The organism is Aquincola tertiaricarbonis, assembly GCF_000969605.1.
Classification (GTDB): domain Bacteria; phylum Pseudomonadota; class Gammaproteobacteria; order Burkholderiales; family Burkholderiaceae_C; genus Aquincola; species Aquincola tertiaricarbonis.
Window position 1 is genome coordinate 1 of record NZ_JZUE01000021.1, and the last position, 56,090, is coordinate 56,090.

Below are 56,090 nucleotides of genomic sequence, written 5' to 3' on the forward strand. Positions count from 1 at the left end.
GTGGTGGACGTGGCCGCGGCCAAGGCCGTCAGGAGCATTCCGGTGGGGCGGGTCCCCTATGGCCTGGTGATCGTCGAATGAAGCGTCTGGCCCTTGCCGCCAGCCTGGCCTGTGGGATGGCCACCGGCGTCGCCGCGGCCACGCTCAAGGCCACGCTGATCGTGCCGCAGGACGACGCCCGGCTGGAGCGAACGCGCGCCGAGCGGGCCTACCTGGGCCACCCCACCGGCCCGGCCGGCCAGGGGCTGGAAGTGGCGCTGGAGGAAGGCCGCTTCGAGCTGGATGCGGCCGGCCACGAGATCGCGCTGGCCACCACCGAGGCCGGCACGCTGGAAGCCGCGCGCGCCGCCGCGCAGGCCGCGGAGAAGGCCGGCGCCGCGGTGCTGGTGACCGACCTGCCCGCCGACTGGACGCTGGCGGTAGCCGACGCGGTGAAGCTGCCGGTGCTGAACGTGGGCGCCACCGACGACCGGCTGCGGCAGCAGGACTGCCGCGCGCGGCTGCACCACCTGCTGCCCAGCGAGCGCATGCGCAGCGACGCTTTGGCGCAGCTGCTGGTGTCACGCAAGTGGAGCAAGCTGTTGCTGCTCACCGGCCCCACGCCGGCCGACCAGCAGCGTGCGGCCACCGCGCAGGCCTCCATCAAGCGCTACGGGTTGCAGGTGGTGGCGGCCAAGCCCTTCAAGCTCTCGGCCGACCCGCGTGAGCGCGACCTGGCCAATCCGCTGCTGCTCACCGGCGGCGCCACCTACGATGCGGTGTGGGTGGTGGACAGCGACGGCGAGTTTGCCCGCGGCCTGCCCTACCGCACCGTGCTGCCGCGCCCGGTGGTGGGCGACGCCGGCCTGGTGGCGCTGGCCTGGCATGCGCAGTTCGAGCGCTATGGCGCACCGCAGGTGGCACGCCGGTTCGCCAAGGCCCACCAGCGGCCGATGACGGCGCACGACTGGGCCGCCTGGATGGCCGGCAAGGCCCTGGTGGCCCTGGCCACCGCGCAGCCCGCCAATGCCAAGGCGCCCACGGCCGCGGCCTGGACGCAGGGCCTGGGCAAGCTGGCGCTGGACGGTTCCAAGGGCACACAGCTCAGCTTCCGTCCCTGGGACGGGCAGCTGCGCCAGCCCCTGCTGCTGACCGATGGCCAGGGCGTGGTGGCGCAAGCGCCCATCGAAGGCCTGCTGCACCCCAGCAATGTGCTGGACACGCTGGGCGCCGATGCGCCCGAGAAGCTGTGCAAGGTGGCGCGATGACGCATCCAGCCCCTTCGGACGAAGCTCCGGGTCCCCTCGGGGGACCGGCCGACGTTCCCGTGGGACGAGGGGTCGTCATCCATTCGCTGCAGGCCTTGCAGGCCATCGTGATGCGGGAGCTGTTCAAGTTCAGCCAGCAGACCGGCCGCCTGGTCAGCGCACTGGTGCGGCCGCTGCTGTGGCTGGCGGTGTTCGCCGCGGGCTTCCGCAACGTGTTCGGCGTGGCCATCGTCGAGCCCTACGACACCTACATCCCGTACGACGTCTACATCGCGCCCGGCCTGGTGGGCATGGTGCTGCTGTTCAACGGCATGCAGTCGTCGCTGGCCATGGTGTACGACCGCGAGATGGGCTTGATGCGGCTGCTGCTCACCGCGCCGCTGCCGCGGCCCTGGCTGCTGTTCTCCAAGCTGTGCGCCACGGCGCTGCTGTCGGTGCTGCAGGCCCTGGCCTTCGTGGTGGTGGCCATGCTCATCGGCACCGACCTGCCGGTGCTGTCGTGGGCCGGGCTGCATGCGCTGGTGGCGCTGCTGGCCGGGGCGCTGATGCTGGGCGCGCTCGGCCTGCTGCTGTCGGTGCACATCAAGCAGCTGGAGAACTTCGCGGGCACGATGAACTTCGTGATCTTCCCGATGTACTTCATGTCCACCGCGCTCTACCCGCTGTGGAAGCTGCAGGAATCGGGCGCCGAGTGGGTGTACCAGCTGGCGCGCTTCAATCCGTTCACCCATGCCATCGAGTGGATCCGCTTCGCGCTCTACGGCAAGGACCCGGGTACCGCGCCCTACGTGGTGCTGGGCTGCCTGGCGGTGTTCTTCATCGTGGCCTGCTGGGGCTACGACCCGCAGCGCGGCTTCGGCGGCCTGGCCAAGCGTGGTGGGGGCCCGGCATGAAAGGCTGGAATCGACGCCGCTGGCTGGCCGGTGCGGGCGGTTGGGCCTTGGGCGGCGGCGCCTGGTCCGCGGTGCGGGCGGCCACGCCCACCTTCCCGTCACGGCCCATCACGCTGTGGGTGCCCTGGGCCGCGGGCGGCGCGACGGACATCTCGATGCGGGTGCTGGCCGAGCTGGCCGGCCACCACCTGGGGCAGACGGTCATCACCGACAACCGCGGCGGCGCCGGCGGCACGCTGGCCATGCCCATCCTGCAGAGCGCCGCGCCCGACGGCTACACCATCGCGCAGCTGCCGTACCCGGTGTTCCGCATGGCGCACACGCACAAGGTGCTGTGGGACCCGGTGCGCGACACCACGCCCATCATCCAGGTCTCGGGCGTGACCTTCGGCGTGCTGGTGCAGGCCGGGAGCCCGCTGCAGTCGCTGGAGGACATGTTCGCCTTTGCCCGCGCCCGGCCGGGGGAGCTGAGCATCGCCACCAACGGCGTGGGCACCACGCCGCACGTGGTGCTGGAAAGCCTGTTCACCGCCCGCGGGCTGCGCTACATCCACGTGCCCTACAAGGGCACGGCCGAGCAGATCAACGCCATCTCGTCCGGCCAGGTGATGGCGGGCGTGAACTCCACCGGCTTCGGCCCGGCGGTGGACTCGGGCCGCCTGCGCCTGCTGGCCACCTTCGCCGCGCAGCGCTCCAAGCGCTGGCCCACGGTGCCCACGCTGCGCGAGCTGGGGTTCGACATCGTGGCCCAGTCGCCCTACGGGCTGGCGGGCCCGCGCGGCCTGCCCAGCCATGTGGTGGCCACGCTGCACGATGCCTTCCGCAAGGCGATGTTCGACCCGATGTTCATCAACGAGATCGCCAAGTACGACCAGGAGCTGGACTACCTGGGCCCGGCCGACTATGCGCGCGCCTGCCGCGAGATGCTGGCGCAGGAGCGCATCAACGTCGAGCGCCTGGGCCTGGCGCGGGAGAGCACCGGTGGCTGAGCCGCGCCGCATGCCGCGCTGGCGCAGCGACCTGTATGCGGTGCTGGCACTGGCGGCCGCGTGCTTCGGCCTGTCGGTGTGGCTGGAACTGCATGAGCGCGCGGTGGCCTGGCTGGGCCGCTTCGAGCGCTGGGAGCTGGACGAGCTGCCGCAGACGGTGCTGGTGCTGGCCCTGGGCCTGGCCTGGTATGCGCGCCGCCGCATGGTGGAGGTGCGCACCGAGCTGGCCCTGCGCCGACAGGCCGAGGACCGCGCCGCCGCGCTGCTGGCGCACAACCGCGAGCTGGCGCACCAGCTCATCGGCGTGCAGGAGCGGGAGCGGCTGGCGCTGGCGCGCGAGTTGCACGACGAGCTGGGCCAGGGCTGCAGCGCCATCCGCGTGGAAACCGCGCTGCTGCGCCGCTGCGCCCGCGCGGAAGACGTGGCGCTGCTGGCCGCCGCCGCCCGCGCCGACCTGGCCGCGCAGACGCTGTACCAGCAGGTGCGCGACCTGCTGCGCCGGCTGCGCCCGGCCGAGCTGGATGCGCTGGGCCTGGTGGCCGCGCTGCAGGCGCTGTGCGGCGCCTGGTCGCGCCGCGTGGGCGTGGCCTGCGCCTTCGAGCATGAAGGGCTGGCCCGGCCATTGCCCGACCTGGTGAACATCACCGTCTACCGCATCGTGCAGGAATCGCTGACCAATGCCCAGCGCCATGCACAGGCCGCCAAGGTGAGCCTGCTGCTGCAGCTGGACGACCGGCATGGGCTGCGCCTGAGCCTGCGCGACGACGGCATCGGCATGGACACACGGGCCGGCACCCAGGGCCTGGGCCTGCTGGGCTGCAGTGAACGGGCGGCCATGGTGGGCGGCAGCCTGCGCATCGTGTCCGCGCCGGGGGCGGGCGTGCAGCTGCACCTGCACATCCCGGCCGACAAGCTGCAGCTGCCCGAGGCACCCACCGGCCTGATGAAGGACGCCGCATGATCCACGTGCTGCTGGCCGACGACCATCCGGTGGTGCGCAGCGGCTACCAGCGGCTGCTGGCGCTGGAGCCCGACATCCGCGTGGTGGCCGAGGCCGCCGATGCGGATGCGGCCTATGCCGGCTTCATCCAGCACCAGCCCGACGTGCTGGTGACCGACCTCACCATGCCCGGTGGCGGCGGGCTCGACCTGATCCGCCGCGTGCTGCGGCGCGCGCCGCAGGCGCGGGTGCTGGTGTTCAGCATGCACGACAGCGTGCCGCTGGTGCGCCAGGCGCTGGACAGCGGCGCCCGCGGCTTCCTCACCAAGGCCAGCGCGCCCGAGAGCCTGGTGCATGCGGTGCGCACGCTGGCCGCGGGCGACCGCTACCTGGCGCCCGAGCTGCCGGCCTGGCTGCTGGACGCCAGCCGCCGCGGCGACGCCGGCGAGGGCCTGTCGGCCCTGAGCGTGCGCGAGTTCGAGATCTTCCGCCTGCTGGCCCAGGGCGCCTCCGCCACCGAATGCGCGCAGGCCCTGAAGCTCAGCCCCAAGACGGTGGCCAATCACCAGACGGTGATCAAGGAGAAGCTGGGCGTGAGCACCAGCGCCGCGCTGGCGCACCTGGCGTTGCGGCATGGGGTGATCGGGGGGCCGGTGGGGGTGTGAGGGGCACCTAAGATGCCCGGCCCACGATCACTGGAGCCGCAGCGCCATGCCCCTCACCTGGACCACCGACCCGGGCCCTGTCGACTGGCAGGAGGCCGAGCACCTCTACCGCGTGGCCCCGCTGGGCAACAAGAGCGCCGAGCACCTGCGCACCGTCTTCAACAACAGCCGCTTCACCTTCTTCGCCCACGACGAAGGCTGCCTCGTGGCTGCCGGGCGCGTGCTGTCGGACGGCGCCGATTGCGCCTACCTCTGCGACGTGGCGGTGATGCCCAGCCACCAGGGCACCGGCCTGGGCCGGGAGATGATGGAGCGGCTGCTGGAGGCCTGCCGCGGGCACAAGAAGGTCATCCTGTACGCGGTGCCGGGCAAGGAAGACTTCTATCGCCGATTCGGCTTTCGCTCGCTGCTCACCGCGATGGCGATCTTCGAGGACGAGGCCGGGGCGGTGGCGCGGGGGCACCTTGGGCAGTGAGGCAGGGCATCCGATGATCGGCAGACGCCACCTTGCGATGTCCGGCGCCGCGCTCGCGACCGCACACGCAGTGGGGGCGCTGGTGGTGGCCACGGCCGCCACTGCCCTTGACGGAGTTCAGCCAGCGACTTCCTTCATGCCGGTTCCGCGTTCAGTCGTTGCCGGAAGAAGTCAATGAACGCGCTCAGCTTGCGAGGTATGTGCGCCCTGCTCGGGTGATAAAGGTAGAACCCCGGAAACTTCGGCCACCAAGGTTTGAGCACGGGCACGAGGCGGCCTGCAACCAGGTCGTCTTGAACCTGGGACTCGAACGCCTGACCGATCCCGGCGCCCGAACGAATGGCGCTGAGCAGCGTGTCGCCATCGCGCGTGATGAGGGCGCCGCCCACCTGGATGTCGACCTTGTGTCCGTCGCGCGCGTACTCCCAGCGATACAGACTTTCACCGAGCCGCACGTTGAGGCAGCGATGCCGCAGCAGGTCCTGCGGAACGCGCGGCCCGGCGCGTCCCTTCAGGTAGCGCGGTGCCGCGATGGTGGCCAGGCGCTGCGCACCTCCCAGCGGTGTCGCCACCACGTCCTGCGCCAGATTCTCGCCAAGCCGGATGCCGGCATCGAAACCGTTGGCGACGAGATCGACCAGGGTGTTGTCGCAATCGAGTTCCAGGACGATCGCCGGATAGGCTTCGAGGAAGGGCGTGAGGTGCGGCAGCACGACGAGGTCGGCCGCGGTCCGCGACAGCGTCAGCCGCAGCAGGCCCGAGGGCTGGTCGCGCAGTTCGTCCAGGCTTCCCACGGCCGTGGCCAGGGTGGCCAAGCCATCGCGCGCGCTCAGCAGGAAGCGCTGGCCGATCTCGGTGACACCGACGTGGCGGGTCGAACGATCGAGCAGGCGTACACCGAGCCGCTTCTCCAGCGTGCGCAGGTTTTGGGAGAGCGCCGACGGCGAAACGCCGAGTTCCGAGGCTGCGCGCGTGAAGCTCGCATGGTGTGCGACGCGCTCGAACGCGGCGATGAGCGGAAGCAGGTCCGGAGACATGCTTCATTATGAAGTCGGGCTTCAAGGATCATCCCGATTTGTGGGCTCAATCTTTGGATGGCGGCCCCACATGCTCAGTTCATCCAACCGCAGGAAGTGCCTATGTCGCTCACTCAATACCGCACGCTGGGTCGCTCTGGTCTGGTCGTCAGCCCCTTGGCTCTGGGAACCATGACCTTCGGCACCGCTCGCTGGGGATCAGGCGACAGCGCATCGCGAGACGTCTTTGATGCCTACCTCGACGCTGGCGGAAACTTCGTCGACACCGCGGATGTGTACTCGGGCGGGCGCAGTGAAGAGATGCTCGGGCAATTCATCTCGGCCCACGCGGCGCGCGACTCCATCGTCATCGCTACCAAATCGGGATTTGCCACGGGCCCAGGTGTGCACATGGGCGGCAACGGGGCCAAGCACGTTCGCGCCGCCCTGGAGGGTTCGCTCAAGCGCCTGCGCACCGACTACGTGGACTTGCTGTGGGTCCACGTCTGGGACTCGGTCACGCCCGCCCATGAACTGCTCGAGACGATGAGCAACCTCATCAAGGCCGGCAAGGTGCGTCATTGGGGCCTGTCGAACACGCCGGCCTGGTACGTCGCCCAGGTTGCGACTCTGGCGGCAGCAAGCGGGAAGCCCGCCCCGATCGCATTGCAATACTTCTATTCGCTGGTCAATCGCGACATCGAAGAAGAGTTCGTGCCCCTCGCCGCGGAGTTCGGCATGGCCATCCAGCCCTGGAGTCCCCTCGCGTTCGGCCTGCTGACGGGAAAGTACGACCGCACGACGGTCGAAGCCGCCGCGCCGCGTGACGGCGGCTTGCCCCGGGAGGCCGCAAGGGCCGACGCGGAGCGACCTGCAGACGACAAGCGACTGGACGGCGCCAACCCGTTCGGCGATTCGCTGTTCACCGATCGAAACTGGGCCATCGTGGAGACCGTCAAGCGTGTGGCCGCGGAGTGCGGCGAATCGGCGGCGCGCGTGGCGCTGGCCTGGGTCGTGCAACGCCCGGGCGTGACGTCGACTTTGATGGGGGTCAGCAAAATCGAGCAGCTCCAAGACAACATGGCTGCACTCGAGATCCGGCTGTCGGATGCGCATGTGGCTCAGCTCGACCAGGCCAGTGCAACGGCCAGCCGGCTGCTCTACAGCCTGTTCACGCCGTCAGGTCGCCAGCACGCGGTGTTTGGTGGAAGCCCCGTGCGGCCCTGGTCTGCCTCGGCCCCTACGCTCTGACGAGACTGCGAATGCTTTGCGGCGCATGCCGCACGATGACGAGCGAGGCGCCCATGACGCTCGACCCCCTAAGCAGCCACCATGGCGTGGGGCCACCCGGGCGATGAAGCGTCGCGGGCGCCGCCGTTCGGCCCCCGCGCTGTCACGCTGCATTCATCCCCTCACCCCAGGATGCGGTCAGCCGCGGTGCCATGGCTGCACTCGGCAGCACCAAGCCTGCAACCCCAACCTGGGAACCTGCGATGAAACCTCTTGTCCGATGGGCCACGCTCACCGGCGGCCTGCTGCTGGCCGCAGCGGTGCAAGCCGCGCCCGTGACCTACCAAGGCACCTTGTCCAGCGGCAGTTTCGCCGGCACCGTGGCCGCCGAAAGCGGCCCCTTCGCCGATGGCGCGAACTGGTCGTTCTGGCAGTTCACCGCGCCCTTCCTGGCCGACGTGAGCATCACCGTGACGCCCACCGATGCCAGCTTCGATCCGGTGATCTCCGTGTTCTACGGCACCGAGGCCGACACTGCCGCCTACCTCGATCTGCGCACCGGCACGTCCAGCGTGCATGTGACGATGGCCGACGGCCCTGACGAGTTCCTGCCCGCCGGCCCGGGCCAGGCCGCCACCGTGCGCTTCGCCAACCTGTATGGCGCCGACACCTTCGTGCTGGCCATCGCCGACCACGCCGATGGCCTGGGCCAGGGCGCCCTGGGCTACACGATCACCGCCGCCGTGCCGGAGCCCGGCACCTACGCCCTGATGCTCGGCGGCCTGCTGCTGCTGGGCGCCGCGGCGCGCCGCCAGCGCCGCTGAAGCCACGCGACCCACCCAGCACCGATTGCCAGGAGAAAACGACATGAGCACCCAAGACGAACACATCGACGTGATGCGCCAGTTCGCGAAGGCCGACACCGGCCGCGACATGGACCCCCACTGGAGCTACGGCCGCCGCGGCTTCCTGCGCAGCGGCGTGGCCGCTGCGGCCGCCGTCGGCATGCCCTTCGGCATCCTCGGCTCCGGCGCCGCCCACGCCGTCAAGCTGCCCTACAGCCCCGACTACGGCCCGCTGGCTCCTGTGGCCGACCAGTCCACCGGCCTGCCGCTGCTGCAGCTGCCCGCCGGCTTCAGCTACTGGTCGTTCGGCTGGACCGGCGACGTGATGAGCGACGGCATCGCCACGCCAGGCGCGCACGACGGCATGGCCGTGGTGGCCTCCGACGCCGACAAGCTGGTGCTGGTGCGCAACCATGAGCAGGGCAGCCGCAGCGCCGGCTCCTATGCCGCGCCCAAGATCACCTACGACGCGAAGTGCAACGGCGGCACCACCAACCTGGTGTTCGCGCCCAAGCAGAAGAAGTTCCTGTCCTCGTGGGCCACGCTGTCCGGCACCATCCGCAACTGCGCCGGCGGCCCCACCCCCTGGAACACCTGGATCACCTGCGAAGAGACCTCCGACGGCGTGCACAACGGCGCCAGCAAGCAGCACGGCTACTGCTTCGACGTGCCGGCCGCCGGCACGGCCAACCCGCAACCGCTGCTGGACATGGGCTGCTTCAGCCACGAGGCGGTGGCGGTCGATCCGGTCACCGGCATCATCTACGAGACCGAGGACTCCAACCCCAGCGGCTTCTACCGCTTCATTCCCAAGGTGCCGGGCCGCCCGTCGGCCGGCGGCAGGCTGCAGATGATGAAGCTGAAGGTGGCCAACAACGCCAGCATCAGCGCGCTGGGCCAGACCATCGCCTTCTTCAACACCGGCGCGGGCTTTGCCGATGGCACCACCTGGGACGTGCAGTGGGTCGACATCGCCGAGCCGAACAAGCCGTTCATCTCCGGCACCAGATACGGCGGCGTGGTCGCGCAGGGCCTGCTGCAGGGCGGCGCCAGCCTGGTGCGGGGTGAAGGCTGCTGGTACGGCAACGGCGTGATCTACGTCTGCGCCACCAGCGGCGGCACCGTCAATGCGGGCCAGATCTTCGCCTACGACCCGCGCCGCGAGACTTTCACGCTGGTGTACGAGTCGCGCCGTGCGGCCGACGTGCACATGCCCGACAACATCGCCTGGAGCCCGCGCGGCAGCCTCATCCTGTGCGAGGACGGCGACAACGATCCGCAGTCGCTGCGCGGCCTGACGCTGGACGGCAAGATCTTCCCGTTCTGCCACAACAACGTGAACTTCGATGCCACCGGCAACTACACCCGGCCTTCCGGCCGCGTGTTCACCGGCGACCGGCGTGGCAGCGAGTTCGCGGGTGCCACCTTCCACCACGAGTGGCTGTTCGTGAACGTGCAGACGCCGGGCATCACCTTCGCCATCACCGGCCCCTGGGACGACGGCGCGCTGTGAAGCGCTGAGCCGCCCGGGCAGGGCGGGGGCGGGCCAGCGGGAAGATTTCCCTGGCCCGCCGCGACCGCGCGCCCTAAGTTCCTCCGGCACGACACCGGAGGAGTTTCTACATGCGCGGACACCGCACCTGCTGGCCCAAGCTCCTGGCGCTGGCCGCCTGCGCGGCAGGGCTGCCGCAAGCGCAAGCCCAACCCACCACCCCCACCGCCGGCCAGGTCACCGTCATCGGCGTCACCCCGCTGCCCGGCCTGGGTGTGCTGCGCAACGAGGTGCCGGCCAATGTGCAGACCGGTCGCGCGGCCGACATCGAGCGGCGGCATGCGCCCGACCTCACCAACTACATGAACCGCACGCTGGGCGGGGTGCACATCAACGAGGTGCAGAACAACCCGTTCCAGGCCGACGTCAACTTCCGCGGCTTCACCGCTTCGCCGCTGCTGGGCACGGGGCAGGGGCTGTCGGTGTATGTCGACGGCGTGCGCATCAACCAGCCCTTCGGTGACGTGGTCAGCTGGGATCTGATCCCCAAGGCCGCGATCAACACCATCACGCTGATGCCGGGCAGCAATCCGCTGTTCGGCCTGAACACGCTGGGCGGCGCGCTCAGCGTGCAGACCAAGGACGGCACCACGCACCCCGGCACGTCGGTGGAACTGGTGCTGGGCTCGCACCAGCGGCGGCAGCTCAGCTTCGAGACGGGCGGCCACCAGGGCGCCACCGGCTTCGACTGGTACGTGACGGGCAACCGCTTCAAGGAGGACGGCTGGCGCGATGCCTCGCCCAGCGACGTGCGGCAGCTGTTCGGCAAGTTCGGGCTGCGCACGGCCGACACCCGCATCACCCTCGGCGCCGCGGTGGCCGACAACGACCTCACCGGCAACGGCCTGCAGGAGCAGCGCCTGCTGGCCGCCGACGACAGCAGCATCTACACCAAGCCCGACGAGACGCACAACCGCGCGCTGATGCTCAACCTCACCGCCACCCACCAGCTGGGCAACGGCTTTTCGCTCTCCGGCAATGCCTATTGGCGGCGCATCCGCACCGGCACGCTCAACGGCGACCTCAACGACGACGCGCTGGGCCAGCAGCTCTACCAACCCAATGCCGAGGAGCGGCAGGCGCTGGAGGAAGCGGGGTACACCGGCTACCCGCTCAGTGGCGAGAGCGCGGCCAACACGCCGTTTCCGCGCTGGCGCTGCATTGCGCAGGCGCTGCTGGCGGACGAGCCGGCCGAGAAGTGCAACGGCGTGCTCAACACCACCCGCACCACGCAGCGCAATTGGGGCTTGCAGGGCCAGCTCAACTGGGACGGCGAGCTCGGCGGCATGGCGCACCAGCTGGCCCTGGGCGGCGCGCTGGACTGGAGCCGCGTGCAGTTCAACCAGGGCTCCGAACTGGGCTACCTGACGCCCGACCGCGGCGTGGTGGGCGTGGGCGCCTTCGGCGACGGCATCAACGGCGGCGAGGAGGACGGCGAGCCCTACGACACCCGCGTAAACCTCGGTGCCAGGACCCGCACCTGGAGCCTGTTTGCCACCGACACCATCGGCCTGGCGCGCGACATGCACCTGACCCTGTCGGGCCGCTACAACCGCAGCACGGTCACCACGCGCGACGCGATCCATCCCGGCGGCGGCCCCGGCTCGCTGGATGGCCACCATGTGTTCAAGCGCTTCAACCCGGCCATCGGCCTGACCTTCTCGCCCAGCGCCACGGTCAATGCCTACCTGGGCTTCAACCAGGGCAGCCGCGCGCCCTCGGCCATCGAGCTGGGCTGCGCCGACCCGGCCAACCCCTGCAAGCTGCCCAATGCGATGGCGGGTGATCCACCTTTGGACCAAGTGGTCACCCGCACTGTGGAGGCCGGCCTGCGCGGCAGCCTGCCCGGTGGCGGCGCCTGGAATGTGGGCGTGTTCCGGGCCGACAACCACGACGACATCCTGTTCGTGGCCGACGACCAGGCCGGCTTCGGCTACTTCCGCAACTTCGGCAAGACACGCCGCCAGGGCCTGGAGGCCGGCCTCAGCCTGCCGCTGGGCCGCGACCTGACCATTGGAGCCAACTACACCTGGCTGGACGCCACCTACCGCAGCACCGAGGTGGTGGACGGCAGCAGCAACAGCAGCAACAGCGAAGCGGAGGAAGGCAACCCCGGCACCGAGGGCACCATCACCATCCGCCCCGGCGACCGCATCCCGCTGATCCCGAAGCACCTGCTCAAGCTGTTTGCCGACTGGCGGGTGAACGGCGCCTGGAGCCTGGGCGCCGACCTTACCGCCGTGGGCGGCTCCATCGCACGCGGCAACGAGAACGGCCGGCACCGGCCCGATGGCGCCTACTACCTGGGCCGCGGCCGCAGCGGCGGTTACGCCGTGCTCAACCTCAGCGCCGACTACACGCCCAGCGCGGCCTGGCACTTCTTCGTGCAGTTGAACAACGTGTTCAACCGCCGGTACACCACCGCGGCGCAGCTGGGCGCCGCCGGATTCGATGCCAACGGCAACTTCCAGGCGCGGCCCTTCCCGGCCAACGCCGAGGGCGACTACCCGTTGCAGCACGCCACCTTCCAGGCCCCGGGTGCGCCCCGCACCGTGTGGGCCGGCCTGCGCTGGCGGTTCGCGGAACGCTGAAACACGCCGCCTCAAGTGATACGGATGGCAACCGATACCCAGTGCGGGTAGCGGTTGCAGCGTTCGTGTCATCTGGGGTCTTGAATGCGTGAGAAGAAGTCGTCTTGGGGGATGGGTGCCCGCCTGCTGTCGGGTTATGGACTGGTCATCGGCGTGCTGGCCATCGTGGTGGTGGTCTCGTCGATCAGCACCGCGGCGGTCCGCGAGGGCCTGCATGCGCTGGTGGCCGAGCGCATGGTCATCGTGCAGAAGTTCACCCGCATCAAGGACGAGCTGCAGCGCGTGGGCCGCCTGGCCTACAGCGCCGCGATGGTGGCTGACCCATCGGTGTCGGCCCGGCAGCTGAGCCAGATGGACGAGGCCCGCCGCAGCGTGGACCTGCTGGTGGCCGAGCTGCAGCGCAATGCGCTCGATGAGGTGGACACCCAGTCTTTGAAGGCCATCACCGCCGCCCGCGCGCCCTATGAGCAGACGCTGGCCCGTGCCATCGCCGTGGCCCGCGAGGGCCGGCCGGAGCAGGCGCTGCAGCTGCTGCTGGGCGACGCCGAGCAGCAGCAGGCGGCGCTGTTCAAGGAGGTGGACAAGGGCCTGGCCGATGTCTGGTGGGACGCCGACAACAGCGCTGCCGAGGTGGCCCAGCGCATCGGCAACATGCAGCGGCTGATCATCGGCCTGGGCCTGGTGGCCAGCGTGGGCGGTGCGCTGCTGGGCTGGCGGCTCACGCGCGGGGTGATGCACCAGCTGGGCGCCGAGCCCGGCACCGTGGCCGAGGCGGTGGCCCGCGTGGCCGATGGCGACCTGCGCCAGCCGGTGGCGCTGCGCCCCGGCGACCGCCACAGCGTGATGGCCGCGGTGCAGCGCATGCAGGCCCGGCTGGCCGAGGCCATGACCGACATCCAGCACGGCGCGGATGCGGTGCGCACCGCCAGCGGCGAGATCGCACAGGGCAACCTCGACCTGTCGCAGCGCACCGAGCAGCAGGCCGGCGACCTGCAGCAGACGGCGGCCTCGATGGCGCAGATCAATGCCACCCTCGGTCACAGCGCCGGCTCGGCCCGGCAAGCCACGGCGCTGGCGCAGTCGGCCAGCGAGGTGGCCGGGCAGGGCGGCGAGATGGTGGGCCGCGTGGTGCACACCATGGGCGACATCCAGGCCTCCAGCCGCAAGATCACCGACATCATCGGCGTCATCGACGGCATCGCCTTCCAGACCAACATCCTGGCCTTGAACGCGGCGGTGGAAGCCGCCCGTGCCGGCGAGCAGGGCCGCGGCTTCGCGGTGGTGGCCAGCGAGGTTCGCATGCTGGCCCAGCGCAGCGGCGAGGCGGCGCGCCAGATCAAGACGCTGATCATCGATTCCACCGAGAAGGTGGCGCACGGCGCCCGCCTGGTGGACGAGGCCGGCGTCACCATGCAGGCCATCGTGGGCCGGGTGGAGCAGGTCACGCGGCTGATCGCCGAGATCGACCTCGGCGCGCGCGAGCAGGCCAGCGGCGTGCAGCGGGTGGGCGAGGCCATCGGCAGCCTGGACCACTCCACGCAGCAGAACGCCGCGCTGGTGGAGCAGTCGGCCGCCGCGGCGGACGCGCTGCGCGAGCAGGCCGCGCGGCTGGCCCAGGTGGCTGGCCGCTTCCAGCTGCCGCAGGCGCAGCTCTTGCTCACGCCTGCCTCATCGGCCGCCGCCGCCGCGCCTGTGCCACGGGCGTGACAGTGTGTGCCGCGCATCGGGCGCGGTGCGGCCGGTGCACAGAAGCCGCCCGAGCGGCTCGAGGACCGTGCCGATGGAGCGAGACGACGCGCTGCTGAACGATTGGCGCCAGCGTGCGCTGGCGCTGGAAGCCGAGGTGGCACGGGCCGTCATCGGCCAGCAGCGGGTGATCCGCGCGGTGAACACCGCCGTGTTCGCCCGTGGCCATGTGCTGCTGCAGGGTGATGTGGGCGTGGGCAAGACCACGCTGCTGCGCGCCTTCGCCCGCGTGCTGGGCGGTGCCTTCGCACGCACCGAAGGCACCATCGACCTGATGCCCAACGACCTGGTGTACTACACGTACATCGGCGCCGATGGCCGCCCCGCGGTGGAGGCCGGGCCGCTGATCGAGCATGGCGAAGGCCTGGCCATCTTCTTCTTCAACGAGATCAACCGCGCGCGGCCGCAGGTGCATTCGCTGCTGCTGCGGGTGATGGCCGAGCGCAGCGTGTCGGCCTTCAACCGCGAGGTGCGCTTTCCGCACCTGCTGGTGTTCGCCGACCGCAACCGGGTGGAGCGGGAGGAGACCTTCGAGATCTCGTCGGCCGCGCGCGATCGCTTCATGATGGAGATCACCATCGATGCGCCGGCCACCGACGACGACCGCCGCGCGCTGATGTTCGACCCGCGCTTCCACGACACCGACCGCCTGGTGTCCACGCTGCAGCCGGCCATGGTGCCGTACGACGAGCTGAACCACGTGGCCGAGGCCATCCAGCACCAGGTGCGCGCCTCGCCCGCGCTGCAGGACTATGCGCTGGGCCTGTGGCGGGCCACCGCGGTGCCGGCCGACTATGGCGTGAAGCTGTCCGACATGGACGTCTCGCGGCTGATGCTGGCCGGCGCCAGCCCGCGCGGCATGAGCATGCTGATGCGCGCCACCCGCGTGGCCGCCTGGCTGGCCGGCCGCGACTACGCCACGCCCGAGGACGTGCAGGCGGTGTTCTTCGACACGCTGGCCCACCGCCTGTGCTTCCAGCCGGTGTACGAGATGCGCCGGTCCGAGATCACCGGCCCGCTGATGGCCGGCATCCTGGGCGCGGTGGCGGCGCCATGATCGAGATCCAGTACCGCGTGGGCGGGCCGGTGCAGGGCCACTTCCCGGGCCACCACCGCAGCAGCCGGGGCGACAGCGGCTTCGAGTTCCGCGGCCATGCCTCGCTGCTGGACGCGCCCGATCCGCGCCGGCTCGACCTGCATGCCAGCCTGCGAGATCCCTTTGGCGGCTGGCGCGTGCGGGTGCATGCGCAGCGCATGTCGGTGCCGGTGACGATGGTGGTGGACCTGTCGGCCTCCATGGCTTTCGAGGGCACCCACCGCAAGCTGGACGTGGTGGCCGACTTCGTCGACAGCCTGAGCTGGTCGGCCTGGCGCAATGGCGACAGCTTCGGCTTCGTGGGCTGCGACACGGCGGTGCATCCCGTGCTGCTGCAGCCGCAGACACGCCAGCGCGGCGCCGGTGCGCTGCTGGCGCATGCCCTGCGCGCCCATGTGCCGGCCGGCCGCAGCGCGGCAGGGCTGCTGCAGGTGGCGCAGCACCTGTCGCGCCAGCGCTCGCTGGTGTTCCTGGTGTCGGATTTCCACCTGCCGCCGCCGCTGGTGGAGGCGGTGCTGGACGGCCTGGCCGCGCACGAGGTGGTGCCGGTGCTGCTGTGGGATCCGCTGGAGTTCGGCCCCCGGGCGCGCCATGGCCTGCTGAACGTGACCGACCCCGAGACCGGCCGCCAGCGGCTGGTGTGGTGGCGCCCGGCGCTGCGTGCACGCTGGCAGGCCGCGCGCAGTGCGCAGCGCACGCGGCTGCTGCAGCTGCTGCGCGCGCGCCGGCTGTCGCCGCTGGTGCTGGAAGGCGGGTTCGATGCCGATGCCGTGACCCGGCATTTCTTCGCATGAGGCCGCTGGCGGCCGCGGCGTTGTGCGCGGCCCTGGTGCCCGGCCACGCCGCCGCGCAGACGGCGCAGGTGGAGGAGCCGCGGACCTACGGCTACTTCGTGGGCGACACCGTGGCCCGCACCATCCGGCTGCAGCTGCCTGCGGGCATGGCGGTGGATGCGGCCTCGCTGCCGCGCCCGGGCAAGCGCGGTGGCGCGCTGGAGCTGCGCCGCGTGGCCTGGCGCCAGGCCGAGCAGGCGCTGTGGGTGGAATACCAGGTGCTGCTGTCGCCGCCCGCGCCGCGCGTGCTGGAGATGCCCGCCATCGAGCTGCGGCTGCAGCGCGGCGAAGGCCAGCCGCCGGCCAGCCTGCGCATCGATGCCTGGCCGGTGACCGTGGTGCCGCTGCTGCCGGCCGAGGCGCCCAGCCGCCGCGGCTTCGGCGACATGCAGCCCGACCGGCCGCCGCCCGCCTTGGACCTGGGCGGCCATGCCAGCCGCATGCTGGCGCTGGCGGTGGTGGCCGGCGTGCTGCTGCTGTACCTGCTGCAGGTGTACGTGGGCCTGCCCTGGTGGGCGCGCCGCCACCGGCCCTTCGGCCAGGCCTGGCGGGTGCTGCAGGCGTTGCCCCCGCAGCCCGACACCGCCCAGCGCCGCGCCGCCTGGGCCGCGGTGCATGCCGCGCTCAACCGCACCGCCGGCGCCACGCTGCTGGCCGATGGTGTGCCGGGCTTCATCGCCGCCCATCCCCGCTATGCGCCGCTGCAGCCGGCGCTGGCCGACTTCTTCGCCCGCTCGCGCAGCGGCTTCTTCGCCGAAGCGGCGGCCGACGACGACATGGCCTGGCTGCGCGGTCTGGCGCGGCGGCTGCGCGATGCCGAGCGGGGCGCCGCATGATCGCCTTCGACAGCCCCGGCTGGCTGCTGGCGCTGCCGCTGGCCGCGCTGCCGTGGCTGCTGCGCCAGCGCGATGCCCTGCCCAACACCTGGCTGGCCACATTGCCGCGTGATGTGGCTTCGGATGTGCTGGCGCTGGCGCTGCATGCGGCCGCTGCGCTGGCGCTGGCCGGCGTGGTGCTGGCCCTGGCCGGGCCGCACCGGCCCGAGTACACGGTGGAGCGGGTGGGCCGCGGTGCGGAGATCGTGCTGGTGCTGGACCGCAGCCGCAGCATGGACCAGGGCTTCGGCGGCAGCCGCAGCGCGGGCAACGCAGTGCGCGGCACCGGGCCCGAGGCGCTGGACTACTACTCGCGGCTGCGCGCCAGCCAGAACCGTGAATCCAAGGGCCAGGTGGCCCGCCAGATGCTGGCCGACTTCGCGAGCAAGCGGCCGGAAGACCGCTTCGGCCTGGTGCTGTTCAGCACGCTGCCGCTGCGGGTGCTGGAGTTCACCCAGAAGCCCGACGCCATCCAGGCGGCCATCGCCGCCGGCAACATCGGACGCGGCCTGTCGGAGACCAACATCGGCCTGGCGCTGGAAAGCGCGCTCGGGTTCTTCGCCGGCCGGCCCTACACCGGCTCGCGCATCGTGATGCTGGTGTCCGACGGCGGCGACCGGCTGGACGCCGCCATCCGTGAGCGCATTGCCCACCTCGCCCAGCGCCACCGGGTGTCGGTGTACTGGATCTACATCCGCTCGGCCATGGGCGCCGGGCTCACGCCCGCGGCCGGTGCCGCGGCCTCGCCGGTGAGCGACGAGGCCGCGCCCGAGCTGTTCCTGCACCGCTTCTTCGAATCGATGGGCACGCCCTACCGCGCCTACGAGGCCGACAACCCCGAGGCCCTGCAGGAAGCCATCGCCGACGTGGGCCGGCTGGAGAACCTGCCCATCGTCTACGAGGACGTGGTGCCCCGCCGCAGCCTGGCCGAGCCCGCGCTGGCGGTGGCGCTGCTGGCGGTGCTGCTGCTGCTGGCCGCACGCTGGATGGAGATACGCCGATGGGCCTGAACGATGCCTGGACCACCCGCGGCCGCACCCGCGCCGTGCTGGTGCTGCTGGCCGCGGTGGGCCTGGCCGCCGCGGTGCAGGCCGGGCTGTGGTGGCGCGATGCCGGCCTCAATGCGCGCATCGCCGAGCTGGCCGCCGACCCGCCGCAGGCCGGCCCGCAGCTGCGCCTGCCGGCCGACGACGAAGCCCGCGAGCTGCGCTTTGCCGCCGCCTGGCGCAGCGCCTTGCTGGCGCGCCAGCAGGCCTCGGCCCCCGAGCGCGAAGCCGCGCTGGCCCGCTACCGCCCGCTGCAGGACGACGGCCCGCTGGGCCAGGCCGCCCGCTACAACAGCGCCAACCTGCTGCTGCGCCAGGCCATCGAGGTGCGGGCCACGCTGCAGCCCGGCCAGGCCATCGCGCTGCTGGAGCTGGCCAAGGAGGGCTACCGCGACGTGCTGCGCCACGACCCCGGCTTCTGGGAAGCCCGCTACAACCTGGAGCGTGCGCAGCGCCTGCTGCCCGATGCCGAGGAAGAGGAGCCGCCGGTCAACGAACCGGCGCCCGAGGCCGAGCGCGCGGTGACCACCATGCGCGGCCACAGCGCGGGGCTGCCGTGAGGCTGCTGGCGCTGGCCGCGCTGCTGCTGGCGGGCTGCCTGCTGCCGTGGCACCTCACGCTGCAGCGCGCGCGCTTCGACCACGTCATCGTGCTCGACATCACCCAGAGCATGAACGTGCCCGATGCGATGGTGGAAGGCCGGCCCGCGCCGCGCATCGAGGCCGCACGGCATGCGCTGCGCGAGGCGCTGCTGCAGCTGCCCTGCGGCTCCAAGGTGGGCTGGGGCGTGTTCACCGAATACCGCACGCTGCTGGTGCTGGCGCCGGTGGAGGTGTGCGGCCACCTGGGCGAGCTGCGCGCCACGCTGGCCAACCTGGATGGCCGCATGGCCTGGATCAACGGCAGCGAGGTGGCCAAGGGCCTGCACAGCGGGCTGGCGGTGGCCCGGCAGCTGCCGGAACGGCCTTCGCTGGTGTTCGTCACCGATGGCCATGAATCGCCGCCGCTGCATCCGCGCCACCGGCCAAAGCTGCAGGGCGAGCCGGGCGAGGTGCCGGGCCTGATCGTGGGCGTGGGCCAGGCACAGCCCTCGCCCATCCCCAAACGCGACCCGCAGGGCCGGCCCATCGGCGTGTGGGGCGCCGACGAGGTGCTGCAGGCCGACCCGCGCAGCCGCGGCCGCGGTGGCAGCGTGGCCGGCGAAGGCATGGCCGACGAGGCCGGCGGTCCCACCGCATCGGTGGGTGCCACCCCGGGCACCGAGCACCTGTCGGGCCTGCGCGAGGCCTACCTGCGGCTGTTGGCGCAGGAAGACGGCCTGCAGTACCACCACCTGGACAGCCCCGCCGGCCTGGCCGCCGCCCTGCGCGACAGCCGCTTCGAGCGGCCGGTGCCGGTGCGCCTGCCGCTGCGGGAGGTGCTGGCGCCCATGGCGTTGGCGGTGCTGCTGCTGTCGTTGGCGGCGCCGGTGCTCGGGCCCGCCTGGCGCCGGGCGCAGGCGGCCTGGGCTGCGCGCTCAGCCCGCCATCGGCCCGGTTGAACCCCGCACCACCAGCTGCGCCGGCAGCACCACCGGCGGCGGCCGGCGGCCGGCCACCTGGTCCAGCAGCTGCTGCACCAGCCGGCGCCCGCCTTCGTCCACCGGCTGGTGCACCGTGGTGAGCGGCGGCTGCAGGTGGGCGGCGGTGACGATGTCGTCATAGCCCACCACCGCCACGTCCTGCGGCACGCGCAGGCCATGCCGGTGCAGCGCGCCGATCACGGTGATGGCCGCCAGGTCGCTGCTGGCGAACACCGCATCCAGCGGCTGGCCGCTGGCCAGCAGTGCATCGATGTCCGCGGTGATGGCGCTGCGCATCAGCGGCACGCTGCGCAGCAGCGCCGGCTCGGGCTGCAGGCCGCGGGCCTCGTGGGCCAGGCGCCAGCCATCGTGTCGGTGCGCCATCTCGTGCATCGTGGTGTCGCCCACGAAGGCGATGTGCCGCGCGCCGCGATCGAGCAGGTGTGCCGTGGCGATGCGGCCGCCTTCGACGTTGTCGCTGCCCACGGTGGCATAGGCCTGGCCCGGCATGCAGGTGCCCCACACCACGAAGGGCACGCCGCGCAGCGCCAGCGCGTTGAGCTGGTCGTGGTGGTTCCACTGCCCGATGACGATGACCCCCATCGCCCGCCCGGTGAGGTAGGGCTGCGCCGCGGCCTGTAGCTGTTGCGCGTCGATGCGCGACAGCAGCATGTCGCGGCCCTGGTCGGTGAGCGCATCCGCCACGCTGCCGATCAGGCTGAGGAAGAACGGGTCGGTCAGCGATTGTTCGGTGCTGGCGGCGCGCGGCACGATCACCGCCACCGTGTCGTTCTGCTGGCGCCGCAGGTTGCGCGCGCCCACGTTCACCGTGTAGTCCAGGCTGCGCGCGATCTCCAGCACCCGCAGGCGCGTGGCCTCGTTCACCAGCGGGCTGCCGGCCAGCGCGCGGGACACGGTGGACACCGCCACGCCGGCCAGCCGCGCGATGTCGGCCATCTGCGGCAGCGGGCGTTGCGGGCGGCGGTACGGTGCGGTCATGGCCGGGATCCTCGGGGGCGGGCGCTGCGCCGCTTGCGCGGCTGCAGCTGGGCCGTCAACTGCGCCTGGCCCTGCTCGATCAGGAAACGTTCGAACGCGCTGGCCACCTGCGACAGCTGGCGGGAAGCCAGCCGCATCACATACCAGTCGCGCTCCACCGGGTTGTCGGCCATCGGCAGCAGTTCCAGCAGGCCGGCCTGCAATTCCAGCACGCAGGTGTGCATCGATAGGAAGGCGACGCCGAAGCCGGCGGCGCACATCTGCTTGATGGCCTCGTTGCTGGACATCTCGCTGCCGATGCGCAGCGGCAGCCGTGCGTCCTTGAACAGCCGCTCCAGCGTGGCGCGGGTGCCGGAGCCGCGCTCGCGCACCAGCAGGTGCATGCCGGCCAGGTCGGCCAGGCCCATCTCGCCCTGCTTGACGGTGGGGTGGCCGGGCGCGGCCAGGAAGGCCATCGGATGGCGGGCGAAGGCGGTGGCCTCGGTCTTCAGCTCGGCCGGCGGGCGGCCCATGATGGCCAAGTCGATGTCCTGGCCGGCCAGCATGCGCACGATCTCGTCGCGGTTGCCCACCTGCAGCTTCACCTTCACCTTGGGATGCGCGTTGGCGAAGGTGACCAGCAGCGGCGGCAGCAGGTATTCCGCGGTGGTGACGGCGCCCACCCGCAGCGTGCCGGAGAACACGCCCTGCAGCGTGGCCATCTCCTCGCCGGCCTCGCGCCACAGCTCGATGATGCGCGCCGCATAGCCGGCCAGCAGCTCGCCCGCCTCGGTCAGCCGCACGCCGCGGCCGGAACGCTGCAGCAGCGGCGTGCGGGCCGATTCCTCCAGCGCGCGCAGTTGCAGCGAGATGGCCGGCTGCGTGAGGTGGAGTTCATCCGCGGCCATGGACACGCTGCCCAGCCGGGCCACGGCATGGAAGGCCGCCAGCTGGCGGAAGGTGGCGTTGCGGGTCAGCGGCATGGCTACATATTAGCCAAGCCTTATGCCAAAGCCAGAAAGTTTAATTTTTCCATAAGGCATTCGCTCCCTACATTCCTTCCACGGCAGCACCTTCAGTCGTCATCCAAACAGGAGACCCCATGGGCAACATGAGCGACGCCAAGCAGATCACCGACACCAAGAAGCGGTATGCCGCAGGGGTGTTGAAGTACGCGCAGATGGGCTACTGGGACCCCGACTACGAACCCAAGGCCACCGACATCCTGGCGCTGTTCCGCATCACGCCGCAGGAGGGCGTGGACCCGATCGAGGCCGCCGCCGCGGTGGCCGGCGAATCCAGCACCGCCACCTGGACGGTGGTGTGGACCGACCGCCTGACCGCCTGCGACATGTACCGCGCCAAGGCCTACCGCGTCGACCCGGTGCCGGGCACGCCGGGCCAGTTCTTCTGCTACGTGGCCTACGACCTGAGCCTGTTCGAGGAAGGCTCCATCACCAACGTGGCGGCCTCGGTCATCGGCAACGTGTTCAGCTTCAAGCCGCTGAAGGCCGCCCGGCTGGAGGACATGAAGTTCCCGGTGGCCTACGTCAAGACCTTCAGCGGCCCGCCCACCGGCATCGTGGTGGAACGCGAGCGGCTGGACAAGTTCGGCCGCCCGCTGCTGGGCGCCACCACCAAGCCCAAGCTGGGCCTGTCGGGCCGCAACTACGGCCGCGTGGTGTACGAAGGCCTGCGCGGCGGGCTCGACTTCATGAAGGACGACGAGAACATCAACTCGCAGCCCTTCATGCACTGGCGCGACCGCTACCTGTTCGTGATGGACGCGGTGAACAAGGCGAGCGCGGCCACCGGCGAGGTCAAGGGCAGCTACCTCAACGTGACCGCCGGCACGATGGAGGAGATGTACCGCCGCGCCGAGTTCGCCAAGAGCCTGGGCTCGGTCATCGTGATGGTGGACCTGGTGGTGGGCTACACCGGCATCCAGAGCCTGAGCCACTGGTGCCGGCAGAACGACATGATCCTGCACCTGCACCGCGCCGGCCACGGCACCTACACGCGGCAGAAGAACCACGGCGTGAGCTTCCGCGTCATCGCCAAGTGGATGCGGCTGGCGGGCGTCGACCACATCCATGCCGGCACCGCGGTGGGCAAGCTGGAAGGCGACCCGATGACGGTGCAGGGCTACTACAACGTGTGCCGCGACACCCACACCCAGGTCGACCTGCCGCGCGGCATCTACTTCGACCAGGACTGGGGTGCGCTGAAGAAGGTGATGCCGGTGGCCTCGGGCGGCATCCATGCGGGCCAGATGCACCAGCTGATCGACCTTTTCGGCGACGACGTGGTGCTGCAGTTCGGCGGCGGCACCATCGGCCATCCGCAGGGCATCCAGGCCGGTGCCACCGCCAACCGCGTGGCGCTGGAAGCCATGGTGCTGGCCCGCAACGAAGGCCGCAACCTGCTGGAAGAAGGCCCGCAGATCCTGCGCGACGCGGCCAAGTGGTGCAGCCCGCTGGCCGCCGCGCTGGATACCTGGGGCGACATCACCTTCAACTACACCAGCACCGACACGTCCGACTACGTGGCCACGCCGTCGGTGGCCTGAAGCCCCGCCCGCACACAGGAGCACGCACCATGCGCATCACCCAAGGCACCTTCTCGTTCCTGCCCGAGCTCACCGACCCGCAGATCACCCGCCAGCTGGAGTACTGCCTGGAAAAGGGCTGGGCCATCGGCGTGGAATACACCGACGACCCGCACCCGCGCAACACCTTCTGGGAGATGCACGGCAACCCGATGTTCGACCTGCGCGACGCCGCCGGCGTGCTGCAGGAGATCAACGACTGCCGCAAGACCTTTCCGGACCAGTACATCCGCGTGACGGCCTTCGACAGCACGCACGGCACCGAATCGGTGGTGCTGAGCTTCATCGTCAACCGGCCGAAGGAGGAGCCGGGCTTCCGCCTGATCCGCACCGAGGAGCCGGGCCGCACGCTGCGCTACAGCATCGAGAGCTATGCGGTGCAGGCCAAGCCGGAAGGCGACCGCTACACCGGGCCTTCGGCCACGCGCTGACCCCGCAGCCAGGAGAAGCACCGTGGACACGGCCACCGCCCCGCGCGTTCTGTTCGAGAGCTCCGGCGTCAAGGCGCTGCTGGACCAGCTGGATGAGGAGCTGATCGGCCTGGCGCCGGTCAAGGGCCGCATCCGCGACATCGCCGCGCTGCTGCTGATCGACAAGCTGCGCGAGGAGCAGGGCCTGCAGAGCACGCCGCCCAGCCTGCACATGTGCTTCACCGGCAACCCCGGCACCGGCAAGACGACGGTGGCCATGCGCATGGCGGGCGTGCTCAAGCAGCTGGGCTACGTGCGCAAGGGCCACCTGGTGGCCGTAACGCGCGACGACCTGGTGGGCCAGTTCATCGGCCACACCGCGCCCAAGACCAAGGAGGTGATCAAGAAGGCGATGGGCGGCGTGCTGTTCATCGACGAGGCGTACTACCTCTACCGGCCGGAGAACGAGCGCGACTACGGGCAGGAATCCATCGAGATCCTGCTGCAGGTGATGGAGAACCAGCGCGACGACCTGGTGGTGATCCTGGCCGGCTACAAGGACCGCATGGACACCTTCTTCGGCAGCAACCCGGGCATGGCCTCGCGCATCGCGCACCACATCGACTTCCCCGACTACAGCGAGGCCGAGCTGATGCAGATCGCCGAGCTGATGCTCAAGGGCCTGAACTACCGCTTCGACGGCCCGGCCGGCGCCGCATTCGGCCGCTACCTGCACCTGCGCCGCCAGCAGCCGCACTTCGCCAATGCGCGCTCGGTGCGCAATGCGCTGGACCGCATGCGGCTGCGCCATGCCACGCGGCTGTTCGGTTCGCAGTCCGCGCTCAGCAAGGAGCAGCTGTGCACGCTGCAGGCCGAGGACGTGCTGGCCTCGCGCGTGTTCGGCACCGCGCCCGCCGCGCCGGTGCGCGCCGTCTGATCCCGGCAGGAGATCCTCACCATGACCACCGAAGCCCTGATCCTGGACGTCGACGGCACGCTGGCCGATACCGAGGAAGTGCACCGCCAGGCCTTCAACCAGGCCTTCGAGCGGCTGCACCTCGGCTGGCAATGGACGGCCGCCACCTACCGCCGGCTGCTGGCCGTCACCGGCGGCAAGGAGCGCATCGCCGCCTTCATCGACGAGAGCAGCCTGCCCCCGGCGCAGCGCAGGGCGCTGATGGCCCGCGTGCCGGAGATCCATGCGCTGAAGACGGATGTCTATACAAGCATCGTGCGCGACGGCGGCCTGCCGTTGCGACCGGGCGTGGAGCGGCTGCTGGACGAGGCGCACGAGGCCGGCCTGCGGCTGGCCATCGCCAGCACCACCACCGCGGCCAACATCGATGCGCTGCTGCAGGCGGCGTGGGGCGCGCGCGGGCTGGAGCTGTTCGACGTGATCGCCTGCGGCGACCAGGTGCGCCACAAGAAGCCCGCGCCCGACATCTACCAGCTGGCGCTGGACACGCTGGGCCTGCCGCCCGAGCGCTGCATCGCCTTCGAGGACTCGACCAATGGCCTGAGGAGCGCCCGCGCCGCGGGCCTGTGGACGGTGGTCACGCCCACCTTCTGGACCGAAGGCGGCGACTTCACCGCCGCCGGCCTGCTGCTGCCGCACCTGGGCGACCCGCAACAGCCGATTCCCGGCGAGCCGGGCGGCCGGCTGCGCCAGGCCGCCTGGCTGGGCGTGGACGAGCTGCAGCGGCTGGCCTGCGCGCGCGATGCCGACAGCGTGCACGCGCTGTTCCACTGAACCAGCAGGACACCCCATGACAAGACCTCTGCGCATCGCCCCCAGCCTGCTGTCGGCCAACTTCGCCCGCCTGGGCGACGAGGTGGAGGCGGTGATCGCCGCCGGCGCGGACCTGATCCATTTCGACGTGATGGACAACCACTACGTGCCCAACCTCACCGTGGGCCCGCTGGTGTGCGAGGCCATCAAGCCGCACAGCAGCGTGCCGATCGACGTGCACCTGATGGTCAGGCCGGTGGATGCGCTGGTGCCGATGTTCGCGCAGGCCGGCGCGGGCCTCATCAGCTTCCATCCCGAAGCCAGCGAGCATGTGCATCGCACCATCCAGCTGATCCGCGCGCAGGGCTGCAAGGCCGGGCTGGTGCTCAACCCGGCCACGCCGGTGCACGTGCTGGACCATGTGCTGGACGAACTGGACCTGGTGCTGGTGATGTCGGTGAATCCCGGCTTCGGCGGCCAGGCCTTCATCGAGAGCATGCTGCCCAAGATCGAGGCGGTGCGGCGCCGCATCGAGGCCAGCGGCCGCGAGGTCTGGCTGGAGGTGGACGGCGGCGTGAAGGCCGGCAACGCCGGTCGCATCGTGGCCGCGGGCGCCGACACGCTGGTGGCCGGCTCGGCGGTGTTCGGCGCCGGGCCGTCGCAGTACCGCAGCGCCATCAACGCCCTGCGCGAAGCGGCGCTGCAAGGGGAGCCGGCATGACCCCGCCCGTGCTGCGGCAGCGCATCGACGGCATCGCCTTCGACCTGGACGGCACGCTGGTGGACAGCGCGCCCGACATCCGCCATGCACTGAACTCGGCGCTGCACAAGGCCGGCCTGCGCACCTTCGACCTGGACACGGTGCGCGGCTGGATCGGCGACGGCCCGGACGCCACCATCGCCCGCGCGCTGGTGGCGCAGGCGATCGACCCCACCAACGCGCCTGGCCGCGCGTTGTGCGACCACCTGCGCCGCGCCTTCGACATGACGGCGCTGGCCGCGCCGATGAGCCTGGGCCATGTGTTCGACGGCATCGCCGACATGGTGGCCGAGCTGTCGCGCGACTATGCCTGCGTGGTGGTGACGAACAAGCCGACGCCGCTGGCGCGGGCCTTGCTGAATGCGGCCCACCTGCTGCCGCACTTCAGCGCGGTGTTCGGTGCCGACGAGCCGGCGCAGCGCAAGCCCTCGCCGCTGCTGCTGCGCGCGGCGGCCGAACGCCTGGGGCTGGCCACCGGCGCGCTGCTGATGGTGGGCGACGGCCACGCCGACCTGCAGGCCGCCGCCGCCGCCGGCTGCCCCGCGGTGCTGGCGGGCTGGGGTTATGGAGCCAGCGGCTGGCAAGGCCCGCCGCCCTGGCGCATGGATCGACCGGCCGAGTTGCCCGTGCAGCTGGCCACCTGTCAGAACACTTTGCTTCATTTCTAGAACAGGAGAGACACCATGCCCACTGGCGGAAGGCCCACGCTGACGCAGTTCCTCATCGAGGAACGGCGCCGGCACCCCAACGCGACCGGCGAGCTGAATGCGCTGATCACCGACCTCTCGCTGGCCTGCAAGGCCATCGCCAAGCGCGTGGCCTTCGGCGCGCTGGCGCCCAACCCTTCGGTGCCCACCGCGCCGCCGACGGTGAACGTGCAGGGCGAGGAGCAGAAGCCGCTGGACGTGCTGTCCAACCAGATGTTCCTGCGGGCCAACGAGTGGGGCGGCCACGTGGCCGGCATGGTGTCGGAGGAGATGGAGCAGGCCTACACCCTGCCGGCGCAATACCCGCGCGGCAAGTACCTGCTGCTGTTCGATCCGCTGGACGGCTCCTCCAACATCGACGTGAACGTGTCGGTGGGCAGCATCTTCTCCATCCTGCGCGCAGCCACGCCCGGCGTGGATGCCCAGCCCGAGGACTTCCTGCAGCCCGGCACGCGGCAGATCGGCGCGGGTTATGCCATCTACGGTCCTTCCACCATGCTGGTGCTGACGCTGGGCAACGGCACCCACGCCTTTACGCTGGAGCCGCAGCTGGGCGAATGGGTGCTGAGCCATCCGCACCTGAAGATCCCGCCGCGGACGCGCGAGTTCGCGATCAACGCCTCCAACAGCCGCTTCTGGGAGCCGGCGGTCAAGCGCTACGTCGATGAATGCCTGGCCGGCCAGACCGGGCCGCGCGGCGCCGACTTCAACATGCGCTGGATCGCCTCGCTGGTGGCCGAGACGCACCGCATCCTGATGCGCGGCGGCGTGTTCATGTACCCGCGCGACACCAAGGACCCCGACAAGCCCGGCCGCCTGCGCCTGCTGTACGAGGCCAACCCCATCAGCTTCCTGATCGAGCAGGCGGGTGGCTGGGCCAGCACCGGCCGCAAGCGGCTGATGACGGTGCAGCCCGAATCGCTGCACCAGCGCATCGGTTTCGTCTTCGGCTCGTCGGAGGAGGTGGAGCGACTGGAGCGCTACCACCGCGACGAGCCGATCGACACCTACCAGTCGCCGCTGTTCGGCAAGCGTGGCCTGTTCGCGGCCACCACGACATGACAAGACACAGGTCAGAGGGAGACGCAGCATGTCCAACAAGCACCCCATCATCGCGATCACCGGATCGTCGGGCGCCGGCACCACATCGGTCACGCGCACCTTCGAGAACATCTTCCGCCGTGAGAGCGTCAACGCCGCCATCATCGAAGGCGACAGCTTCCACCGCTACGACCGCCAGGCGATGAAGCAGGCGGCAGCCGAGGCCGAGGCCGCCGGCAACCGGCGCTTCAGCCACTTCGGCGAGGACGCCAACCTGTTCGACGAGCTGGAGCAGCTCTTCCGCGACTACGCCGAATCGGGCACCGGCGCCAGCCGCAAGTACCTGCACGATGCCGACGAGGCCGCCCCCTTCCAGCAGGAGCCCGGCACGTTCACGCCATGGCAACAGCTGCCGCCCAGCGACCTGCTGTTCTACGAGGGCCTGCACGGCGGCGTGAAGACGAGCCGCGTGGACGTGGCCCGCTTCGTCGACCTGCTGATCGGCGTGGTGCCGGTGGTGAACCTGGAGTGGATCCAGAAGATCCACCGCGACAAGGCCACCCGCGGCTACAGCACCGAGGCGGTGACCGACGTGATCCTGCGGCGCATGGACGAGTACGTGCACTACATATGCCCGCAGTTCACACGCACCCACATCAACTTCCAGCGGGTGCCGGTGGTGGACACGTCCGACCCCTTCATCGCCCGCACGATCCCCACCGCCGACGAGAGCCTGGTGGTGATCCGCTTCGCCAACCCCGCGGGCATCGACTTCCCGTACCTGCTGAGCATGCTGCACGACTCGTGGATGTCGCGCGCCAACACGCTGGTGGTGCCGGGCGGCAAGATGGAGCTGGCGATGCAGCTGATCTTCACGCCGATGATCCTGCGGCTGGTGGAACGCCGCAGGAAAGCCCTCGCGAATTAGGCCCTCCCGGAGCGGCTTTCGCCGCACCCCCCCAAGGGGGGCGCCACTGGCGGACCGGCGGAGCCGGATCCGCGGTGGCCGCTGGGTCAAGACATTCTCTCTTGTTCCAAGGAGTTGTATGGACAACTTGTCGTTGCGGCGTGCCTGCGCGAATGCCTTGCGCATGCTGGCGGTGGAGGCGGTGCAGGCCGCCAATTCGGGGCATCCGGGCATGCCGATGGGCATGGCCGACATCGCGGAGGCGCTGTGGCGCGGGCCGCTGAAGCACGATCCGGCGCATCCGCAGTGGATCGACCGCGACCGCTTCGTGCTGAGCAACGGGCATGGCTCGATGCTGCTGTACGGCCTGCTGCACCTGAGCGGCTATGCGCTGCCGATGGAGGAGCTCAAGCGGTTCCGCCAGCTGCACAGCCGCACGCCCGGCCACCCCGAGGTGGACGTGACTCCGGGCGTGGAGACCACCACCGGTCCGCTGGGCCAGGGGCTGGCCAATGCGGTGGGCATGGCGCTGGCGGAGAAGCTGCTGGCGGCCGAGTTCAACCGGCCAGGCCATACCGTGATCGACCACCGCACCTACGTCTTCGCCGGCGACGGCTGCCTGATGGAGGGCATCAGCCACGAGGCCTGCTCGCTGGCCGGCACCTGGGGCCTGAACAAGCTGGTGGTGTTCTACGACGACAACGGCATCTCGATCGATGGCGATGTGAGCGGCTGGTTCACCGACGACACGCCCGCCCGTTTCGAGGCCTACGGCTGGACGGTGCTGCGTGACGTGGATGGCCACGATCCGGCGCTGCTGGACGCCGCCATCACCGAGGCCCAGGCCAGCGACAGGCCGGTGCTGGTGTGCTGCCAGACCGAGATCGGCCACGGCTCGCCCAACCGGGCCAACAGCGCGGAGGCGCACGGCGCGCCGCTGGGCGCCGCCGAGATCGCGTTGACCCGCGAGCAGCTGGGCTGGCAGGCCGCGCCGTTCGAGGTGCCGCAGGAGGTGGTGCAGGCCTGGTCGGCGCTGGCGGTGGGCGAGAGCCGCTACTGCGCCTGGAAGGCGCGCTTCGCGGCCTATGCCGAGGCCTACCCCGAGCTGGCGCACGAACTGCTGCGCCGCACCGCGGAGCGTGGCAGTGCTCAACTCAGTGCAGCCGCCGAAGGCGCGCTGGCGCAGGCCATCGAGCAAGCCGAAGCCCGACGCGCCAGCGTCGCCACGCGCAAGGCCTCGCAGGACTGCCTGCAGGTGATCGGCCCGGCGATGCCGGAGCTGCTGGGCGGCTCCGCCGACCTCACCGGCTCCAACCTCACCGACTGGCGGGGCCACCGGCCGCTGACCGGCCGCGGCACCGGCAACCATGTGCACTATGGCGTGCGCGAATTCGGCATGGCCGCGGTGATGAACGGCGTGGCGCTGCACGGCGGCTTCCGGCCTTATGGCGGCACCTTCCTCACCTTCAGCGACTACGCCCGCAATGCGGTGCGCATGTCGGCGCTGATGAAGCTGCCGGTGGTGCATGTGTTCACCCACGATTCCATCGGCCTGGGCGAAGACGGCCCCACCCACCAGCCGGTGGAACATGCCAGCAGCCTGCGGCTGATCCCGGGGCTGGACGTGTGGCGGCCCGCCGATGCCACCGAGACGGCCGTGGCCTGGCGGCAGGCGCTGCGCCGCACCGACGGGCCTTCGGCCCTGCTGCTCAGCCGACAGGCGCTGCCGCATGCGGGCGACGGCAGCGCGCGCGTGGAGGCCATCGCCCACGGCGCCTACCTGCTGCGGCAGCCGACGGGTGAGCAGGTGGCGCTGCTGGCCAGCGGCTCCGAGGTGGGGTTGGCGCTGGCCGCGGCCGACCTCCTGTCGGCGCAGGGCATCGCGGCGCGCGTGGTGTCGGTGCCCTGCATGGACGTCTTCGACCGCCAGCCGGCCGACTACCGGGCCGCCACCATCCCGCGCCACCTGCCGCGGCTGGCCATCGAGGCGGGCAGCACCGGCCTGTGGTGGAAGTACGTGGGCGAGCAGGGCGACGTGATCGGCATCGACCGCTTTGGCGAATCGGCCCCTGCGACGCAGCTCTTCGCGCTGTTCGGCTTCACGCCGCAGGCGGTGGCGCAGCGTGCGCTGCAGCTGCTGCCGCCGCGCATGGCCGTGGCCGCCTGAACCCGTTGATCGACACCACCCAGGAGACCCCGATGGCGATGATTTCCCTGCGGCAGCTGCTCGACCACGCGGCCGAACACGGCTACGGCGTGCCCGCCTTCAACGTCAACAACCTGGAGCAGATCCAGGCCATCATGCAGGCCGCCCAGCGCACCGACAGCCCGGTGATCCTGCAGGCCAGCGCCGGCGCCCGCAAGTACGCGGGCGAGCCCTTCCTGCGCAAGATGGTCGAGGCCGCGGCCGAGATGTACCCCGACATCCCCATCGTGATGCACCAGGACCATGGCGCCAGCCCGGCGCAGTGCCTGCAGTCCATCCGCTCGGGCTTCACCAGCGTGATGATGGACGGCAGCCTGCAGGAGGACGCCAGGACGCCGGCCAGCTATGAGTACAACGTCGACGTCACCCGCCGCGTGGTCGAGATGGCGCATGCGGTGGGCGTGTCGGTGGAAGGCGAGCTGGGCTGCCTGGGCTCGCTGGAATCCGGCCTGGCGGGCGAGGAGGACGGCGTGGGCGCTGAAGGCGCGCTCACCCACGACCAGATGCTGACCGACCCCGAGCAGGCCGCCGACTTCGTCGGCAAGACCGGCGTCGATGCCCTGGCGATTGCCATCGGTACCAGCCACGGCGCCTACAAGTTCAGCCGCCAGCCCACCGGCGACATCCTGGCCATCGACCGCATCAAGGCCATCCACCAGCGCATCCCGAACACCCACCTGGTGATGCACGGCTCGTCGTCGGTGCCGCAGGAATGGCTGGCCGTCATCCGCGAGCATGGCGGCGACATCAAGGAGACCTACGGCGTGCCGGTGAGCGAGATCCGCGAGGGCATCAAGCATGGCGTGCGCAAGGTCAACATCGACACCGACATCCGCCTGGCCATGACCGGTGCCATGCGCCGCGCCATGGCCCGCAGCCCCTCGGAGTTTGATCCGCGCAAGTTCCTGAAGGACGCGCTGGTCGCCGCCCGCGACCTCTGCGCCGAGCGCTTCGAGGCCTTCGGCAGCGCCGGGCAGGCTTCGCGCATCAGGCCGGTGCCGTTGCCTGTCTAGACAAGTGGCCGCCGGTGGGCGGCGGTGGCCGGCGGCGTGGGATGCTGGCCGTGGCGCAAACGATAGAAGTGGCAAAGAACGCTAGAGTTGGCGGGCTCCATTCACTTCCATCGCGCCATGACCCGACGAGCCCTTCAAGTCGCCACCGCCGTGCTGGCCTGCGTGCCCACGTTCACCGGGCTGCTGGCCATGACCGGGGTGCACGACCCGCTGTATGCGAACCTGGCGCTGCCGCCGGATGCCACGCTGGACAGCAACCTGCGCTTCTATGGCGGCGTGTGGCTGGGCCTGGGCCTGGCCGCCTTCTGGCTGGTGCCGCGCATCGAGCAGCACACCGCGCTGTTCCGGGCGCTGTGGCTGATGATCTTCCTCGGCGGCGTGGGCCGGGCGCTGTCGCTGGCGCTGATGGGCCTGCCCTTCCTGCCCTTCGTCGGCTTCACCGTGCTGGAGGTGGTGGGCGCGCCGCTGTTCATCGGGTGGCAGGCCCGCGTGGCCCGGGCGGCGGAGGCGCGGTCGTGAGCGGCCGGCGTGTCTGGCGCGCCCGGGCGCTGGGGCTGCTGTGGCTGGCCGCCGGTCCGGTGGCGGCTTCGGGCGTCGACGGGCTGTGGCAGCAGTTCGATGACGATGGCCGGCTCAACTCGCTCGTGCGCATCGAGACGGTCGGCGGCCAGGTGCAGGCCACCATCGTCAAGGGCTACCCGGTGCCCGGCCGACCCGCCGACGCCGACGTGCGCTGCGGCCGCTGTCCCGGCGAGCTGCGCGACCGCCCGCTGATCGGCCTGCGCTTCCTCTGGGGCCTGAAAGGCAGCGGTCCCGCCTGGGACGATGGCCAGATCCTCGATCCCGAGGACGGCGCCATCTACCGCGCCAAGGCCACGCTGTCCGACGACGGCAGCCGACTCACGGTGCGGGGCTACCTGGGCGTTTCGCTGTTTGGCCGCAGCCAGGTCTGGCGCCGCCACACCGGACCGGCGACTGAGAACCTGTGAACGAACCACTCACGCCCGCTCGACGCGCCCTGACGACCCGGCTCGTCGTTGCAGTTCTGATGGCGCAGTGAGCCCCACCGGACCAGCCGCACGCTTCGAGCCGGCCCGCCTGCAGGCGCCGCCGCCGCTGGCGGAGGGGCAGCTGCACCTGTGGCGGCTGCACCTGCCCTCGGCACCGGCCTGGCTGGCGGTGCCGCTGCACAGCCTGTCGCCCGATGAGGCGCAGCGCGCGTCGCGGCTGGTGTTCCCCGCCCTGCGCCGCGCCTGGCAGGCCGCCCGGGCGCTGCAGCGCGCGGTGCTGGGCGCCTACCTGGACTGCCCGCCCCAGCGGCTGCGGTTCCGGCCCGGCCCGGGCGGCAAGCCGCTGCTGGCCGGCGGTGCGCTGGCCTTCAACCTCAGCCACAGCGGGGATGCGGTGCTGCTGGGCATCACCCGCGGGCTGGCCTGCGGTGTGGACCTGGAAGCGCTGCGCCCTTCGCTGGCGGACACGGCGCTTGCCGAGGCCTGCCTGGGTCCGCAGGAACGCAGGGCCTGGCATCGCCTGCGCCCGGCGCAGCGTCCGCGTGCTTTGCTGCAGGCCTGGACCCGCAAGGAGGCCTGGCTCAAGTGCACCGGCCAGGGCCTGCGGGACGACCCGCGTCGGCTGCAGATGCCTTGGCTCACGCAGCGCCAGCCCCATGCCTTCCGGCCGCCGCCGGCGTCCGGCATGCACCCGCTCCCGCCCGCCGGCGTCATCGGCGACCTGCCTCTGGGCACCGGCTTCGTGGGCGCCTGGGCCACCGCACCGGCGCCGACCGGCTGGCGCGGCCTGTGCCTGGGCTGGCCCTCCGACTGACCAGGGATTGCCAGTTTCCATCCATATGGATGGTGCTAGGATGGCTCATGCCTTCCAAACCCGCACTTGCCGCCGTGGCCTCTGCCAAACCGGTCGATTCCGAGAAGATCACCATCAACCTCGGTTTCGTCGACCTGGGCCAGATCGACCTGCTGGTGGCCGAGGGCTTTTACGGCAACCGCAGCGACTTCATCCGCACCGCCATCCGCAACCAGATCGGCGCCCATGCCGACGCGGTGAAGCAGGTGGTGGCCCGCAAGATGCTGGTGCTGGGCCTGCAGCACTTCAGTGCCGCCGACCTGCAGGCCGCCCGAGATGCCAACGAACGGCTGCACATCCGGGTGCTGGGCCTGGCCACTTTCGCCGACGACGTCACGCCCGAACTGGCGCGCGACACCATCGCCTCCATCGACGTGCTGGGCGCGCTGCATGCGTCGCCGGCGGTCAAGGCCGCCCTGTGCGGTCGACAGCGTTGATCCGTTTTCCACCACTTCCCATGAAAGACCGCATGAATGCCTCGCTCCACGATCTGATGCGCGAGGCCACGCGGCTCACGCAGGGCGGCCAGCTGGCCGAAGCCACCGCGGCGCTGCAGCAAGCGCTGCGCGGTGCCATGCCCGCCGCATCGCCGACCACCACGGCCGACCCGGGCCTGGTGATCGACGGCCACGTCTTCGAGGTGCCCGAGCCGGGCCGGCCCCGGCCGGCCCCGGCCGCACCGGAAGCCGCCCAGCCCTCGCCGGCGGCCCAGCCCGACAGCTTCGTGGCCGGCGTGCTGGCCCACGGCGGGCGCAGCTGGCGCTACAAGCTCTACGTGCCGCCTGCGGCCGCGCAGGCCACCGCCGCCGCGCCGCTGCCGCTGGTGGTGATGCTGCACGGCTGCACCCAGAATCCTGACGACTTCGCCGCCGGCACCGGCATGAACACGCTGGCACGGGAGCAGGGCTTCTACGTGCTGTACCCCGAGCAGTCGCAGGGCGCCAATCCGCAGCGCTGCTGGAACTGGTTCAAGCACAACCACCAGCAGCGCGGCAGCGGCGAGCCGGCGGCCATCGCGGCCCTGGTGCAGACGGTGCGCGCCGCCCATCCGGTGGATGCCGGGCGGGTGTACGTGGCCGGGCTGTCGGCCGGCGGGGCGATGGCGGCCATCGTGGCCGCCGCCTATCCCGACGTGTTCGCCGCGGCGGGCGTGCACAGCGGCCTGCCCGGTGATGCCGCGGGCAACCTGCAGGAAGCCCTGGCCGCGATGAACGGCAGCGCCACCGGTCCCAGCGCCGCGGCCCGCACGCCGCGGCCCGCGAAGCCGGTGCCCACCATCGTGTTCCATGGCGACGCCGATGCCACGGTGCATCCGCGCAATGGCGAGCGGCTGCTGTCGGCCGCGGTGGCTGGCGGCGCGGGCGGCACCGCCGCGCCCGAAGTCGAGCAGGGCCGCAGTGCCGGCGGCCGGCGCTTCAGCCGCAGGCTGCACCGGGCGGCCGACGGCCGCACCCAAGCCGAGCACTGGCTGGTGCACGGTGCCGGCCATGCCTGGGCCGGCGGCCAGCCGCGCGGCAGCTATACCGATGCCGCCGGGCCGGATGCATCGCGCGAGATGCTGCGCTTCTTCCTGCAGCACCGGCTGCCGGCCTGACGGCCCGCCGTCAGGCCGCGATCACCAGCGGAAAGTCGGCCTCCAGGCCGCCGCTGCCGGCCACGAACGGCCGGGTGAGGGCGGCGCGGCCGGACTCGTCCAGGCTGCGCCAGAGGAAGTCGCGGGCATTGCCCGGATCGCCCTGCACGTACAGCTGCGTGGTCAACAGCTCACGCCGGCCCTGCAGCACCTTCACATGGATGTGCGGCGTGCGGCCGGCGTAGGCCACCGGGCGGATGGTGCGGAAGCGGTAGCGGCCGTCGGCGCCCACCACCATGCGGCCATAGCCCTGGAAGGCGCTGTCCGCCCGGTCGCCATCGCCCGGGTGGCGGTAGCGGCCGGCATGGTCGCACTGCCAGATCTCCACCGTCGCGCCGTCCAGCACGCGGCCGGTGGTGTCCAGCACCTGGCCCTGCAGCCAGGCCGGCTGGCCTTGCGCGTACCGGCGGCCGCCCCGGTCCAGCAGGTCGGCATCCGCATCGCCGTCGAACGCGGGCGGATAGAAAGGGCCCTCGGTCTGCCGCGGCGTGGGCGGCTGCCGGCCTTGTGCCCAGACCGGGCGCAGCAGCGCAGGGCAGGCCACCAGGCTGGCGGCGGCCAGGGCCAGGCGGCGTCGAGGCAGGGCGGGTGACGGCATCGGCATGCTCCGGTGGCGGATGGGCGGCCAGCTTAATCCGCGGGCCGGCCGCGCGTGCGCCAGGGTCGCGGGCCTGGCGCGCCGGCCGGCCGGCTGCGCGAGGCCCACAACGCCACCGCCATCAGCCCCACGCCGGCCGACTGCAGCGGGCCCAGGGCCTGGCCGTACACCGCCCAGTCCACCAGCAGCGCCGCGCCGGGGTAGACGAACTGCAGCACCGCGATGCGCTCGGCCGGCAGGCGGGCCATGCCCTCGTACATCAGCACATAGGCCAGGCCGGTGTGCAGCACGCCAAGGCCCGCCAGCCAGGCCCAGGCCGAAGGCGCGGTGGGCAGGCCATGGACCAGCGGCCAGCCGGCCAGCAGCACCGTGCCCACCAGGCACTGCCACCAGGCCAACGCCAGCGGACTGGCGCCGGCCGCGCCCTTGGCGATGAGCGTGACCACCGCGTAGGTGAAGGAGGCGGCCAGGCACATCAGCAGCCCGCCGGCCAGGCCGGTGCCCAGGGCCAGGCCGCCGCCGCCATCGCCCGCCACGCCCGAAGCGAGTACCAGGCCCAGCATGGCCGCCGCGGCGGCACCGGCCTGCCAGCGCCCCACCGGCTCATGCAGCCACAGCGCCGCCAGCGCCATCACCCAGAACGGTTGCGCATGCACCACCAGCGTGGCCAGGCCGATGGGCACGTGCGCCATCGCGGCGAAGAACAGCGACCAGTTCAGCACCATCAGCCCACCCGCGGCCAGCGCGGCACCCAGCGCGCGGCCCCGCAGCCGCAGCTCATGCAGCCGGCCGCTGGCCAGGGCCCAGGCGCCGAGGGCCAGCGCACCGAAGGCGCAGCGGGCCCACACCGCCATCAGCGGATGCTGGCCCGACTCATGGACGAAGACGCCCAGCGTGCCCAGCAGCAGGCTGCCGGCCACCATCAGGGCCTGGCCGGTGGTTTCCTGGGAGCGGGAGGTGTCCATGGCGCCATGGTCGGTGCGCATGACACATCGGTAAAGCGCATCGTTTGCGCATCTACCATTCGGTTTCCAGATGGATGTGGAGAGCGGCGATGGCCGGCAAGGACCTGCAGATCGATTGGCTGCGTGCGCTGGTGGCGGTGGTGGATGCGGGCTCGCTGTCGGCGGCGGCACCGCTGCTGCACCGTTCGCAGTCGGCGGTGAGCACGCAGATCCAGAAGCTGGAAGACGTGGTGGGCCGGCCGCTGCTGCTGCGGGGCCCGCGCCACCTGGACCTGACGCCGGCCGGCACCGAGCTGCTGGCCTATGCGCGGCGGCTGCTGGCGCTGCATGGCGAGGCGCTGGGCGCGCTGACCGGCCCGGTGCTGCACGGCCGGGTGACGCTGGGCGTGCCCGACGACTATGCGGCCAGCTACCTCACGCCGGTGCTGCGCAGTTTCTGCAGCCTGCAGCCGGAGGTGGAGATCGCGCTGGTGTGCGAGCAGTCCACCGCGCTCATCCCGCAGGTGCAGCGTGGCGAGCTGGACGTGGCCCTGGTCTCGCGCGACCGCCCGCAGCGCGGCACGCTGCTGTTCGAGGAGCCGCTGGTGTGGGTGGGCGCGCCCAAGCAGGAAGCCTGGCGCCGTCATCCACTGCCGGTGGCCGCCTACGAGCCCGGCAGCCTGGCCCGGCGCGATGCCCTGGCCGCGCTGGCGGCGCAGCGGCGGGCCCACCGCATCGTCTACGCCAGCTCCAGCCTGGCCGGCCAGCTGGCCGCGGTGCACAGCGGCATGGCGGTGGCGGTGCTCACCCGCTGCAGCGTGCCGCCCGGCCTGCTGGTGCTGGGCGAGCGACACGGCCTGCCGCCGCTGCCGGCCATGCAGGTAGCGGTGCTGCGCAGCAAGGCCTCCCGTGGATCGGCCGCGGTGGATGCGCTGGAGCAGCAGGTGCTGCAAACACTTCGGCAGTCGACTGCCGCTGGCGCCGGCAACTGAGGCCGGCGCCTGGTGCGAACGGAAGCGGTCAGCGCGCTGCCAGCAGCCGCTGCACCATGCCCATCGCGATCAAGCCATGCACCTGCGTGGTGGGGTGGGCCATGTCCCAGAACAGCACCGGCGGCACCGGGGCGTCCAGCGGCACGTCCACGCAGTCCATGGGATTGAGGAAGAGGCAGCCCACGGCCGGCGAGTTGGGCGAGACCACCGCCAGCGCCGGCGGGCTGGCCGACAGCAGGCCGGCGGCCAGCAGCGCCTCGCCCAGCTTGAACACGTCCAGCGACACGATCTTCACGCCCGGCAGCGTGGCCGACAGCGTGGCCAGCTGCTGCGCCAGCAGCGCGTTGTGCGCCTTGGTGATCAGCGTCGATGCCTCGGCCTGGCCTTGCGAGCGGGCCAGGGGCGTCAGGCCCATGTCGGGCAGGTTGGGCACCAGGAAGCGGCGTGCGCCCTTGGCATGCAGCGCCTGGATGGCCAGCACCACGTTGCGCACCACCGGCTCGGGCGAGGTGGCGCCGTTGAAGGCGTAGTCGTTGCCGCCGCCCCAGACCACGTAGAGGCCGTCCGCGCGTGCACGGCGCGGGCCCAGCGCCTGCTGGAACAGGCCTACCTGTTCCAGCATCGTGGGCACCTTGCTGGGGTTGCCCGGCAGCAGCGGGCCGCCGGAGATCGCGCCGCCGAAGGCGAAGTTCACCGCGCCCACCGCCGGCAGCACCGGCTGTGCCAGGAAAGGCTGCAGATCGGCCGCCTTGGGCGGCCCCACGGCGCGCCACAGGTGCTCCACAGCCACCGGGCCGTTGGAGAAGCGGCCTTGCCAGTAGGTGGCGTGCGGCGACACGGAAGGCGGCAAGGCCGGCACCTGGCCCACGCGCTGGCTCAGCAGCAGGCTATTGCCGGTGTCGGAGAGGCTGTCGCCGAACACGAACAGGCTGGTGAACACCGGGCGGCCGCCTTCGGCCCGGGCCTGCGTGAGGGGTGCCAGCGTGGTGGCGCCCACGGCCAGCACGGCCGCGCACAGGCGAACGATCTTGCGGTACTGCATGCAATCACTCCTCGGGGTTTCTTCTGGTCGCAGGCGATGCAGCCGCAGCGCCTGCCGCCCCGCTTCCACCACGGGGCGGCGCGATGCTATGCCGGCGCGGCCGTGCAATCGGCATGCCGAACGCCGAGGTGGAGATTAGCCGTGGCCTTGACGCCAGGCCGCGCCGCGCTTACGCGCCGCTGCGGTCCGGCACGCCGTCGGCGTGGCGGCGGCGGTGCTGGCGCTTGCGTTCGTACATGCGTTCGTCGGCCTGGCGCAGCAGCAGCTGGCCGGCCAGGTAGCTGCCGGGGCCGGTCTCGCAGGCGCCGTGGCTCACGCTCAGGCCCAGCTGGTCGAAGGCCTGCAGCAGCCGCGGCAGGTAGCGCTGCTGCACCTGCGCCAGCGAGCAGTTGGGCAGCACCACCACGAACTCGTCGCCGCCGTAGCGGAAGCAGCAGTCCTCCAGCCGCGAGTTGTTCAGCAGCGCCAGGCCCACCTGGCGCAGCACCTCGTCGCCCCGCAGATGGCCGTGCTCGTCGTTGATGAGCTTGAAGTCGTCCACGTCCAGGAACACCACCGACACCGGCTCGTCGCGCCGCTGCGCGCTGCTGAGCATCCGCTCCAGCGTGGGCGTCAGGTGGCTGGCGTTGTACAGGCCGGTGAGCGGATCGGTGATCGCCCGCTGCTGCAGCGCATGGATGGCCGCATGCAGCGCCTGCACCTCGCCATGCGCGCGCAGTGCACCCAGCACCGCCAGCGGCAGCGCTTCCTCGTCGCGGCGCTCGGTCTCGGCCTCCAGGCAGGCATTGACGTCGTGCTCGGCCAGCGCCCGCCGCGCCGGCAGGCCGCACCGCGGGCCGGTACGCAGCACGATGCGCAGGCCGCGCTGGCCCATCACCTCGCGGATGTGGTCCACCAGCGCCAGGCCGGCTTGCGGCGTGTCCAGCGCCAGGTCGATCAGGGCGACCGCCATGTCCGGCACCGCGCGCAGCAGCTGGCGGGCCTCGGCTGCGCTGGTGGTGGCATGCAGCTGCAGCCGCCGGCCGAGGAAATGCAGGCCGTGCAGTGCCTGCGCGGTGCGGGCGAGGCCGGCCGGCCCTTCGGCCACCGCCAGCACCTGCCACGGCGCGGCTGGCGGGGCGGAGTGGCAGGAAGCCGGTTGGCCGGCGGCGTGCTGGAGCATGGCGGAGGAAAGGGAGCTGGCGGGATGGCATCGATGACGCCTGCTGCGCCACGCCTATCACTTCGGAGCATTTGCTTGCAACTTGAGCCCGCGGCCGCTGTAGGCCGGCTCCGACAGCGACTCAGGGTGCCCAGGCCTCTTGGCCGCCCGCCCGCCTGCGCTCTACTCGGGGGTACACGGAGAACACCATGGCCCTGCCCCGAACCCAACAACCGCCGGTCACCGGCACCGCGCGGCCCCGGCACTTCTCGATGATCCGGGACTTCCACCTGGCCGACCTCTTCACGCTGGCCAATGCGGCCTGCGGCGTCGCCTCGGTGCTGCTGGCCATGCGCTACCTGCTCACGCGCGACGTGTCCGATTTCTGGTGGGCCGCGGCCATGGCGCCGGCCGCGCTGGTGTTCGACGTGCTGGACGGCCGCATCGCGCGCTGGCGGCAGCAGTCCTCCATCCTGGGCCGCGAACTCGATTCGCTGGCCGACGTGATCTCGTTCGGCGTCGGCCCGGCCACGCTCGCCTTCGCGGCCGGCCTGCAGGGCGGCTGGGACGCGGTGGCGCTGATCTACTTCGTGTGCTGCGGCGTCAGCCGGCTGGCCCGCTACAACGTCACGGCCGAGACCCTGTCCGCCGGCGGCGACAAGGTGGCCTATTTCGAAGGCACGCCGATTCCCACCAGCGTGTCGCTCACCGCCGTGCTGGCGGTGGCCATGTGGCAGGGCGCGGTGGGTGAGGCCCTGTGGGGCGGCGCCTGGCAGCTGGGCCCCTGGGTGCTGCATCCGCTGGCGCTGCTGTTCGTGCTGTCGGGCACCCTGATGGCCAGCAAGACGCTGCGCATCCCCAAGCTGTAGGCGCCGATGCGCGTGCGCCCGGCGCCGCGGCGCAGCCTGCCGGCTTCAGGCCAGCGCGTGGCCGGCCGAGCGCTGCACCCGGAAGGCGCCCACCACCTCGGTCAGGCGCTGTGTCTGCTCGCGCAGCGAGGAGGTGGCGGCCGCCGACTGCTCCACCAGCGCCGCGTTCTGCTGCGTCATCTGGTCGAGATTGGCCACCGCCTGGTTCACCTCGCCGATGCCCATGCGCTGCTCGTCCGAGGCCTGGGCGATGCTGGCGATCAGCTGGTTCACCCGCTGCACGCTGTCGACGATCTGCGTCATCGCCTCGCCGGTCTCGCCCACCAGCGCGGCACCCGATTCCACCTGCACCACGCTGTTGCCGATCAGGCTCTTGATCTCCTTGGCCGCCTCGGCCGAGCGCTGCGCCAGGCTGCGCACCTCGGAGGCCACCACCGCGAAGCCGCGGCCCTGCTCGCCGGCGCGGGCCGCCTCCACCGCGGCGTTCAGCGCCAGGATGTTGGTCTGGAAGGCGATGCCGTCGATGGTGCCGATGATGTCGGCGATCTTCTTCGACGACTCGGTGATGTCCTGCATGCTGCGCACCACCTGCGACACCACCTGCCCGCCGCGCTCGGCCGCGCCGGCCGCGGTGCCGGCCAGGCGGTTGGCCTCGCGGGCGGTGTCGGCGGCGTGGCCCACGGTGGTGGTGATCTCCTCCATGCTGGAGGCGGTCTGCTGCAGGTTGGAGGCGGTCTGCTCGGTGCGGGCGCTCAGGTCGTGGTTGCCGGTGGCGATCTCGCCGGAGGCGGTGTTCACCGATTCCACGCCGTGGCGCACCTCGTCCACCAGCTTGCGCAGGCGCAGCGTCATCGCGCCCAGCGCAGCCAGCAGCTGGCCGGTCTCGTCGCGCCCGCCGGCGGGCACCTCGCGGCTCAGGTCGCCCTCGGCGATGGCCTGTGCCACCTGCACCGCCTGGCCCAGCGGCTGGCGGATGCCGCGCACCACGCGGGACATCCACAGCAGGCTCAGCACGCACACCGCCAGCATCACCGCGCCGCCCACCCACTGGGCTTGGCGCTCGGCCGCCTGCGCCTGGGCCAGGGCCGCGTCGCGCTGGCGGCCCTGCAGTTCCACGAACGCGGTCAGCGCATCCAGGTAGCTGGTGATGGCGGTGGCGAATTCACCGTCGACGAAGGCCACGGTGGCCGTGCTGTCGCCGGCATCGCGCAGCGCCGCGCCTTTCTTCAGCAGCGCCAGCACCACGGTGCGGCGCTCGGCCACGGTGGCCAGCGCCTCCTTGTCGGCCGGCGTGACGGCCTGGGCGCTGATGCGCTTTTGCAGCACCGAGATCTCGGCGATGCCTTGCTTGAGCTTCTCCGCGAACGCCGCCTTGATGATGGGATCGGCATTCACGGTGGTGGCGATCACGCGCTGCGTGTTCGTCTCGGTCATGCCGCGCCAGCGCACCGCGTCGGTGATGAGCTGCTCATGGTGGCCCATGCGCGCCATGGCATCGTGGTGGGCACGGGCGGTGTGCCACTGCACGCCGGCCGACGCCAGCAGCATGCACACCAGGATGAGCAGCGTGGCGCCCCACAGCTTGCGGGAGACAGGGATGTCGTCGAACTTCATGACGTACAGCGAACCGAATCGCAAAAATCAGGGCCTGCGCTGCTATCGGTTGCGCCACGCGGCAACTGAAACGCTGTTGCATCTGGGCGGAGTGCGGGCATGACCGCCGGCGCCCTGGTCATCGTGCTGGGCGACCAACTCGACCTGCAGGCCGCGGCCTTCGACGGCTTCGACCCGGCGCACGACACCGTGTTCATGGCCGAGGTGCCGCAGGAGTCCACCCATGTGTGGTCCACCCAGCCCCGCATCGCCATGTTCCTCGCCGCGATGCGGCACTTCGCCCAGGCGCTGCGCGAGGCCGGCCGGCCGCTGCACTACGTGCGGCTGGACGACGACGGCAACCGCGGCACGCTGGCGGCCGAACTGCAGGCGGCCATCGCCCGGCTGCAGCCCGAGCGGCTGGTGATGACCGCGCCCGGCGACTGGCGGGTGTACCAGGCGCTGCGCGAGGTGGCCGCCGCCGCCGGCCTGCCGCTGGACGTGCGGGACGACCGGCACTTCTATGCCACCGTGCGTGAATTCGCCGCCCATGCCCGCGGCCGCCGCAGCCTGCGGCTGGAGTACTGGTACCGCGAGCTGCGCCAGCGCCACCAGGTGCTGATGGCGCCCGATGGCGTGCAGCCGGCCGGCGGCGCTTGGAACTTCGACGCCGCCAACCGCGAGGCCTTCGGCAGCGCGGGCCCGCCGCTGGATGCCACGCGGCTGGCGTTCGAGCCCGATGCGCTCACGCGCCAGGTGCTGGCGCTGGTGCGGCAGCGCTTTGCCGAGCATGCCGGCCAGCTCGACAGTTTTGCCTGGCCGGTGAACCGTGCGCAGGCGCTGCAGGCGCTGGCGCACTTCATTGCGCACCGGCTGCCGCACTTCGGCCGCTGGCAGGACGCCATGTGGCCCGGCGAGCCGTGGCTCTTCCATTCGCAGATCTCGGCCGCGCTCAACCTCAAGCTGCTCAACCCGCGGGAAGTGGTGGCCGCCGCCGAAGCCGCATGGCATGCCGGCGATGCGCCGCTGCCGGCCGTGGAAGGCTTCATCCGCCAGGTGCTGGGCTGGCGCGAATACGTGCGCGGCATCTACTGGACGCGCATGCCCGGCTACCTGCAGCACAACGCGCTGGGCGCCACCCACGACCTGCCGGCCTGGTACTGGACCGGCGACACCGACATGGCCTGCCTGCGCGACGCCATCGTGCAGACGCTGCAGCACGGCTATGCCCACCACATCCAGCGGCTGATGGTCACCGGCCTGTATGCGCTGCTGCACGGCGTGCAGCCGCAGCAGGTGCATGCCTGGTACCTCGCGGTGTACGTGGACGCGGTGGAATGGGTGGAGCTGCCCAACACCCTGGGCATGAGCCAGTTTGCCGACGGCGGCCTGATGGGCAGCAAGCCCTACGTGGCCACCGGCCGCTACATCGAGCGCATGAGCAGCGGCAGCCTGTGCGCGCGCTGCCGCTTCCGTCCCGGCGAGCGGGTGGGCGAGCAGGCCTGCCCCTTCACCACGCTGTACTGGGACTTTCTCGGCCGCCACGAGGCGCTGCTGGCCGGCAACCGGCGCATGGCCATGCAGCTGAAGAATCTGCGGCGGCTGGACGATGTCCAGCGCCAGGCCATCGCCGAACGGGCCCACGCGGTGCGCCAGCCGGGCTTTGCATCGCCGCACCGGTGACAAGGGCTTGCGGTCAACATATGATTGTCGTCATATGAACGAGAAGACAGCCCGCCGCGAAGCCACGCATGAACGCATCGTGGACACCGCCGCCCGTGCTATCCGCCGTGCGGGGTACCACGGCATCGGCGTGGCCGACATCATGAAGGAGGCCGGCCTGACCCATGGCGGCTTCTATGCCCACTTCGCTTCCCGCAATGCCATGCTGGCCGAGGCCGTCGAGCGGGCGGGCCAGCAGAGCGCCGAGCGCCTGGCCACCCACACCGCCCGCCGCCGCGCCCGTGGCGCCAGCCCGCTGCGCGCGCTGATCGAGGTGTACCTGGCCGATGCCCACCTGGGCGCCTGCGAGGAGGGCTGCCCGGTGGCCGCGCTGGTGGGCGAGATGCCGCGCCAGCCCGACGAAGTGCGCCAAGCCTCGGCTGCGCGGGTGCAGAAGTTGATCGCCAACGTGGCCGCCGCGCTGCCCGAAGGCGCGCCGGCCGAGCGGGCGCCGGCCATCGCCGCGGCCCTGGTGGGCGCGCTGCAGCTGGCCCGCGCGCTGGGTGACAACGCCCAGGGCCGCGCGGTGCTGGCCGCCACCCGCAAGGCGCTGATCGAGGACAACGACCAGCCCTGATGCCTTTCCTGCCGGGCCGTGCGGCGCGTCACCGCACGGCCTTTTGTTGGACCCGGAATATGACGCTCATCATACGATTGCGAGCCTGACATGAACTTCGAACGACTGATCAAGGATGCCGTGGTGCTGATCACCGGTGCCAACCGCGGCCTGGGCCGCGCCCTGGCGCAGGAAGCGCTGCGGCGCGGCGCGCGCAAGGTGTATGCGGCCGCACGCGACGTCCGGAGCGTGACGCTGGAAGGCGTGGTGCCGGTGCAGCTGGACGTCACCCATGCGGCCGACGTGCAGCTGGCCGCCGAGCGCTGCCGCGACGTCACCCTGCTGGTCAACAACGCCGGCATCGCACGGGTGGGCGGCTTCCTGGCGGCGGAGGCGGAGCTGCATGCCCGCGACCTGCTGGAGACCAACTACTTCGGCCCGCTGCGCATGGCCCAGGCCTTTGCGCCGGTGCTGGCCGCCAACGGCGGCGGCGCGCTGTTGAACGTGCTGTCCGTCGCCAGCTGGATGCCTTCCACGCTGCTGGCGGCCTATGCGGCCAGCAAGAGCGCCGCCTGGTCGCTGACCAACACCCTGCGCCAGGAACTGGCCGGCCAGGGCACGCTGGTCACCGGCCTGCACGTGGGCTTCATCGACACCGACCTGACCCACGGCTTCGACGTGCCCAAGGTCACGCCGCAGGCGGTGGCGCAACTGGCCCTGGCCGGCGTGGAAGCCGGCGCGGCCGAGGTGCTGGCCGACGACATCACCCGCCAGCTGAAGGCGGGGCTCTCGGCCCCGCAGGCGCCCTACCTGCTGGCCGCCGCCCGCTGAGGGCGCGCCGTCCGCCGGCCTAGCCAGCGCCGCCGCTGCAACCCTGCGGCGGCTGCTGCGCAAACATGGCCTGCATCCGCTGCTGCATCTGCTCCGGCGTCGGATCCTCGATGTGCGTGGCCACCATCCACTGGTGGCCGAAGGGATCGGTGATCTGGCCGGCGCGGTCGCCCCAGAACTGGTCGGCCACCGGCATGCCGATGCGGGCGCCGGCCGCCACCGCACGCGCCACCACCGCATCCACGTCGGGCACGTACACCACGGCAGTGCTGGCGGTGCCGCCCAGCGTCAACGGGCTCAGCGCCTGGTACTGCGGCTGCTCCTCGGTGAGCATGAAGCGCGCGCCGCCGATGCTCAGCTCGGCATGCATCACGCTGCCGGCGGGCGTGTCCAGCCGGAAGGTGAGCTGCGCGCCAAGCGCCTGCTGGTAATACGCGATGGCGTCCTGCGCGCCGCGCACCACCAGGTACGGGATGGCGCCGTTGCACGGCGGGGTGGGGTTGACCGAAGCGGATGGGGATGTCGTCATGGCATGCACTCCTGCGGCGGACCGGCGAAGCACCGTTCCTGCGCTGACGACGAAGCAGCCACCCCGGCTTCGACAGCGCGAGCTGCGACAGCATGTAACTCGCTCGAAAGGGGGGGATGCCATGCGGGCGCCGCTCCAGAGAATCGCCCGCAGCCGGCCACCGAGCCGGCCCATGACAAAAGCTCAGGAGTGGGAATGACACTGTTTCGATGGCTGCGCCTGTGGGCGCTGTGCATGTTCGCGGGCCTGGCGCTCGCGGGTTGCTTCGGCGACGACGACGATGACGGCGGCGACGGGACCGGCACCGGCCTGGTGGCCGCACCCACCATCACCACCGCCCCGGCAGCGCTGGCGGTGGCCGAAGGCGCCACCGGCACCTTCAGCGTGGTGGCCGAAGGCCCCGGCCCCTTGACCTACCAGTGGCTGCGCAACGGCACCGCCATCGCCGATGCCACCGGCGCCAGCTACACCACTGCGCCGGCCACCGCGGCCGACAACGGCGCGCTGTTCAGCGTCACGGTCAGCAATCCCGGCGGCAGCACCACCAGCGCCACCGCCGCGCTCACCGTCAATGCGGGCGCGCGCGGCACGCTCAGCGGCCGCGTGCAATCCGCCGCTGATGGCCAGGGCCTGGCCGGTGCGGTGGTGGAGGTGGGTGGCCTGAGCACCACCACCGGCGCCGACGGCAGCTTCACGCTGCAGGCCCCGGCGGGCCTGCGTGCCGTGGCCCGTGTGCAGGCCCCCGGCCATGCGCCTTCGGTGCGCATCGCCAGCATCGTGGCCGGTCAATCCACCACGATGACCGCCCAGCTGCTGCCGGTGGGCAGCACCACCAGCGTGACGCTGGCCAATGGCGGCGACGCGACCGTGTCGGGCTCCACGGCCCGGGTCAGCCTGGCGCCCGGCAGCCTGGTGCGCAGCGATGGCGGCACCGCCGCGGCCAGCGTGAACGTCTCGCTCACGCCCATCGATCCCTCGGTGAACCCGCAGCTGATGCCCGGCGACTTCACCGCCGGCAGCGCGGCCGCACCGCAGCTGATCGAGAGTTTCGGCGCCCTGCAGATCGACATCCGCGACGCCTCCGGCGCGGCCTACAACCTGGCCGCCGGCCGCACCGCCACGCTGCGCATTCCGCTGGGCACCCGCTCGCCCACGCCGCCGGCCACGGTGCCGCTGTTCTTCATGAACGAAGCCACCGGCCGCTGGGTGCAGGAAGGCAGCGCCACGCTGCAGGGCACCATGCCCAACCAGTACTACGAAGGCAGCGTCACCCACTTCAGCACCTGGAATGCCGACCAGGTGGCCGAGACGGTGCGCCTGAGCGGCTGCGTGCGCGATGCCGCTGGCCAGCCGGTGGCCAATGCCCAGGTGCTGTCCGACGGCATCGACTACTCCGGCAGCTCCCGCGCCGTCAGCGGTGCCGACGGCCTGTTCGTCATCGAGGTCAAGCGCGGCGGCCTGCTGACGCTGTCCGCCCTGGCGGGCGACCGGCTGACCAACACGCTGCGGGTGCAGGGCACCACCACCGCCGCCGATGCCACCGTGGCCGAATGCCTGGTGACCTCCTTCACCACCGCCGGCGTCAGCGCCAAGCTGACCTGGGGCACGCTGCCGGAGGACGTGGATTCCTACATGCTGGCGCCGGACGGCACGCTGGTCTGGTATGGCAATCCGGGCAGCCTGGCCAGCGCTCCCTACGTGGCACTGGACGTGGACGACACCACCAGCTTCGGCCCCGAGGTCATCACCGTCACGCGGCTGATGCAGGGCACCTACCGCTACCTGGTGAACAACTACGACGAGACCTTCAACCCCGGCCTCACCGGCTCCCCGGTGCGGGTGGAGCTGAACCGCGGCGGTGCGCTCACGCTGTTCAGCCCGCCGGCGGGCGAAGGCAGCAACCTGTGGTGGCATGTGTTCGACCTGGTGGTGGACGCGAACTGTGCCGTCAGCGTGGTGCCGGTCAACACCTGGAGCGCCACCGCGCCCGCCGCGCCTGCGGCGCCGGCCACCCCGCCGGCCCTCTGCCAGCCGCGCTGAGGCGGCTGGAAGCGGGCCCCGCCAGGCGGGGCCCGCGCCGCCTCAGGCGGCCGCCAGGCCCAGGGCCTGCGCGACCAGCACCGCCTCCTGCTGCTGGTGCAGCAGCTTGGAGGAGGTGGCTCCCGCCGCCGTCACCGGCCGGGCCACGCGATGCAGCGGGGTGCCGGCCGGACAGGCTGCGGCCATGGCGGCCTGCAGGTCGTCGCGCACGAAGGACCAGGCACCCTGGTTCAGCGTCTCTTCCTGCGCCCACACCACTGCTTCCACGCCCGGGTGGCGGGCCAGCGCCTGCGCCAGCGCCTCGGCGGGGAAGGGGTAGAGCTGTTCCAGCCGCAGCAGCGCCACGTCGTCCAGCCCGGCTGCCGCCCGCGCATGCTGCAGGGCGTAGTGCAGCTTGCCGCTGCTGATCACCACCCGGCGCGCCGTCGCCTTGGCCGCCATGCCGTCGTCGGCCAGCACCGGCGCGAAGCCTCCCTGCAGCAGCGCCGCCAGCGGCGTGTGCGAGGCCGGCTCCTCATGCAGGGTGGTCTTGGGCGTCATCACCACCAGCGGCCGCGGCTCGGCCGCCAGTGCCTGCTGGCGCAGCAGCTTGAACATCTGGCCCGCGGTGGAAGGCATCGCCACCTGCAGGTTGCCCGCGCCGCACAGCTGCAGGAAGCGGCTGAGCCAGGCATTGGAATGCTCCGGCCCCACGCCTTCATAGCCGTGCGGCAGCAGCAGCACCAGCGGGCTGCGCTGGCCCCACTTCTCCTCGCCCGCGGCGATGTACTGGTCCAGGTAGACCTGCGCGCCGTTGACGAAGTCGCCGAACTGGCCTTCCCACACCGTGAGCGATCGCCAGGCTTGCACGCTGTAGCCGTACTCGAAGCCGACCACCGCTTCTTCCGACAGCACCGAGTTGACGATGTCGAAGCGCGCCGCCGTGCCCAGCTGCTGCAGCGGCACGAAGGTGTCGGGCTGGCCGGGCTGCGGCGCCTGGTCATGCCACACCGCATGGCGGTGCATGAAGGTGCCGCGCTGCACGTCCAGGCCCGAGACCCGCACGTCCACGCCGGCCTGCAGCACGCTGGCATAGGCCAGGGTCTCGGCCAGGCACCAGTCGGCATGCGGATGGCGGCCATCGGCCGCGGCCTGCCAGCGCTGCACCAGCTTCTCGATCACCGGATGCGGCACGAAGCCTTCCGGCCAGCGGGTGAGGGCAGCCACCGCCGCCTGCACGCTGCCCGGGCCCCAGGGCCGGGCCTCGTGCGGTGCCGGCAGCGCGGCCTGCACCGGCTGCAGTGCGCCGGTGGCCGCGGGCTGGCCGAAGGCCTCGCGCACCGCGCGCCGGGTGGCGGCGATGCGGGCCGCCATCTGTGCATCGCCGGCCGGGCCGTCGCTGGCCAGCGCGGCGCCGTACAGGTCGACCACCGAAGGCTTGTGCTCGGTGAGCGCATAGCCCAGCGGATTCGTCACCTTGGGTGCATCGTGCTCGGAGTGGCCCAGCCGGCGGTAGCCGATCAGGTCGATCACGATGTCGGTGCCGAAGCGCATGCGCCAGTCCACCGCGATGGCGGCGGCGCGCAGCACGTCCTCCGGTGCATCGGCACTCACGCGCAGCACCGGCGCGTCCACCATGCGGGTGACGTCGGTGCAGTAGCGCGCGGCCTGCGCGTCCATCAGGTTGAGCTCGGTGAAGCCCACCTGGTTGTTGATGACCACGTGCACCGTGCCGCCCACCGAGTAGCCGACCTTCTGCGTCAGCGCCAGCGTCTCCATCACCACGCCCTGGCCCGCGAAGGCCGCATCGCCATGCATGACGATGGCCAGCGCGGGCGTGCCGGCCCGCTGGCAGGCGTGGGCCATGCCCATCACCACCGGGTACACGCTCTGCAGGTGCGAAGGGTTGGGCGCCAGCCGCAGCATCACCTCGCCGGCCCGCGTGGCCAGGCGTCGGCGGCCGCCGCGGTGGTAGATCAGGTCGGTCTGCGCCTCGGGGTGGCGGGGCCGGCGCTGGAAATGGTCCAGCACCTCCGCCACCGGCATGCGCAGCAGGTTCACCAGCAGGTTCACGCGGCCGCGGTGCGGCATGCCCATGAACACGTCGGCGATGCCGTGGCCGGCGGCCGCGGCCAGCAGCGCATCGGCCAGCGGCAGCAGGGCTTCGCAGCCTTCCAGCGAGAAGCGCTTGCCCTCGGGATGGTGCTCGGCCACATGGTGTTCCCAGGCCTGCGCCTCGATCAGGCGGTCCAGCAACGGCAGGCCGGCGCCGGCCGGTGCGTTGCGCGGGGCTTCCATGCGCTGCACCAGCCAGTCGCGGCGGGTCTCGTCGCGCACGGCGGAGGCATCCAGCGTCAGCGCGCCGCACCAGGCGGCCTTCAGCCGCTCGTCCAGCGCCTGCACCTGCTGCAGGCCGTGCCAGGCGCGGCCGTCGGGGGTCAGCGCGTCGGAGGGCGCCAGGCCGAAGCACGCGGGCGCCAGGCGCTGGATGTCCAGCGGCACCGCGCTGCCCAGCGGGTCCAGCGCCGCGAATCGGTGGCCGTGGCCACGGTGCGCCTCGATGAAGCGGGCCACCTCGGGACGCACACCGGCCGCCGCGTCGGCGCCCAAAGGCGGGTGCAAGGGGGTGGAGAACATCGGTATGTCCTGCATGCTGTGGGGCACCCGGGATCAGAGCGCGAAGGAGCTGACCACGCCGGTCAGCTGGCCGGCCTGTTCCTTCATCGCGCGGGCCGAGGCCGAGCTCTGCTCCACCATCGCGGCGTTCTGCTGCGTGGTGTCGTCCATCTGCTGCACGGTGGCGCTCACCTGCTCGATGCCGATGCTCTGTTCGCGGCTGGCGGTGCTGATCTCGGCCACGATGTCGCTCACGCGGCGGATGCTGGCCACCACCTGGTTCATCGTGGCGCCGGCCTGCTCCACCATCTTGCTGCCTTCGTCCACCTGGCTCACCGAGGCGTCGATCAGGCCCTTGATCTCCTTGGCCGCCAGCGCGCTGCGCTGGGCCAGGCTGCGCACCTCGCCGGCCACCACGGCGAAGCCGCGGCCCTGCTCGCCGGCCCGGGCGGCTTCCACGGCGGCATTCAGCGCCAGGATGTTGGTCTGGAAGGCAATGCCGTCGATCACGTCGATGATCTCGACGATGCGCTTGGACGAGTTGGCGATGGAGGCCATCGAGCCCACCACGCGTTCCACCACCTCACCACCCTGGATAGCGATCTGCGAGGCCGACACGGCCGACTTGCTGGCCTCGTCGGCACTGGCGGCGCTGACCTTCACGGCCGAGGTGAGCTGCTCCATCGCCGAGGCGGTTTCCTGCAGCGCGCTGGCCTGCTGCTCGGTGCGGGCGGAGAGGTCCAGGTTGCCTTGCGACACCTCGCTGGCGGCGCTGGCGATGGTGTCGGCGCCGCCGCGCACCTGCGACACGATGCGGTGCAGGCTCTGCACCATCTCCTGCAGCGCGCTCATCAGGCGGCCCACTTCATCGGTGCCGGTGTGCTCGGCGCGGTAGGTCAGGTTGCCGGCGGCCACGGCCTCGGCCAGCTGGATGGCGCCGCGGATCGGGCGGGTGACCGAGCGGGTGATGTAGGTGGCCGTCACCGCGCCCAGCAGCACCGCGATGACCGAGGCCACGATCATCTGCACCTTGGCGCTTTGCGAGCTGGCCTCGGCGCTCACCACGTCGGCCAGCATGCTCTGCGACTGGTGGTCAACCATCTTGTCGATCAGCGCGTAGTACTTCTGCTGCGGCGCCGGCATGTCGTTCTGGTAGACGGCCATCGCGGCTTCGCGGTTGCCTTCCTTCATCAGCGCGAACACCTTGGCCACCACGGCGCCGTATTCCTTGCGGGCGGCCGCCTGCTCCTGGAAGATGGCCCGCGTCTCGTCGGAGTTGAGCATCTGCTCGAACTTCTTCAGGTTCTCGGTGTTGGCCGCGCGGATGGCCGCGTACTCGGCCATGTGCTTGTTCAGCTGCTCTTCGTTGCCGGACAGCAGGATGCGGCCGATGGTGATGACGCCCTTGTCGCCATAGGCCTTGATGGTGTTGCTCAGCGCGATCTGCGCATAACGTTCACTGACCACGCTGTCCATCATGCCGCGCACGCGGTTCAGGCCGGAGGCGCTGATGGCGACGATGACGATGAGAAGCGCGATCACCACGGAGAAGGCCAAGGCCAGCCGGGTGCCAATCTTCAGGTTTGCAAACATGGGAGGTACTACGGGTCCTGCGGGGTTGGGCGCCGGCCGTCGCAGCCGGCGCGGGAAACGACCAAGGGCTGGCCGTGCAGTTAAGCCCGGGTTTTCGGCGCCGAGCCTTTCAAATTGAGCCCGCAGGTGAAAGTTGGCCGAATGAATCACTACTGGCGAGCCCGGACAGGCACGCAGTAACAAATTCGGGGCCCTGGGTCAGGCCGGCTGCTGCTGCAGCGCCCGCGCGATGCGGTGGCGCGAGACGGTGGGCTTGGGCACCCGCACGTCGAACCAGCTGCGCACGTCGGCGTCCAGGCCGATGCCGTGCATGTAGTTGTAGATGGCTTTCTTCAGCGCCTGGCCCATCGCGTCGTGGTCGGTGCCGGTGGGGTCGATGAAGGCCACGTCGTTCTTGGCGAAGCTGCCGGGCGGCAGCGGCTGCAGCGTCACGCCGTAGTCCTGCGGGTCACGCCCCACGGGGCTGTGCACCGTGCAGGCAAAGCGGTGGAAGAAGCCGCTCTGAATGCAGCCCTGCTCGAACAGCTGGCGCACGTATTCCAGCGCGTCCACCGTGTCCTGCACCGTCTGCGTCGGAAAGCCGTACATCAGGTACGCATGCACCAGGATGCCGGCGTCGCTGAAGGCCCGCGTCACCCGCGCCACCTGCTCCACCGACACGCCCTTCTTCATCAGCTTGAGCAGGCGGTCGGAAGCCACCTCCAGCCCGCCCGAGATCGCCACGCAGCCGCTGGCGGCCAGGGCCTCGCACAGCTCGGGCGTGAAGGTCTTCTCGAAGCGCACGTTGCCCCACCAGGAGATGTCCAGGTTGCGGCGCTGCAGCTCCTCGGCCAGGCCCCACAGCGCCTTGGGCGGCGCGGCCTCGTCGACGAAGTGGAAGCCGGTCTGCCCGGTCTCCTGCACGATGGCCTCGATGCGGTCGACCAGCGTCTTGGCGCTGGCCTGCTCGTAGCGGCTGATGTAGTCCAGGCTCACGTCGCAGAAGCTGCACTTCTTCCAGTAGCAGCCGTGGGCCACCGTCAGCTTGTTCCAGCGGCCGTCGCTCCACAGCCGGTTCATCGGGTTGAGCATGTCCAGCAGCGACAGGTACTTGTCCAGCGGCAGGCCGTCCCAGGTGGGCGTGCCCACTTCGTCGAAGGGCACGTCGGGCTCGGGCATGTGCATGTAACGCACTGCGCCGGTCTCGGCATCGCGAAGGAAGCAGCGCACCAGCCGCTGGCGCGAGCGCTTGCCCTGCAGGTGGTCGATCAGCGCCAGCAGCGGCCGCTCGCCGGCGTCCAGCGTCACATAGTCGACGAAGTCGAAGAGGCGCGGTTCGGCCAGCTCGCGCAGCTCGGTGTTGACGAAGCCGCCGCCCAGCGCAATGGCGATCTGCGGATGCGCCGCCTTCACCGCCTGGGCGATGCGCAGCGCCGCGTACATCGCGCCGGGGAAGGGCACCGACAACAGCAGCAGCCGTGGCTGGTTACGCTCCACGGCGTGCAGCGCGAGCGTGCACAGCCGCTCGTCCACCAGGTTGGGCGGCGCGGCCAGGGCGGCGGCCAGCGGGTCGAAGCTGGGCTGGCTGGCGGCCAGCTGCTCGGCATAACGCACGAACTCGAAGCGCGGGTCCACCGCGTCGCGCAGCACGTCGGCCAGGTCGTTCAGGTACAGCGTGGCCAGGTGGCGGGCACGGTCCTGCAGGCCCAGCGCGCCGAAGGCCCAGGCCAGCGGGTCGCCGCCTTCGTCGTCCACATACACGTCCAGCGTGCGGAAGCGCGCGCCCTCGGGCAACCAGCGCCGGGTGTTGATGCGGTGCGCCAGCGTGGCGTCATGCCCCTGCAGGAAGCGGATGGTGGGACCGATGGTGGCCAGGTAGCGCTCGGCCTCGGCCAGGAAATGCGCCACCTGCGGGCTGCGCTGCGCGGCCGGCAGCGCCTCCGCGCGGCTGCGCACGGCGGCCAGGCCGGTGGGCGACAGGAGGTCCAGCACCAGGGCCAGCGCCAGGTCTTCCTGCACCGCGTCGAACCCGCGCGAGCGCAGGAAGCCGGTGAGGTAGGCGGTGGACGGATAGGGCGTGTTGAGCTGCGTCATTGGCGGGATGACGGACAGCACGCGGAAGGGCTGGGCGGTGGACATGGGCGGGGCGCAGGCGGGGCGCGCATTGTCGGCCACGCCCCGGGCCGCCGCCGGGATGTGGGCTTAGGCCCGGCGCAGCGTGCCGACGTTCGACGAGATGTACCGGGCGATGGCAGACAGCACCTGCGCCAGGTCGGCCTGCACCGTCGCGAAGTTGGCATTGCGCTCGCGCGTGGCCTCGTCCATGTACACCGGCCGGCGCAGCTCGACCTGCAGGCTGTGGCGGCCCAGCGCCGGCTGGCCGATCTTGGCGATCAGGCCCACGCCCTTGTAGGGGTCGTTGCGGGCCACGGTGTAGCCGCGGGCGCGCAGCTCCGCTTCCACCAGCGCCACGAACTCGGGCGAGCAGGTGCTGCCGTCGCGGTCGCCCAGCACGAAGTCGGCCAGCGGATGCGGGCTTTGGATGCCCAGGCGCTCGTAGGCGTCGTTGGGCATGGAGTGCAGGTTCAGGTGCCACACGCGGCCGAAGCGCTGCATGGCCTCGTCCACCGCGCTGGCCAGTGCCGCGTGGTAGGGCACATAGCAGCGGCTGATGCGCTGCTGCACCTCTTGTACAGACAACTTGCGCGCATAGATCGGCGTGGCCGCATTGACGTTGCGCCACACCAGGCCGTAGCCCAGCCGGGTCTTCTCGCCGGGGTTCAGCGGCGTGGGCCAGGGTTGGTCGAGCAGCGCGGGGTCGAGGTCGTCCAGCGTGCGGTTAACGTCGATGTAGGTGCGCGGAAAGTGCGCGGCCAGCAGCGTGCCGCCCACCGCCGGCACGTCGGACCACAGTGCGTCGACATGGGTGTCCTCGCCCCGGCGCAGCAGCCATTGCGGCACCGCATGGCCGAAGTCCTCCGGGTAGTCGACGCCGCTGTGCGGCGAGTCGCACACCAGCGGCAGCGGTGCAGCCTGCGGTGCCAGCAGCGTGAAGGGCGCGCTGTCCATCGTCATTCGGCGCTGATGCGTGCCACCTTGGCCACGCGCTGGTAGCGGTCGATGGCGGCCTGGATCTGCCGCGCGAAGTCGGCCGGCGTGCCGGGGATCAGCGTCGCGCCCGACTCGTCCATCTTGCGGATGAACTCCGGGTGCTGCATGGCCTTGTGGATGGCCGTGTTCAGCCGCGCGATCACCGGCGCCGGCGTGCCGGCGGGCGCCACCACGCCGAACCAGCCACCGCCGCCCATGGGTGCAAAGCCCAGCTCGCCGTAGGTGGGCACGTCGGGCAGCATCGGCGAGCGCTTCTCCGACAGCACCGCCAGCGCGCGCAGCCGACCTGACTTGATGTGCGTCAGCGCCGAGGGCAGGTTGTCGGTGATGGCATCCACCTGGCCCGCCACCGCGTCGGTCATCGCCAGGCCGGCGCCCTTGTAGGGCACGTGCAGCAGGTCGATGCCGGCCAGCGACATGAAGTGCTCGATGTTGGCGTGCCCGAGCGAGCCGGTGCCCGGCGAGGCGAAGGCGTACTTGCCGGGCTCGGCCTTGGCCAG

The 56,090-nt window shown here is 71.3% G+C and carries 52 protein-coding genes (1 of these 52 running past the window's edge); 38 read left to right on the forward strand and 14 right to left on the reverse strand.

The genetic code is table 11. The features are described 5' to 3' along the window. Positions 1-77: 77 nt before the first annotated feature. The 6 genes from VO99_RS20680 to VO99_RS20705 are packed head-to-tail and all read left to right on the forward strand — an operon-like array spanning position 78 to position 5,209. Positions 78-1,247, forward strand: a complete 1,170-nt coding sequence (locus tag VO99_RS20680; RefSeq protein ID WP_046114831.1) for a type 1 periplasmic-binding domain-containing protein — start codon at positions 78-80, stop codon at positions 1,245-1,247. Continuing rightward, entirely contained in the window at positions 1,244-2,140 is an 897-nt protein-coding gene (locus tag VO99_RS20685; RefSeq protein ID WP_046114832.1) for a lanthanide ABC transporter permease protein PedC, read from the forward strand. Before VO99_RS20680 ends, VO99_RS20685 begins: the two co-directional genes overlap by 4 nt. Then, positions 2,137-3,129, forward strand: a complete 993-nt coding sequence (locus tag VO99_RS20690; RefSeq protein WP_046114833.1) for a tripartite tricarboxylate transporter substrate binding protein — start codon at positions 2,137-2,139, stop codon at positions 3,127-3,129. Before VO99_RS20685 ends, VO99_RS20690 begins: the two co-directional genes overlap by 4 nt. Further along, positions 3,122-4,090, forward strand: coding sequence for a sensor histidine kinase (locus VO99_RS20695; RefSeq protein ID WP_198157002.1), 969 nt, complete (start codon positions 3,122-3,124; stop codon positions 4,088-4,090). The genes VO99_RS20690 and VO99_RS20695 overlap by 8 nt, the downstream gene beginning before the upstream one ends. Continuing rightward, positions 4,087-4,734: a response regulator gene (locus tag VO99_RS20700; protein WP_046114835.1), complete on the forward strand. Its 648-nt coding sequence runs from the start codon at positions 4,087-4,089 to the stop codon at positions 4,732-4,734. The genes VO99_RS20695 and VO99_RS20700 overlap by 4 nt, the downstream gene beginning before the upstream one ends. 46 nt (positions 4,735-4,780) lie before the next feature. Continuing rightward, on the forward strand, positions 4,781-5,209 hold the full coding sequence (locus VO99_RS20705) for a GNAT family N-acetyltransferase (RefSeq protein ID WP_046114836.1): 429 nt from the start codon (positions 4,781-4,783) through the stop codon (positions 5,207-5,209). Between the two features lie 134 nt (positions 5,210-5,343). Here VO99_RS20705 and VO99_RS20710 read toward each other — a convergent pair whose 3' ends face one another. Continuing rightward, positions 5,344-6,246, reverse strand: coding sequence for a LysR family transcriptional regulator (locus VO99_RS20710; RefSeq protein WP_046114837.1), 903 nt, complete (start codon positions 6,244-6,246; stop codon positions 5,344-5,346). A 102-nt stretch (positions 6,247-6,348) separates the two neighbouring features. Between VO99_RS20710 and VO99_RS20715 the strand changes: the two genes are divergently transcribed. The 11 genes from VO99_RS20715 (at position 6,349) to VO99_RS20765 (ending at position 19,579) form a co-directional block, all read left to right on the forward strand. Further along, positions 6,349-7,476: an aldo/keto reductase gene (locus VO99_RS20715; RefSeq protein WP_046114838.1), complete on the forward strand. Its 1,128-nt coding sequence runs from the start codon at positions 6,349-6,351 to the stop codon at positions 7,474-7,476. A 242-nt stretch (positions 7,477-7,718) separates the two neighbouring features. Continuing rightward, entirely contained in the window at positions 7,719-8,279 is a 561-nt protein-coding gene (locus VO99_RS20720; protein ID WP_046114839.1) for a PEP-CTERM sorting domain-containing protein, read from the forward strand. Positions 8,280-8,322: 43 nt separating this feature from the next. Next, complete coding sequence (locus VO99_RS20725; protein ID WP_046114840.1) at positions 8,323-9,813, forward strand: alkaline phosphatase PhoX; 1,491 nt, start codon at positions 8,323-8,325, stop codon at positions 9,811-9,813. Between the two features lie 110 nt (positions 9,814-9,923). Beyond that, positions 9,924-12,443, forward strand: coding sequence for a TonB-dependent receptor (locus VO99_RS20730; RefSeq protein WP_052736501.1), 2,520 nt, complete (start codon positions 9,924-9,926; stop codon positions 12,441-12,443). Positions 12,444-12,554: 111 nt separating this feature from the next. Beyond that, positions 12,555-14,150: a methyl-accepting chemotaxis protein gene (locus tag VO99_RS20735; RefSeq protein ID WP_052736502.1), complete on the forward strand. Its 1,596-nt coding sequence runs from the start codon at positions 12,555-12,557 to the stop codon at positions 14,148-14,150. A gap of 73 nt (positions 14,151-14,223) precedes the next feature. Then, positions 14,224-15,246, forward strand: coding sequence for an AAA family ATPase (locus tag VO99_RS20740; RefSeq protein WP_046114841.1), 1,023 nt, complete (start codon positions 14,224-14,226; stop codon positions 15,244-15,246). Further along, a complete protein-coding gene (locus tag VO99_RS20745; protein ID WP_046114842.1) occupies positions 15,243-16,079 on the forward strand; it encodes a DUF58 domain-containing protein in 837 nt (278 codons plus the stop codon). The genes VO99_RS20740 and VO99_RS20745 overlap by 4 nt, the downstream gene beginning before the upstream one ends. Beyond that, positions 16,076-16,954, forward strand: coding sequence for a hypothetical protein (locus VO99_RS29115; protein ID WP_157039681.1), 879 nt, complete (start codon positions 16,076-16,078; stop codon positions 16,952-16,954). Before VO99_RS20745 ends, VO99_RS29115 begins: the two co-directional genes overlap by 4 nt. Further along, on the forward strand, positions 16,951-18,003 hold the full coding sequence (locus VO99_RS20755) for a vWA domain-containing protein (RefSeq protein WP_046114843.1): 1,053 nt from the start codon (positions 16,951-16,953) through the stop codon (positions 18,001-18,003). The genes VO99_RS29115 and VO99_RS20755 overlap by 4 nt, the downstream gene beginning before the upstream one ends. Further along, positions 17,994-18,599 carry a hypothetical protein gene (locus tag VO99_RS30420; RefSeq protein ID WP_157039682.1) on the forward strand — a complete coding sequence of 202 codons (606 nt, stop codon included), beginning with the start codon at positions 17,994-17,996 and terminating at the stop codon, positions 18,597-18,599. Before VO99_RS20755 ends, VO99_RS30420 begins: the two co-directional genes overlap by 10 nt. Beyond that, positions 18,596-19,579 carry a vWA domain-containing protein gene (locus tag VO99_RS20765; protein WP_046114844.1) on the forward strand — a complete coding sequence of 328 codons (984 nt, stop codon included), beginning with the start codon at positions 18,596-18,598 and terminating at the stop codon, positions 19,577-19,579. Before VO99_RS30420 ends, VO99_RS20765 begins: the two co-directional genes overlap by 4 nt. Here VO99_RS20765 and VO99_RS20770 read toward each other — a convergent pair. Together VO99_RS20770 and VO99_RS20775 are read right to left on the reverse strand one after the other, a co-directional pair. Further along, positions 19,556-20,599: a LacI family DNA-binding transcriptional regulator gene (locus tag VO99_RS20770; protein ID WP_046114845.1), complete on the reverse strand. Its 1,044-nt coding sequence runs from the start codon at positions 20,597-20,599 to the stop codon at positions 19,556-19,558. The genes VO99_RS20765 and VO99_RS20770 overlap by 24 nt on opposite strands. Beyond that, a complete protein-coding gene (locus tag VO99_RS20775) occupies positions 20,596-21,561 on the reverse strand; it encodes a LysR family transcriptional regulator (RefSeq protein ID WP_046114846.1) in 966 nt (321 codons plus the stop codon). The genes VO99_RS20770 and VO99_RS20775 overlap by 4 nt, the downstream gene beginning before the upstream one ends. Positions 21,562-21,680: 119 nt before the next feature. Here VO99_RS20775 and VO99_RS20780 point away from each other — a divergent pair, with 119 nt between their 5' ends. From VO99_RS20780 to VO99_RS20850, 15 genes are all read left to right on the forward strand, one after another. Continuing rightward, complete coding sequence (locus VO99_RS20780; RefSeq protein WP_046114847.1) at positions 21,681-23,147, forward strand: form I ribulose bisphosphate carboxylase large subunit; 1,467 nt, start codon at positions 21,681-21,683, stop codon at positions 23,145-23,147. A gap of 29 nt (positions 23,148-23,176) precedes the next feature. Then, positions 23,177-23,617, forward strand: a complete 441-nt coding sequence (locus VO99_RS20785) for a ribulose bisphosphate carboxylase small subunit (RefSeq protein WP_046114848.1) — start codon at positions 23,177-23,179, stop codon at positions 23,615-23,617. Beyond that, the gene (gene cbbX / locus VO99_RS20790) at positions 23,559-24,533 is read left to right on the forward strand and encodes a CbbX protein (RefSeq protein ID WP_083440792.1); all 975 of its coding nucleotides are present in this window, start codon (positions 23,559-23,561) and stop codon (positions 24,531-24,533) included. Before VO99_RS20785 ends, cbbX begins: the two co-directional genes overlap by 59 nt. A 21-nt stretch (positions 24,534-24,554) precedes the next feature. Beyond that, complete coding sequence (locus tag VO99_RS20795) at positions 24,555-25,346, forward strand: HAD-IA family hydrolase (RefSeq protein WP_046114850.1); 792 nt, start codon at positions 24,555-24,557, stop codon at positions 25,344-25,346. A gap of 16 nt (positions 25,347-25,362) precedes the next feature. Further along, positions 25,363-26,046, forward strand: a complete 684-nt coding sequence (gene rpe, locus VO99_RS20800) for a ribulose-phosphate 3-epimerase (RefSeq protein ID WP_046114851.1) — start codon at positions 25,363-25,365, stop codon at positions 26,044-26,046. Then, on the forward strand, positions 26,043-26,753 hold the full coding sequence (locus VO99_RS20805; protein ID WP_046114852.1) for an HAD family hydrolase: 711 nt from the start codon (positions 26,043-26,045) through the stop codon (positions 26,751-26,753). Before rpe ends, VO99_RS20805 begins: the two co-directional genes overlap by 4 nt. Positions 26,754-26,768: 15 nt before the next feature. Continuing rightward, a complete protein-coding gene (locus VO99_RS20810; protein ID WP_046114853.1) occupies positions 26,769-27,854 on the forward strand; it encodes a class 1 fructose-bisphosphatase in 1,086 nt (361 codons plus the stop codon). Positions 27,855-27,882: 28 nt separating this feature from the next. After that, entirely contained in the window at positions 27,883-28,761 is an 879-nt protein-coding gene (locus tag VO99_RS20815) for a phosphoribulokinase (protein ID WP_046114854.1), read from the forward strand. Positions 28,762-28,879: 118 nt separating this feature from the next. After that, positions 28,880-30,907 carry a transketolase gene (gene tkt, locus VO99_RS20820; RefSeq protein ID WP_046114855.1) on the forward strand — a complete coding sequence of 676 codons (2,028 nt, stop codon included), beginning with the start codon at positions 28,880-28,882 and terminating at the stop codon, positions 30,905-30,907. Between the two features lie 32 nt (positions 30,908-30,939). Then, a complete protein-coding gene (gene fba / locus VO99_RS20825; protein ID WP_046114908.1) occupies positions 30,940-31,959 on the forward strand; it encodes a class II fructose-bisphosphate aldolase in 1,020 nt (339 codons plus the stop codon). Positions 31,960-32,076: 117 nt separating this feature from the next. Beyond that, positions 32,077-32,478, forward strand: a complete 402-nt coding sequence (locus tag VO99_RS20830) for a DUF4345 domain-containing protein (protein ID WP_046114856.1) — start codon at positions 32,077-32,079, stop codon at positions 32,476-32,478. Beyond that, a complete protein-coding gene (locus tag VO99_RS20835; protein WP_083440799.1) occupies positions 32,475-32,948 on the forward strand; it encodes a DUF2147 domain-containing protein in 474 nt (157 codons plus the stop codon). The genes VO99_RS20830 and VO99_RS20835 overlap by 4 nt, the downstream gene beginning before the upstream one ends. Before the next feature lie 67 nt (positions 32,949-33,015). Beyond that, positions 33,016-33,783 carry a 4'-phosphopantetheinyl transferase family protein gene (locus tag VO99_RS20840; protein WP_052736505.1) on the forward strand — a complete coding sequence of 256 codons (768 nt, stop codon included), beginning with the start codon at positions 33,016-33,018 and terminating at the stop codon, positions 33,781-33,783. A 47-nt stretch (positions 33,784-33,830) separates the two neighbouring features. Continuing rightward, a complete protein-coding gene (locus VO99_RS20845; RefSeq protein WP_046114857.1) occupies positions 33,831-34,259 on the forward strand; it encodes a ribbon-helix-helix domain-containing protein in 429 nt (142 codons plus the stop codon). A gap of 32 nt (positions 34,260-34,291) precedes the next feature. Beyond that, entirely contained in the window at positions 34,292-35,416 is a 1,125-nt protein-coding gene (locus VO99_RS20850; protein WP_046114858.1) for an extracellular catalytic domain type 1 short-chain-length polyhydroxyalkanoate depolymerase, read from the forward strand. Between the two features lie 10 nt (positions 35,417-35,426). On the opposite strand, the gene VO99_RS20855 is transcribed toward VO99_RS20850, so the two are convergent. Both VO99_RS20855 and VO99_RS20860 read right to left on the reverse strand, forming a co-directional pair. Continuing rightward, entirely contained in the window at positions 35,427-36,053 is a 627-nt protein-coding gene (locus VO99_RS20855) for a dioxygenase family protein (protein ID WP_083440800.1), read from the reverse strand. 32 nt (positions 36,054-36,085) lie between these two features. Next, positions 36,086-37,018 carry a DMT family transporter gene (locus VO99_RS20860; RefSeq protein ID WP_046114912.1) on the reverse strand — a complete coding sequence of 311 codons (933 nt, stop codon included), beginning with the start codon at positions 37,016-37,018 and terminating at the stop codon, positions 36,086-36,088. 89 nt (positions 37,019-37,107) lie between these two features. On the opposite strand from VO99_RS20860, the gene VO99_RS20865 reads away from it, so the two are divergent. Further along, on the forward strand, positions 37,108-37,989 hold the full coding sequence (locus tag VO99_RS20865; protein ID WP_046114859.1) for a LysR family transcriptional regulator: 882 nt from the start codon (positions 37,108-37,110) through the stop codon (positions 37,987-37,989). A gap of 28 nt (positions 37,990-38,017) precedes the next feature. Here the strand turns inward: VO99_RS20865 and VO99_RS20870 are convergent, their stop codons facing one another. Both VO99_RS20870 and VO99_RS29120 read right to left on the reverse strand, forming a co-directional pair. Then, positions 38,018-39,031, reverse strand: a complete 1,014-nt coding sequence (locus VO99_RS20870) for an SGNH/GDSL hydrolase family protein (RefSeq protein WP_052736506.1) — start codon at positions 39,029-39,031, stop codon at positions 38,018-38,020. A gap of 169 nt (positions 39,032-39,200) precedes the next feature. After that, on the reverse strand, positions 39,201-40,193 hold the full coding sequence (locus VO99_RS29120; RefSeq protein WP_052736507.1) for a GGDEF domain-containing protein: 993 nt from the start codon (positions 40,191-40,193) through the stop codon (positions 39,201-39,203). Positions 40,194-40,381: 188 nt separating this feature from the next. Between VO99_RS29120 and VO99_RS20880 the strand changes: the two genes are divergently transcribed. Next, positions 40,382-41,041, forward strand: a complete 660-nt coding sequence (locus tag VO99_RS20880; RefSeq protein WP_046114860.1) for a CDP-alcohol phosphatidyltransferase family protein — start codon at positions 40,382-40,384, stop codon at positions 41,039-41,041. A gap of 45 nt (positions 41,042-41,086) precedes the next feature. Here the strand turns inward: VO99_RS20880 and VO99_RS20885 are convergent, their stop codons facing one another. Next, positions 41,087-42,655, reverse strand: coding sequence for a methyl-accepting chemotaxis protein (locus VO99_RS20885; RefSeq protein ID WP_046114861.1), 1,569 nt, complete (start codon positions 42,653-42,655; stop codon positions 41,087-41,089). Positions 42,656-42,754: 99 nt separating this feature from the next. Between VO99_RS20885 and VO99_RS20890 the strand changes: the two genes are divergently transcribed. From VO99_RS20890 to VO99_RS20900, 3 genes are all read left to right on the forward strand, one after another. Then, a complete protein-coding gene (locus tag VO99_RS20890; protein WP_046114862.1) occupies positions 42,755-44,317 on the forward strand; it encodes a cryptochrome/photolyase family protein in 1,563 nt (520 codons plus the stop codon). A gap of 34 nt (positions 44,318-44,351) precedes the next feature. Beyond that, positions 44,352-44,933 carry a TetR/AcrR family transcriptional regulator gene (locus tag VO99_RS20895; RefSeq protein ID WP_046114863.1) on the forward strand — a complete coding sequence of 194 codons (582 nt, stop codon included), beginning with the start codon at positions 44,352-44,354 and terminating at the stop codon, positions 44,931-44,933. Positions 44,934-45,023: 90 nt separating this feature from the next. Next, positions 45,024-45,743, forward strand: a complete 720-nt coding sequence (locus VO99_RS20900) for an SDR family oxidoreductase (protein ID WP_046114864.1) — start codon at positions 45,024-45,026, stop codon at positions 45,741-45,743. A gap of 19 nt (positions 45,744-45,762) precedes the next feature. Here VO99_RS20900 and VO99_RS20905 read toward each other — a convergent pair whose 3' ends face one another. Then, entirely contained in the window at positions 45,763-46,272 is a 510-nt protein-coding gene (locus tag VO99_RS20905; RefSeq protein WP_046114865.1) for a VOC family protein, read from the reverse strand. Positions 46,273-46,467: 195 nt separating this feature from the next. Between VO99_RS20905 and VO99_RS29125 the strand changes: the two genes are divergently transcribed. Further along, positions 46,468-48,312, forward strand: a complete 1,845-nt coding sequence (locus VO99_RS29125; protein WP_052736508.1) for a carboxypeptidase regulatory-like domain-containing protein — start codon at positions 46,468-46,470, stop codon at positions 48,310-48,312. A 42-nt stretch (positions 48,313-48,354) separates the two neighbouring features. Here the strand turns inward: VO99_RS29125 and VO99_RS20915 are convergent, their stop codons facing one another. The 5 genes from VO99_RS20915 to VO99_RS20935 all read right to left on the reverse strand — a co-directional run. Next, positions 48,355-50,928 (reverse strand): 2-oxoglutarate dehydrogenase E1 component, encoded by a 2,574-nt coding sequence (locus VO99_RS20915; protein ID WP_046114866.1) that lies wholly within the window; start codon positions 50,926-50,928, stop codon positions 48,355-48,357. A 33-nt stretch (positions 50,929-50,961) separates the two neighbouring features. Further along, positions 50,962-52,500 carry a methyl-accepting chemotaxis protein gene (locus VO99_RS31745; protein ID WP_046114916.1) on the reverse strand — a complete coding sequence of 513 codons (1,539 nt, stop codon included), beginning with the start codon at positions 52,498-52,500 and terminating at the stop codon, positions 50,962-50,964. A 198-nt stretch (positions 52,501-52,698) separates the two neighbouring features. Further along, a complete protein-coding gene (locus VO99_RS20925; protein WP_046114867.1) occupies positions 52,699-54,618 on the reverse strand; it encodes a B12-binding domain-containing radical SAM protein in 1,920 nt (639 codons plus the stop codon). A gap of 63 nt (positions 54,619-54,681) precedes the next feature. Next, positions 54,682-55,554, reverse strand: a complete 873-nt coding sequence (locus VO99_RS20930; RefSeq protein WP_046114868.1) for an N-formylglutamate amidohydrolase — start codon at positions 55,552-55,554, stop codon at positions 54,682-54,684. Further along, positions 55,551-56,090 carry the 3' portion of a tripartite tricarboxylate transporter substrate binding protein BugE gene (locus VO99_RS20935; protein WP_046114869.1) on the reverse strand. It continues 462 nt past the right edge of the window, so the window shows 540 of its 1,002 coding nt (coding positions 463-1,002); its start codon lies off the right edge, out of view; its stop codon occupies positions 55,551-55,553. Before VO99_RS20935 ends, VO99_RS20930 begins: the two co-directional genes overlap by 4 nt.

Excerpts from the sequence above, each read along its gene's own strand:
- VO99_RS20740 (WP_046114841.1), top strand. The coding sequence starts at position 14,224 with ATGGAGCGAGACGACGCGCTGCTGAACGATTGGCGCCAGCGTGCGCTG.
- VO99_RS29125 (WP_052736508.1), top strand. The coding sequence starts at position 46,468 with ATGACACTGTTTCGATGGCTGCGCCTGTGGGCGCTGTGCATGTTCGCG.
- VO99_RS29115 (WP_157039681.1), top strand. The coding sequence starts at position 16,076 with ATGAGGCCGCTGGCGGCCGCGGCGTTGTGCGCGGCCCTGGTGCCCGGC.
- VO99_RS20730 (WP_052736501.1), top strand. The coding sequence starts at position 9,924 with ATGCGCGGACACCGCACCTGCTGGCCCAAGCTCCTGGCGCTGGCCGCC.
- VO99_RS20725 (WP_046114840.1), top strand. The coding sequence starts at position 8,323 with ATGAGCACCCAAGACGAACACATCGACGTGATGCGCCAGTTCGCGAAG.
- VO99_RS20720 (WP_046114839.1), top strand. The coding sequence starts at position 7,719 with ATGAAACCTCTTGTCCGATGGGCCACGCTCACCGGCGGCCTGCTGCTG.
- VO99_RS20685 (WP_046114832.1), top strand. The coding sequence starts at position 1,244 with ATGACGCATCCAGCCCCTTCGGACGAAGCTCCGGGTCCCCTCGGGGGA.
- VO99_RS20785 (WP_046114848.1), top strand. The coding sequence starts at position 23,177 with ATGCGCATCACCCAAGGCACCTTCTCGTTCCTGCCCGAGCTCACCGAC.
- VO99_RS20850 (WP_046114858.1), top strand. The coding sequence starts at position 34,292 with ATGAATGCCTCGCTCCACGATCTGATGCGCGAGGCCACGCGGCTCACG.
- VO99_RS20770 (WP_046114845.1), bottom strand. The coding sequence starts at position 20,599 with ATGACCGCACCGTACCGCCGCCCGCAACGCCCGCTGCCGCAGATGGCC.
- VO99_RS20895 (WP_046114863.1), top strand. The coding sequence starts at position 44,352 with ATGAACGAGAAGACAGCCCGCCGCGAAGCCACGCATGAACGCATCGTG.
- VO99_RS20900 (WP_046114864.1), top strand. The coding sequence starts at position 45,024 with ATGAACTTCGAACGACTGATCAAGGATGCCGTGGTGCTGATCACCGGT.
- VO99_RS20780 (WP_046114847.1), top strand. The coding sequence starts at position 21,681 with ATGGGCAACATGAGCGACGCCAAGCAGATCACCGACACCAAGAAGCGG.
- cbbX (WP_083440792.1), top strand. The coding sequence starts at position 23,559 with ATGCGGTGCAGGCCAAGCCGGAAGGCGACCGCTACACCGGGCCTTCGG.
- VO99_RS20815 (WP_046114854.1), top strand. The coding sequence starts at position 27,883 with ATGTCCAACAAGCACCCCATCATCGCGATCACCGGATCGTCGGGCGCC.
- VO99_RS30420 (WP_157039682.1), top strand. The coding sequence starts at position 17,994 with ATGGGCCTGAACGATGCCTGGACCACCCGCGGCCGCACCCGCGCCGTG.
- fba (WP_046114908.1), top strand. The coding sequence starts at position 30,940 with ATGGCGATGATTTCCCTGCGGCAGCTGCTCGACCACGCGGCCGAACAC.
- VO99_RS20830 (WP_046114856.1), top strand. The coding sequence starts at position 32,077 with ATGACCCGACGAGCCCTTCAAGTCGCCACCGCCGTGCTGGCCTGCGTG.
- VO99_RS20705 (WP_046114836.1), top strand. The coding sequence starts at position 4,781 with ATGCCCCTCACCTGGACCACCGACCCGGGCCCTGTCGACTGGCAGGAG.
- VO99_RS20690 (WP_046114833.1), top strand. The coding sequence starts at position 2,137 with ATGAAAGGCTGGAATCGACGCCGCTGGCTGGCCGGTGCGGGCGGTTGG.
- VO99_RS20855 (WP_083440800.1), bottom strand. The coding sequence starts at position 36,053 with ATGCCGTCACCCGCCCTGCCTCGACGCCGCCTGGCCCTGGCCGCCGCC.
- VO99_RS20805 (WP_046114852.1), top strand. The coding sequence starts at position 26,043 with ATGACCCCGCCCGTGCTGCGGCAGCGCATCGACGGCATCGCCTTCGAC.
- VO99_RS31745 (WP_046114916.1), bottom strand. The coding sequence starts at position 52,500 with ATGTTTGCAAACCTGAAGATTGGCACCCGGCTGGCCTTGGCCTTCTCC.
- VO99_RS20915 (WP_046114866.1), bottom strand. The coding sequence starts at position 50,928 with ATGTTCTCCACCCCCTTGCACCCGCCTTTGGGCGCCGACGCGGCGGCC.
- VO99_RS20755 (WP_046114843.1), top strand. The coding sequence starts at position 16,951 with ATGATCGCCTTCGACAGCCCCGGCTGGCTGCTGGCGCTGCCGCTGGCC.
- VO99_RS20795 (WP_046114850.1), top strand. The coding sequence starts at position 24,555 with ATGACCACCGAAGCCCTGATCCTGGACGTCGACGGCACGCTGGCCGAT.
- VO99_RS20775 (WP_046114846.1), bottom strand. The coding sequence starts at position 21,561 with ATGCCGCTGACCCGCAACGCCACCTTCCGCCAGCTGGCGGCCTTCCAT.
- VO99_RS20745 (WP_046114842.1), top strand. The coding sequence starts at position 15,243 with ATGATCGAGATCCAGTACCGCGTGGGCGGGCCGGTGCAGGGCCACTTC.
- VO99_RS20700 (WP_046114835.1), top strand. The coding sequence starts at position 4,087 with ATGATCCACGTGCTGCTGGCCGACGACCATCCGGTGGTGCGCAGCGGC.
- VO99_RS20870 (WP_052736506.1), bottom strand. The coding sequence starts at position 39,031 with ATGCAGTACCGCAAGATCGTTCGCCTGTGCGCGGCCGTGCTGGCCGTG.
- rpe (WP_046114851.1), top strand. The coding sequence starts at position 25,363 with ATGACAAGACCTCTGCGCATCGCCCCCAGCCTGCTGTCGGCCAACTTC.
- VO99_RS20710 (WP_046114837.1), bottom strand. The coding sequence starts at position 6,246 with ATGTCTCCGGACCTGCTTCCGCTCATCGCCGCGTTCGAGCGCGTCGCA.
- VO99_RS20865 (WP_046114859.1), top strand. The coding sequence starts at position 37,108 with ATGGCCGGCAAGGACCTGCAGATCGATTGGCTGCGTGCGCTGGTGGCG.
- VO99_RS20885 (WP_046114861.1), bottom strand. The coding sequence starts at position 42,655 with ATGAAGTTCGACGACATCCCTGTCTCCCGCAAGCTGTGGGGCGCCACG.
- VO99_RS20715 (WP_046114838.1), top strand. The coding sequence starts at position 6,349 with ATGTCGCTCACTCAATACCGCACGCTGGGTCGCTCTGGTCTGGTCGTC.
- VO99_RS20930 (WP_046114868.1), bottom strand. The coding sequence starts at position 55,554 with ATGACGATGGACAGCGCGCCCTTCACGCTGCTGGCACCGCAGGCTGCA.
- VO99_RS20860 (WP_046114912.1), bottom strand. The coding sequence starts at position 37,018 with ATGGACACCTCCCGCTCCCAGGAAACCACCGGCCAGGCCCTGATGGTG.
- VO99_RS20680 (WP_046114831.1), top strand. The coding sequence starts at position 78 with ATGAAGCGTCTGGCCCTTGCCGCCAGCCTGGCCTGTGGGATGGCCACC.
- VO99_RS20810 (WP_046114853.1), top strand. The coding sequence starts at position 26,769 with ATGCCCACTGGCGGAAGGCCCACGCTGACGCAGTTCCTCATCGAGGAA.
- VO99_RS20845 (WP_046114857.1), top strand. The coding sequence starts at position 33,831 with ATGCCTTCCAAACCCGCACTTGCCGCCGTGGCCTCTGCCAAACCGGTC.
- VO99_RS20925 (WP_046114867.1), bottom strand. The coding sequence starts at position 54,618 with ATGTCCACCGCCCAGCCCTTCCGCGTGCTGTCCGTCATCCCGCCAATG.
- VO99_RS20890 (WP_046114862.1), top strand. The coding sequence starts at position 42,755 with ATGACCGCCGGCGCCCTGGTCATCGTGCTGGGCGACCAACTCGACCTG.
- tkt (WP_046114855.1), top strand. The coding sequence starts at position 28,880 with ATGGACAACTTGTCGTTGCGGCGTGCCTGCGCGAATGCCTTGCGCATG.
- VO99_RS20905 (WP_046114865.1), bottom strand. The coding sequence starts at position 46,272 with ATGACGACATCCCCATCCGCTTCGGTCAACCCCACCCCGCCGTGCAAC.
- VO99_RS29120 (WP_052736507.1), bottom strand. The coding sequence starts at position 40,193 with ATGCTCCAGCACGCCGCCGGCCAACCGGCTTCCTGCCACTCCGCCCCG.
- VO99_RS20880 (WP_046114860.1), top strand. The coding sequence starts at position 40,382 with ATGGCCCTGCCCCGAACCCAACAACCGCCGGTCACCGGCACCGCGCGG.
- VO99_RS20735 (WP_052736502.1), top strand. The coding sequence starts at position 12,555 with ATGGGTGCCCGCCTGCTGTCGGGTTATGGACTGGTCATCGGCGTGCTG.